54 protein-coding genes (2 of these 54 only partly in view) are annotated in these 56,947 nt (G+C 61.1%); 24 read left to right on the forward strand and 30 right to left on the reverse strand.

Annotated features, from left to right (window positions below; all coding sequences use genetic code 11):
* The 7 genes from benC to ASC85_RS18190 form a co-directional block, all read right to left on the reverse strand.
* Window positions 1-563, reverse strand: the 5' portion of a protein-coding gene (benC, locus tag ASC85_RS18160) for a benzoate 1,2-dioxygenase electron transfer component BenC (RefSeq protein WP_057450770.1). It extends 460 nt beyond the left edge of the window; 563 of the gene's 1,023 nt are visible here — the first part of the coding sequence; its start codon is at window positions 561-563; the stop codon falls past the left edge of the window.
* A gap of 10 nt (window positions 564-573) precedes the next feature.
* The gene (benB, locus tag ASC85_RS18165; RefSeq protein ID WP_057450771.1) at window positions 574-1,062 is read right to left on the reverse strand and encodes a benzoate 1,2-dioxygenase small subunit; all 489 of its coding nucleotides are present in this window, start codon (window positions 1,060-1,062) and stop codon (window positions 574-576) included.
* On the reverse strand, window positions 1,059-2,435 hold the full coding sequence (locus ASC85_RS18170; protein ID WP_057450772.1) for a Rieske 2Fe-2S domain-containing protein: 1,377 nt from the start codon (window positions 2,433-2,435) through the stop codon (window positions 1,059-1,061). Before ASC85_RS18170 ends, benB begins: the two co-directional genes overlap by 4 nt.
* 85 nt (window positions 2,436-2,520) lie before the next feature.
* Window positions 2,521-3,489, reverse strand: a complete 969-nt coding sequence (locus tag ASC85_RS18175; RefSeq protein WP_057450773.1) for an AraC family transcriptional regulator — start codon at window positions 3,487-3,489, stop codon at window positions 2,521-2,523.
* Between the two features lie 100 nt (window positions 3,490-3,589).
* A complete protein-coding gene (gene catA, locus ASC85_RS18180; protein WP_057450774.1) occupies window positions 3,590-4,495 on the reverse strand; it encodes a catechol 1,2-dioxygenase in 906 nt (301 codons plus the stop codon).
* A gap of 63 nt (window positions 4,496-4,558) precedes the next feature.
* Complete coding sequence (gene catC / locus ASC85_RS18185) at window positions 4,559-4,849, reverse strand: muconolactone Delta-isomerase (protein ID WP_014338349.1); 291 nt, start codon at window positions 4,847-4,849, stop codon at window positions 4,559-4,561.
* 29 nt (window positions 4,850-4,878) lie between these two features.
* On the reverse strand, window positions 4,879-6,000 hold the full coding sequence (locus ASC85_RS18190; RefSeq protein WP_057450775.1) for a muconate cycloisomerase family protein: 1,122 nt from the start codon (window positions 5,998-6,000) through the stop codon (window positions 4,879-4,881).
* A 102-nt stretch (window positions 6,001-6,102) separates the two neighbouring features.
* On the opposite strand from ASC85_RS18190, the gene ASC85_RS18195 reads away from it, so the two are divergent.
* Window positions 6,103-6,969, forward strand: coding sequence for a LysR family transcriptional regulator (locus ASC85_RS18195; RefSeq protein ID WP_057450776.1), 867 nt, complete (start codon window positions 6,103-6,105; stop codon window positions 6,967-6,969).
* 1 nt (window position 6,970) lies between these two features.
* On the opposite strand, the gene ASC85_RS18200 is transcribed toward ASC85_RS18195, so the two are convergent.
* Complete coding sequence (locus tag ASC85_RS18200) at window positions 6,971-7,852, reverse strand: LysR family transcriptional regulator (RefSeq protein ID WP_057450777.1); 882 nt, start codon at window positions 7,850-7,852, stop codon at window positions 6,971-6,973.
* Between the two features lie 152 nt (window positions 7,853-8,004).
* Between ASC85_RS18200 and ASC85_RS18205 the strand changes: the two genes are divergently transcribed.
* From ASC85_RS18205 to ASC85_RS18270, 14 genes are all read left to right on the forward strand, one after another.
* The gene (locus tag ASC85_RS18205) at window positions 8,005-9,213 is read left to right on the forward strand and encodes an MFS transporter (protein WP_057450778.1); all 1,209 of its coding nucleotides are present in this window, start codon (window positions 8,005-8,007) and stop codon (window positions 9,211-9,213) included.
* A gap of 136 nt (window positions 9,214-9,349) precedes the next feature.
* A complete protein-coding gene (locus ASC85_RS18210) occupies window positions 9,350-10,369 on the forward strand; it encodes a LacI family DNA-binding transcriptional regulator (protein WP_028236876.1) in 1,020 nt (339 codons plus the stop codon).
* On the forward strand, window positions 10,353-11,357 hold the full coding sequence (locus tag ASC85_RS18215) for an ABC transporter substrate-binding protein (protein ID WP_057450779.1): 1,005 nt from the start codon (window positions 10,353-10,355) through the stop codon (window positions 11,355-11,357). The genes ASC85_RS18210 and ASC85_RS18215 overlap by 17 nt, the downstream gene beginning before the upstream one ends.
* A gap of 15 nt (window positions 11,358-11,372) precedes the next feature.
* Entirely contained in the window at window positions 11,373-12,227 is an 855-nt protein-coding gene (locus ASC85_RS18220; protein WP_082534410.1) for an ABC transporter permease, read from the forward strand.
* The gene (locus ASC85_RS18225; protein WP_057450780.1) at window positions 12,224-13,018 is read left to right on the forward strand and encodes an ABC transporter permease; all 795 of its coding nucleotides are present in this window, start codon (window positions 12,224-12,226) and stop codon (window positions 13,016-13,018) included. The genes ASC85_RS18220 and ASC85_RS18225 overlap by 4 nt, the downstream gene beginning before the upstream one ends.
* A complete protein-coding gene (locus ASC85_RS18230; RefSeq protein WP_057450781.1) occupies window positions 13,015-14,046 on the forward strand; it encodes an ABC transporter ATP-binding protein in 1,032 nt (343 codons plus the stop codon). Before ASC85_RS18225 ends, ASC85_RS18230 begins: the two co-directional genes overlap by 4 nt.
* Before the next feature lie 25 nt (window positions 14,047-14,071).
* Window positions 14,072-14,902, forward strand: a complete 831-nt coding sequence (locus tag ASC85_RS18235; RefSeq protein WP_057450782.1) for a phosphodiesterase — start codon at window positions 14,072-14,074, stop codon at window positions 14,900-14,902.
* 178 nt (window positions 14,903-15,080) lie between these two features.
* Window positions 15,081-16,400 (forward strand): OprD family porin, encoded by a 1,320-nt coding sequence (locus ASC85_RS18240; RefSeq protein WP_057450783.1) that lies wholly within the window; start codon window positions 15,081-15,083, stop codon window positions 16,398-16,400.
* Window positions 16,401-16,625: 225 nt separating this feature from the next.
* The gene (locus tag ASC85_RS18245; RefSeq protein ID WP_003201837.1) at window positions 16,626-17,099 is read left to right on the forward strand and encodes a (2Fe-2S)-binding protein; all 474 of its coding nucleotides are present in this window, start codon (window positions 16,626-16,628) and stop codon (window positions 17,097-17,099) included.
* Window positions 17,100-17,111: 12 nt separating this feature from the next.
* The gene (locus tag ASC85_RS18250) at window positions 17,112-19,349 is read left to right on the forward strand and encodes a xanthine dehydrogenase family protein molybdopterin-binding subunit (protein ID WP_057450784.1); all 2,238 of its coding nucleotides are present in this window, start codon (window positions 17,112-17,114) and stop codon (window positions 19,347-19,349) included.
* A gap of 178 nt (window positions 19,350-19,527) precedes the next feature.
* The gene (locus tag ASC85_RS18255) at window positions 19,528-20,298 is read left to right on the forward strand and encodes a creatininase family protein (RefSeq protein WP_057450785.1); all 771 of its coding nucleotides are present in this window, start codon (window positions 19,528-19,530) and stop codon (window positions 20,296-20,298) included.
* A 120-nt stretch (window positions 20,299-20,418) separates the two neighbouring features.
* The gene (locus ASC85_RS18260; RefSeq protein ID WP_057450786.1) at window positions 20,419-20,817 is read left to right on the forward strand and encodes a sigma-70 family RNA polymerase sigma factor; all 399 of its coding nucleotides are present in this window, start codon (window positions 20,419-20,421) and stop codon (window positions 20,815-20,817) included.
* Window positions 20,818-20,857: 40 nt separating this feature from the next.
* Window positions 20,858-21,274: an organic hydroperoxide resistance protein gene (locus ASC85_RS18265; RefSeq protein WP_057450787.1), complete on the forward strand. Its 417-nt coding sequence runs from the start codon at window positions 20,858-20,860 to the stop codon at window positions 21,272-21,274.
* A gap of 127 nt (window positions 21,275-21,401) precedes the next feature.
* A complete protein-coding gene (locus ASC85_RS18270; RefSeq protein ID WP_057450788.1) occupies window positions 21,402-24,335 on the forward strand; it encodes an ATP-binding protein in 2,934 nt (977 codons plus the stop codon).
* 25 nt (window positions 24,336-24,360) lie between these two features.
* On the opposite strand, the gene ASC85_RS18275 is transcribed toward ASC85_RS18270, so the two are convergent.
* From ASC85_RS18275 to ASC85_RS18285, 3 genes are read right to left on the reverse strand one after another with little or no spacing between them, the layout of a single operon-like run.
* Entirely contained in the window at window positions 24,361-25,023 is a 663-nt protein-coding gene (locus ASC85_RS18275; RefSeq protein ID WP_057450789.1) for a response regulator transcription factor, read from the reverse strand.
* A gap of 29 nt (window positions 25,024-25,052) precedes the next feature.
* Window positions 25,053-25,424, reverse strand: a complete 372-nt coding sequence (locus ASC85_RS18280) for a response regulator (protein ID WP_057450790.1) — start codon at window positions 25,422-25,424, stop codon at window positions 25,053-25,055.
* On the reverse strand, window positions 25,424-28,246 hold the full coding sequence (locus tag ASC85_RS18285; protein WP_082534407.1) for a PAS domain-containing protein: 2,823 nt from the start codon (window positions 28,244-28,246) through the stop codon (window positions 25,424-25,426). The genes ASC85_RS18280 and ASC85_RS18285 overlap by 1 nt, the downstream gene beginning before the upstream one ends.
* A gap of 223 nt (window positions 28,247-28,469) precedes the next feature.
* On the opposite strand from ASC85_RS18285, the gene ASC85_RS18290 reads away from it, so the two are divergent.
* Both ASC85_RS18290 and ASC85_RS18295 read left to right on the forward strand, forming a co-directional pair.
* Window positions 28,470-28,895: an organic hydroperoxide resistance protein gene (locus ASC85_RS18290; protein ID WP_057450791.1), complete on the forward strand. Its 426-nt coding sequence runs from the start codon at window positions 28,470-28,472 to the stop codon at window positions 28,893-28,895.
* A gap of 69 nt (window positions 28,896-28,964) precedes the next feature.
* Entirely contained in the window at window positions 28,965-30,398 is a 1,434-nt protein-coding gene (locus ASC85_RS18295; RefSeq protein WP_057450792.1) for a catalase, read from the forward strand.
* 65 nt (window positions 30,399-30,463) lie between these two features.
* On the opposite strand, the gene ASC85_RS18300 is transcribed toward ASC85_RS18295, so the two are convergent.
* From ASC85_RS18300 to ASC85_RS18330, 7 genes are all read right to left on the reverse strand, one after another.
* Entirely contained in the window at window positions 30,464-31,210 is a 747-nt protein-coding gene (locus ASC85_RS18300; protein WP_201785302.1) for a 3-oxoacyl-ACP reductase family protein, read from the reverse strand.
* Between the two features lie 125 nt (window positions 31,211-31,335).
* Entirely contained in the window at window positions 31,336-32,112 is a 777-nt protein-coding gene (locus ASC85_RS18305) for an alpha/beta fold hydrolase (protein WP_003201829.1), read from the reverse strand.
* 23 nt (window positions 32,113-32,135) lie between these two features.
* Window positions 32,136-32,642, reverse strand: a complete 507-nt coding sequence (locus ASC85_RS18310) for a cytochrome P460 family protein (protein WP_057450794.1) — start codon at window positions 32,640-32,642, stop codon at window positions 32,136-32,138.
* Between the two features lie 20 nt (window positions 32,643-32,662).
* Complete coding sequence (locus ASC85_RS18315; protein ID WP_057450795.1) at window positions 32,663-33,736, reverse strand: alpha/beta fold hydrolase; 1,074 nt, start codon at window positions 33,734-33,736, stop codon at window positions 32,663-32,665.
* 60 nt (window positions 33,737-33,796) lie between these two features.
* Window positions 33,797-35,167: an epoxide hydrolase family protein gene (locus tag ASC85_RS18320; protein WP_057450796.1), complete on the reverse strand. Its 1,371-nt coding sequence runs from the start codon at window positions 35,165-35,167 to the stop codon at window positions 33,797-33,799.
* 225 nt (window positions 35,168-35,392) lie between these two features.
* Entirely contained in the window at window positions 35,393-35,650 is a 258-nt protein-coding gene (locus ASC85_RS18325) for a DUF2790 domain-containing protein (protein ID WP_057450797.1), read from the reverse strand.
* Between the two features lie 179 nt (window positions 35,651-35,829).
* The gene (locus ASC85_RS18330) at window positions 35,830-36,792 is read right to left on the reverse strand and encodes an AraC family transcriptional regulator ligand-binding domain-containing protein (protein ID WP_057450798.1); all 963 of its coding nucleotides are present in this window, start codon (window positions 36,790-36,792) and stop codon (window positions 35,830-35,832) included.
* 67 nt (window positions 36,793-36,859) lie between these two features.
* Here ASC85_RS18330 and ASC85_RS18335 point away from each other — a divergent pair, with 67 nt between their 5' ends.
* Both ASC85_RS18335 and ASC85_RS18340 read left to right on the forward strand, forming a co-directional pair.
* Complete coding sequence (locus ASC85_RS18335) at window positions 36,860-37,714, forward strand: sterol desaturase family protein (RefSeq protein ID WP_043042144.1); 855 nt, start codon at window positions 36,860-36,862, stop codon at window positions 37,712-37,714.
* The gene (locus ASC85_RS18340) at window positions 37,711-38,304 is read left to right on the forward strand and encodes an NADPH-dependent FMN reductase (protein WP_057450799.1); all 594 of its coding nucleotides are present in this window, start codon (window positions 37,711-37,713) and stop codon (window positions 38,302-38,304) included. The genes ASC85_RS18335 and ASC85_RS18340 overlap by 4 nt, the downstream gene beginning before the upstream one ends.
* Window positions 38,305-38,332: 28 nt before the next feature.
* Here ASC85_RS18340 and ASC85_RS18345 read toward each other — a convergent pair whose 3' ends face one another.
* Window positions 38,333-39,844 (reverse strand): methyl-accepting chemotaxis protein, encoded by a 1,512-nt coding sequence (locus tag ASC85_RS18345; RefSeq protein WP_057450800.1) that lies wholly within the window; start codon window positions 39,842-39,844, stop codon window positions 38,333-38,335.
* Between the two features lie 179 nt (window positions 39,845-40,023).
* On the opposite strand from ASC85_RS18345, the gene ASC85_RS18350 reads away from it, so the two are divergent.
* Window positions 40,024-41,172 (forward strand): MalY/PatB family protein, encoded by a 1,149-nt coding sequence (locus ASC85_RS18350; RefSeq protein WP_057450801.1) that lies wholly within the window; start codon window positions 40,024-40,026, stop codon window positions 41,170-41,172.
* A 209-nt stretch (window positions 41,173-41,381) separates the two neighbouring features.
* Here the strand turns inward: ASC85_RS18350 and ASC85_RS18355 are convergent, their stop codons facing one another.
* Window positions 41,382-41,786, reverse strand: coding sequence for a VOC family protein (locus tag ASC85_RS18355; protein WP_003201811.1), 405 nt, complete (start codon window positions 41,784-41,786; stop codon window positions 41,382-41,384).
* Window positions 41,787-41,973: 187 nt separating this feature from the next.
* Between ASC85_RS18355 and ASC85_RS18360 the strand changes: the two genes are divergently transcribed.
* Complete coding sequence (locus tag ASC85_RS18360) at window positions 41,974-42,831, forward strand: SDR family oxidoreductase (protein WP_057450802.1); 858 nt, start codon at window positions 41,974-41,976, stop codon at window positions 42,829-42,831.
* Between the two features lie 165 nt (window positions 42,832-42,996).
* Here the strand turns inward: ASC85_RS18360 and ASC85_RS18365 are convergent, their stop codons facing one another.
* The 3 genes from ASC85_RS18365 to ASC85_RS18375 are packed head-to-tail and all read right to left on the reverse strand — an operon-like array spanning window position 42,997 to window position 44,482.
* Entirely contained in the window at window positions 42,997-43,446 is a 450-nt protein-coding gene (locus ASC85_RS18365; RefSeq protein ID WP_057450803.1) for a DUF421 domain-containing protein, read from the reverse strand.
* Window positions 43,447-43,453: 7 nt separating this feature from the next.
* A complete protein-coding gene (locus tag ASC85_RS18370) occupies window positions 43,454-43,972 on the reverse strand; it encodes a hypothetical protein (RefSeq protein ID WP_057450804.1) in 519 nt (172 codons plus the stop codon).
* A 9-nt stretch (window positions 43,973-43,981) separates the two neighbouring features.
* Window positions 43,982-44,482: a CinA family protein gene (locus ASC85_RS18375; protein WP_057450854.1), complete on the reverse strand. Its 501-nt coding sequence runs from the start codon at window positions 44,480-44,482 to the stop codon at window positions 43,982-43,984.
* Between the two features lie 167 nt (window positions 44,483-44,649).
* Between ASC85_RS18375 and ASC85_RS18380 the strand changes: the two genes are divergently transcribed.
* The gene (locus ASC85_RS18380) at window positions 44,650-45,261 is read left to right on the forward strand and encodes a Yip1 family protein (RefSeq protein ID WP_057450805.1); all 612 of its coding nucleotides are present in this window, start codon (window positions 44,650-44,652) and stop codon (window positions 45,259-45,261) included.
* 204 nt (window positions 45,262-45,465) lie between these two features.
* Here the strand turns inward: ASC85_RS18380 and ligD are convergent, their stop codons facing one another.
* From ligD to ASC85_RS18400, 4 genes are read right to left on the reverse strand one after another with little or no spacing between them, the layout of a single operon-like run.
* Entirely contained in the window at window positions 45,466-48,081 is a 2,616-nt protein-coding gene (gene ligD, locus ASC85_RS18385; protein WP_057450806.1) for a DNA ligase D, read from the reverse strand.
* Window positions 48,078-49,241 carry a carboxylate-amine ligase gene (locus ASC85_RS18390; protein WP_057450807.1) on the reverse strand — a complete coding sequence of 388 codons (1,164 nt, stop codon included), beginning with the start codon at window positions 49,239-49,241 and terminating at the stop codon, window positions 48,078-48,080. The genes ligD and ASC85_RS18390 overlap by 4 nt, the downstream gene beginning before the upstream one ends.
* A complete protein-coding gene (locus tag ASC85_RS18395; RefSeq protein WP_057450808.1) occupies window positions 49,213-50,226 on the reverse strand; it encodes a methyltransferase in 1,014 nt (337 codons plus the stop codon). The genes ASC85_RS18390 and ASC85_RS18395 overlap by 29 nt, the downstream gene beginning before the upstream one ends.
* 10 nt (window positions 50,227-50,236) lie before the next feature.
* A complete protein-coding gene (locus ASC85_RS18400; protein WP_057450809.1) occupies window positions 50,237-51,622 on the reverse strand; it encodes an iron-containing redox enzyme family protein in 1,386 nt (461 codons plus the stop codon).
* A 403-nt stretch (window positions 51,623-52,025) separates the two neighbouring features.
* Between ASC85_RS18400 and ASC85_RS18405 the strand changes: the two genes are divergently transcribed.
* Window positions 52,026-53,363, forward strand: coding sequence for a cation:proton antiporter (locus ASC85_RS18405; RefSeq protein WP_057450810.1), 1,338 nt, complete (start codon window positions 52,026-52,028; stop codon window positions 53,361-53,363).
* Between the two features lie 12 nt (window positions 53,364-53,375).
* Here the strand turns inward: ASC85_RS18405 and ASC85_RS18410 are convergent, their stop codons facing one another.
* Complete coding sequence (locus tag ASC85_RS18410) at window positions 53,376-53,912, reverse strand: hypothetical protein (protein WP_003201795.1); 537 nt, start codon at window positions 53,910-53,912, stop codon at window positions 53,376-53,378.
* 153 nt (window positions 53,913-54,065) lie between these two features.
* On the opposite strand from ASC85_RS18410, the gene ASC85_RS18415 reads away from it, so the two are divergent.
* A complete protein-coding gene (locus ASC85_RS18415; RefSeq protein WP_003201793.1) occupies window positions 54,066-54,296 on the forward strand; it encodes a hypothetical protein in 231 nt (76 codons plus the stop codon).
* Window positions 54,297-54,487: 191 nt separating this feature from the next.
* Here the strand turns inward: ASC85_RS18415 and ASC85_RS18420 are convergent, their stop codons facing one another.
* Both ASC85_RS18420 and ASC85_RS18425 read right to left on the reverse strand, forming a co-directional pair.
* A complete protein-coding gene (locus ASC85_RS18420; protein ID WP_057450811.1) occupies window positions 54,488-56,416 on the reverse strand; it encodes a hybrid sensor histidine kinase/response regulator in 1,929 nt (642 codons plus the stop codon).
* Window positions 56,417-56,569: 153 nt separating this feature from the next.
* Window positions 56,570-56,947 carry the 3' portion of an ATP-dependent DNA helicase gene (locus ASC85_RS18425; protein ID WP_057450812.1) on the reverse strand. Its footprint extends 1,938 nt past the window's final position, so 378 of the gene's 2,316 nt are visible here — the last part of the coding sequence; its start codon lies off the right edge, out of view; the stop codon is at window positions 56,570-56,572.

Consider the following 56,947-nt stretch of genomic DNA (forward strand, 5'->3'; position numbering starts at 1 on the left):
GTCTCGGCTTGCCGGGCACGTTCCAGCCAACTGCTCATCAAGCCGCCGGGAACATGCTTTATCAAGAAACTGGCGTGCTTTTCGCCTGGCCGACTGCTGAAGGAATACGAACGGGTCTGACCACTGCCCGGAACCTCGATATTGACGTACTGACCGGGCAGGAAAATCGGCGCCTGGTCCAGTTCGAAGCTGATTTCCAACGCCGCATCGGCATGCCGAGTAATGCCGGTGACGCTGGCAGCGAACCGGGTGGTGCCGGTCTTGCAGGCGCTGGAAGGTACCGGCACGGCGATGACGCAATTGGATTGCGGCACCATCTGACAGGTCAGGACTTGCCGCTCCTGTGCTTCGTCCTCCGTCAGCGCATCGTCGATGTACTCGTCGCCCAAGTCATAGGCACCGGTTTCGCAGCGGCATTTGCAGGTGCCGCAAACACCGTCCGAGCAATCCATGGGCAGATTGATGCGTTGGCGAAAGGCGGCATCCAGCACCTTCTCACCCACTTTGCAGTCGATGAAACGGGTCACCCCGTCTTCAAAATTGAGGGCTATGGAATACGTCATGGCGCTGGCCTCAGATGTGATAGATGTCGATGACCTGATGGATGTAGTCGTTTTTCAGCACCACCTTCTTACGCGTGATCAGCGGCTGTTCAGCGCTGATGTCCAGGTGATAGAAAGACGTGCCGAAATACGTATCCGTGGTCTTGTAGCGATGGCTGAGGGTTTGCCAGTTGAAACGCAGCTCCACGTACCCGGCGTCTTCAGCCAGTACCTCGAGGTTGGTGATGAAATGCACGGTTCGCGGCTCCGGCGTGCTGGCACTGGAGCGTTCGGTCTTGATGCGGAAAACTCGGTCTTCCAGGCCGTCGCGGCTGGGGTAATACACCAGCGAAATCTCACTCTGCGGGTCCTGCGTCAGCGTGTCGTGGTCATCCCACGCCGGCATCCAGAACTCGACCTTGGGCGAGTAGCACTCCAGCCACTCGTCCCACTGGCGATCATCCAGCAGGCGTGCTTCGCGGTAGAGAAAAGCCAGCAGGCTGTCACGGGAAATGCTCACGAGCGCACCTCCTTGTCGGTGGCAATCAGGCTTTGTCGCTCCAACTCAATCGCTCGTTGCAGACTGGCGGCCCAGTGGGCGTGCTGACGGACGAACAACCCCTCGTCCTCGGTTTTCACCCCGCTGAGCTGCGGGTTCATGCCCATGGCGCGTGCATTTTCGTCAGCCCCCTCGACCCACTGCTTTGCGCCGCGGCTCAGGTCATTCCACAAGCTTGTCGCCCCCTGATAACCGGTCTGGCAGGCACGGAACTCTTCCAGGTCGTCGGGCGTACCCATGCCACTGACGTTGAAAAAGTCCTCGTACTGGCGAATGCGGGTCGTGCGCTCCCGGGCACTTTCACCCTTGGGCGCCATGCAATAGATCGTTACTTCGGTCTTGTCGACCGCGAGGGGCCGTACCACGCGGATCTGCGTGGAGAACTGGTCCATCAGGTAAACGTTGGGATACAGGCAGAGGTTGCGGGTCTGGTCGACGATGAAATCGGCACGCTCCTGGCCCAGGCGCTCGGCGAGGGCCTCACGGTGCGCATGCACCGGACGCACTTCGGGATTGAGCAGGCGGGTCCACAGCAGGATGTGCCCATGTTCGAAGGCATAGACACCGCCCAGGCTCTTCGACCAGCCGTTGGCATCCACGGTGCGGGTGCCTTCGGCCTCATAGTTGCGGCGGCCCATGGTTGCCGAGTAATTCCAGTGCACCGAGCTGACGTGATAGCCGTCGGCACCGTTCTCGATCTGCAGTTTCCAGTTACCGTCGTAGGTGTAGGACGAACTGCCGCGCAGCACTTCCAGCCCTTCAGGCGCCTGATCGACCATCTGGTCGATGATGACCCGGGTTTCGCCCAGGTAATCACTCAGTTCCGGGACGGCTTCGCTGAGGCTGCCAAACAGGAAGCCGCGATAGTTCTCGAAACGGCCCAGGCGCTTGAGGTCGTGGGAACCGTCGCAATCGAAACTGTCGGGATAGGCGCCGGTCTTGGCGTCTTTGACTTTGAGCAGCTTGCCGGCATTGCTGAAGGTCCAGCCGTGGAACGGGCACGTGAATGAGCCTTTGTTGCCCTGCTTGCGTCGGCACAGCATGGCGCCACGGTGAGCGCAGGCATTGACCAGGCCGTGCAGCGACCCTTGTTTGTCGCGAGTGATAACGACGGGCTGACGGCCAATGTAGGTGGTGAAGTAGTCGTTGATGTCCGGCACCTGGCTTTCATGCGCCAGGTAGACCCAACCACTTTCAAAAATATGCTTCATCTCCAGGGCGAACAGTTCGGCGTCGGTGAAGATGTCGCGGCGGCAGCGGAAGACCCCGGTAGCGGGATCTTCCTGAACGGATTCGCTGAGTTGACGGGCGAGTCTGTCGAGCGTGCTGATCATGGGGTAGGCCCTCGGTTGTTCTTGTATCAGGCCCCCTCACCCTACGTGTTCACTTGCGGCGTCAATATCCACGTACTGCAATTCGCTATCCGCGTGGCGCGGCCTGTTCACGCTGGCGCCGCCAAGTCTGCGAAGGCAGCTCGCCAAAGCGCTTGCGGTAGACCTCGGAGAAGCGACCCAGATGCAGAAAACCGTGATCCAGCGCGACTTCGGTAACGCTGCGCGCTGTCGCGGTTTGCAGTTCGGCATGCACCCGCTCCAGCTTGCGCTGGCGCATATAGTCCCGCGGTGAAACGCCGACCTTGCGCTCGAACAGCGTGTACAGCGAGCGCTCGCTAACCCGGGCGACCGCCATCAACTGTTCGACACTGATGTCTTCGGTCAGGTGCTCCTCGATGAACTGCCGCACGCGCTCGAAACCAGCTCCCTCCTCAGCCCGGGGGGCGACTCTCAAGACGTTGTTTGCCAGCAACACCAGCAACTTGTTAGCGACTATCCGCTCGTACAGGCACTGGACCTCACCTTGCGCCGCGTTCTCGGCCTCATGGCAGATCAACCCCAGCAGTTGCACAAAACCAGTCATCTCTTTGAGCTCGTGGCGCTCGGACACGAACCGGATCCCTTGCTGCGGAAGCGTCCAGTGCTGCTCCAGACAGGCGTTTTCCAACAGCCTGACGGGCATTTTGACGATGAATTTTTCGCAGTCGGCCGAATACGTCAGGTCGACCGGGTCATCCGGATTGATCAGCAGAATCTCGCCGGCCCGCAAAACCTGCTCTTTACCTCGGGCAGCGGATCGGCAATGCCCTTGAAGCAGGATTTGCAGGTGATAGATCGTCTCCAGCGCCGTCGAGGTGACCCGCACTGGCGCGCCATAACTGATACGACACAAGTCCAGGCTCGAGAACGTACGATGGCTGATGCTCGCCTGAGGGCGGCCTTTGGGCGGCAGGCGAATGCAGTGACTGCCCACGTGCTGGTTAACGTAATCCGACACGGCATAGGCATCTGCACGGTCGAAAATCTGGCTGCGCTCACTCAATAACACGGTCATGTTGGCGCCTCTTTTTGTTGTTTGCTCAAGACCAGGCGGAAGCCACAAAGCCCCCGTCAGCAATCGCTGCGGGGGCTTGGGTGTCAGGCGTAACGGTGAATCACACCTCCAGCGCTCGCACTCGCTCGGGACGGCTTTCGTCTTTGGGCGCGGCGGTTGGTTGAAGGACAAAATCGAACTCGATATCCGCCCGCTGGCCGTTGGCATCGTCGCTGAAGCGAATCTCGGCGATCAATTCGTCACGGGTTGCATAAGCAAAATCATCGTGCAGGTATCGGTCCCCTGCCAAGTTGATTTGCGTCGTCAGGTGACGATGTCCAGGCGCCGAAATGAAGAAATGAATGTGTGCAGGCCGCTGGCCATGACGCCCCAGCTGGTCAAGCAATTGCTGGGTCGGACCATCCGGCGGGCAGCCGTAGCCCGAGGGCACGATGCTCTGGAAACGAAAGCGTCCTTCGGCGTCCGTCAGGATCCGCCGACGCAAGTTGAATTCGGACTGCGAAGGGTCGAAATATGAGTAGGTACCGCCGGTATTCGCGTGCCAGACATCGACCACCGCGTTGACCAGGGGCTCGCCATCGGTGTCGCGTACCTGGCCGGTCATGAACAACACCGTGCCGGGGTCCTGGCCGTCATCGAGGCGGGCAAAGTGCTCCGACAGCGGCGCGCCGGCCACATACAGCGGGCCCTCGATGGTCCGTGGCGTGCCGCCGACCTGGCCGGCCTGTTCATCTTCGGCGTCCATCAGCATGTCCAGGTAATGTTCGAGCCCCAGCCCCGCGACGACCAAGCCAGCCTCCTGGCGGCGGCCCAAGTCGTTCAGGTAGTTGACAGCCTTCCAGAACTCTTCGGGGGTTACCTGAAGGTCCTCGATGAGCTTGATCGAGTCGTTCAAGACACGATGCACCACCTGCTTCATCCGCTGGCTTCCGGTGGGCTGGTCGAAACCGGATGCCTTCTCGAGGAATTGCTGCACTTCAGCGGTTTGGGAGATACGAACGGTCATGGCTTTTGCCCTCATCAGTATTATTTGTTCTTGTCGATGTCAGTGCTGCGAATCGGGTGGAACTCAGCGGTCGTCGGCATGGATCGAAGATGGATGTCGGCACATCGGTGTCACGTCGATCTCCATGTAGGGGTACAGCGGCAATTGCATCAAGGTGTCATGCAACGCCTGGTTATCCGGCACATCAAACACGCTGACGTTGGCGTAGAGCCCGGCCAGGCGCCACAGATGACGCCAGGTGCCTTCGTGTTGCAGGCGCTGCGCAAGTTCTTTCTCGTCGGCCTTGAGCTGAGCGGCTGTTTCAGCCGGCATATCGGCTGGGAGCCTGACGGTCATGCGTACGTGGAAAAGCATCTCGTGGGTATCCTCTTGGCTAAGGCAGGTCAGCGGCGCGCAAAACGCGCAAGCCGTTGTTCATCCAGCTCGATGCCCAAACCGGGCGTGCGCGGGATCATGAGCTGAAAGTCCCGATAGACAGGCGGTTCCACCAGGATATCTTCGGTCAACAGCAGCGGTCCGAACAGCTCGGTGTGCCATTCCAGCTTGTCCAGCGTGGCAAAGGCATGAGCGGCCGCCAGCGTGCCGACGCTGCCTTCGAGCATCGTACCGCCGTACAGGCCGATACCGGCGGCTTCGGCAATCGCAGCAGTACGCAACACCGCCCGGGGGCCGCCGGTCTTGGCGATTTTCAGGGCAAAAATCGAAGCGGCGCCCATCTGCGCAAGGGCAAAGCTGTCCTGGACCGACTCGATCGCCTCATCGGCCATCAGCGGGATCGGGCTGTGGGCACTGAGGCGGGCCATGCCCGGCCGGTCGTGTCGGGACAAGGGTTGTTCGATCAGCTCGACGCCAGCATCGGCCAACAGTCGACAGGCCCGTATGGCCAGCGCTTCGCTCCATGCCTGGTTGATGTCGACGCGCACGCTGGCGCGGTCACCCAGGGCACGCTTGATCGCCGCGACATGGGCGATGTCGCGCGCCGGCTCCGCGGCACCGATCTTCAGTTTGAAGTGCCGGTGGCGACGTACATCGAGCATGTGTTCGGCCTCTTCGATGTCTCGGCCGGTGTCGCCGCTGGCCAGCGTCCACGCCACTTCCACACCGTCGCGTACACGTCCGCCGAGCAATTCCGCCACCGGCAGCCCCAGGCGCTTGCCTTGGGCGTCGAGCAGCGCGGTTTCCACCGCTGAACGCGCGAACGTGTTGCCACGAATGCTCCGGTCGACCCGTTGCATGGCCGCGTTGAGATTGCTCGCGTCTTGCCCGATCAACAGCGGTGCGAACCATTTGTCGAGGTTCACCTTGATGCTTTCCGGGCTTTCCCCAGCGTACGCCAAGCCACCGATGGTCGTGGCCTCGCCGACGCCGATGATGCCGTCACTGGACTGGATCCGCAGAATGACCAGCGTCTGGCCGTGCATGGTATGCATGGCCAATTTGTGTGGCCTGATCGTGGGTAGGTCAACAATTTGGGTATCGAAGCGTTCGATGGTGACAGCAGTCATAATCTTTCCGTCGGCGTTGTGTTTGTTCTTGGGCAAAGATTGACGCTGAGCAAGCGCACCGTCCAATATTGAATAAGTCTCGCTTTATACCTTGGAGGTATCGTGGAGCTTCGTCATTTGCGTTACTTCCGGGTGCTGGCGCAAACCCTGAATTTCACTCGCGCCGCTGAGCAGTTGAACATTGCCCAGCCGCCGCTGAGTCGCCAGATCCAGCAACTGGAGGATGAACTGGGGGTGGCGCTGCTTGAACGTTCCAGGCCGCTGAGGTTGACCGAAGCGGGTCGGTTCTTTCATGAGCACTCCAGCCAACTGCTGGAACAGCTCGTGCGCATTGGCGACGACACGCGTCGCGTCGCTGCAGGTCAGAAACGCTGGCTGGGTATTGGCTTTGCCCCTTCCACGCTATACGGCGCCTTACCTGAGTTGATCCGTCAGTTGCGTAGCCTCGGCGATGTGGAATTGGGGCTCTCGGAACTCATCACCTTGCAGCAGCTCGAAGCGCTGAAAAGTGGCCGCATCGACGTTGGTTTTGGCCGGATGCTGTTCGATGATCCCACCATCACCCAGGAAATCCTGCGCCAGGACCCGTTGGTCGCAGCCCTGCCGGCAGGTCACCCGCTGCTGTCGGGACCGGCCACCCTGGAGCAACTGGCAGCAGAACCTTTTGTCCTCTACCCGGGCACCCCGCGCCCGAGCTATGCCGACCACGTCCTGGGCATCTTCGCCGCACAGGGCTTGCGGATCCGGGTGGTGCAAACGGTGAACGAGCTGCAGACCGCCATCGGCCTCGTTGCAGCAGGCATCGGTATCACCCTGGTACCCGCCTCGGTGCAAAGACTGCACCGCGATGACATTGGCTACACCCCGCTGCTGGACAGCAGCGCCACTTCACCCATCGTCGTGAGCTACCGCGCCGGGGACGTATCGCCAGTGTTGCAACAGTGCCTCGGGCTGCTCGCCAAGCGATGAGTCACTTGAACAATTCACTGCTCATGAAATCAATGAACACCCGCAGTTTCGGCGCCAGGTGCTTGCTTGAAGGCCAGAGCATGCGGAAGGTGCTCTGATGCCGATTGAAGTCGTCGAGGACGGTGACCAGTTCACCGCTGGCGATGGCATCGCGCACGGTGAAGTCCGGCACGCAGGCAATTCCCAATGCATCGCGCACGACGTACAGCAACGCCTCGGTGGTGTTGCAGACCAGGGTGGCCGGCAGGTTGAGATCGGGCTGCCCTTCCCCGTTTATCGGCCAGACCTGCATCCTGCCAGTACTGGGAAACTTGTATAGCAGGCAGGCATGGCGCAGCAGATCCGCCGGCACCTGCGGCGTGCCGTGTTCGGCGAGGTACCGGGGCGAACCGACCACGACGAGCTTGAACGCGCCCAACGGGCGGGACATCAGCCGGGAGTCGTTCGGTTCTCCGGTCCGAATGACGGCATCGAAACCTTCCTCGATGATGTCCACCAGCCTGTCGGAGAAATCCAGGTCCAGTTCGATACTGGGGTAGCGGCGCATGAAGGCCATCAGCGTCGGCATGACCAGGTCTGCAACCAGCGGCAAACTCACCCGCAGTTTGCCCCGCGGCGCTTTGCGGGTTTCCGACAATTCCAGTTCGGCCGCTTCGACTTCGCAGAGAATACGCCGGCAGCGCTCGAGGAAAAGCGTGCCTTCTGCCGTCAGCGTGATACTGCGCGTGCTGCGATGAAACAGCCGCACACCCAGCCGTTCCTCGAGCCGGGCGACGCTTTTGCCCACCGCCGAAGACGAAATGCCAAGCGCCCTGCCCGCCTCTGAAAAGCTGCGGGTTTCGGCCGCGCGAACAAAAAAATCAATCCCGCTCAGTGACTCCACGCCAGGCTCCTATTGCGGACATTTTTTCCGATGTGTTGCGCACTCTAGCATTCTTGTCTCGCCAAGAAGGGGCACTTACCGTAGTCGGCACGTATCAATCTGCGACTGACACCGCTATCCGGCGGGCCAGAAGCGTTTCAAGCAGGTGACACATGACGATTGCCAATACCCATATCGACGCCGATGCCGAGGTCGTTCAAGACGCTGCGCCGCTCCACATCGGCTCACTGTTTGCCCTCGCGCTGGCGGCGTTCGTGACCATTCTCACCGAAGCCTTGCCTGCCGGTCTTCTCTCACAGATCAGCGAAGGACTGGCGATTTCCGAAGCCCTCGCCGGCCAGTTGGTCACGGTCTACGCGATAGGTTCCTTGCTGGCGGCCATTCCCTTGACGGCCGCGACCCAAGGCATGCGGCGCCGGTCACTCTTGCTGTTGGCCATTGCCGGTTTTGCCGTTGCCAATACAGTCACGACGCTTTCCACCCATTATGGTTTGACGATCGTCGCGCGCTTGCTGGGTGGCGTATCGGCCGGGCTGCTCTGGGCCTTGTTGGCCGGTTATGCCGCCCGCATGGTGCCCGAGAGTCAGAAAGGTCGGGCGATTGCGATTGCCATGGTTGGCGCCCCCCTGGCGTTATCCCTGGGCGTACCGGCCGGCACCCTGCTCGGTAATTTGATCGGTTGGCGGATGAGCTTCGCCATCATGAGCGTGTTCGCCGTCGCCTTGATGGTCTGGGTACGACTCAAGGTGCCTGACTTCCCAGGGCAAGCCACCAATAAGCGCCTTGCCTTGGGCCAGGTTTTCACCCTGCCGGGCGTTCGCTCGGTGTTGTTCGTGGTGCTGGCTTTTGTCCTGGCGCACAACATTCTCTTTACCTATATCGCGCCGTTCCTGATGGCGGCCGGCCTGGGCGAGCGGACCGACCTGGTTCTGCTGGTCTTCGGGGTCGCATCGTTGCTGGGCATCTGGGTCGTCGGCGTGCTGATCGATCGCCATCTACGGGCATTGACCCTTGCCAGCACGGCGCTGTTCGCCATCTCGGCACTGACGCTAGGCGCCATGAGCGACAGCCCTGCCGCGATCTACATCGCGGTAGCGGCCTGGGGAATCGCCTTTGGAGGGGCCGGGACGTTGTTCCAGACGGCAATCGCCAAGACGGCCGCAGAGGCAGCGGATCTCGCCCAATCGATGTTGGTCACGGCCTGGAACGTCGCCATTGCCGGCGGCGGGATCGTGGGAGGCGTGCTGCTCGATCACCTGGGTGTCGTTGTGTTCGCGCCTGTGCTGGTCGCTCTCTTGCTGCTGACATTGGCGGTGGTGTGGTCCGCCAGGCAGTACGGGTTTACCGCGAGCATGCGCTGAGTATGCGTATGCACCCTGGATACCTTTCAACGATAGATATCTGCAACTGACATCAAATTGTCATCACTGCGTCGCCAAAACGCCATAAGCCCTGAGTACTGTCCTCGCCAATGAGATCGATCTCAAGCGAGTGACAATGACTGATTTGAAAGAAGTGGCACGTTTGGCTGGGGTTTCGCGGGCAACCGCGGCCCGCACCTTTGCCTCCCCTGAAGTGGTGCGTCCGGCGACCCGCGAGCAAGTCTTCGCCGCTGCGCGCCAACTGGGTTTTCGGCCCAATCGTCTGGGCCGCCAACTGCGCCTGCAGGTGACCAAGCTGATCGGCGTGGTGGTCCCCAACCTGCTCAATCCAGTGTTCGCCGAACAATTCCAGGCCATGGAGCGCGCTGCGCGCTTGCGCGGCTACAACCTGCTCCTGGCGACAACCGACTACAGCAGCGAGCGCGAAAGCGTGGTGGTCGAGGAGTTGTTGCGCCAGCGCGTCGATGGCCTGGTCCTCACGGTGACCGATGCCGAAAGCAACCGCGTGCTGCAAAGCCTGGACAACGAGGACACGCCTTTTGTGCTGGCCTATCACCAGCCGGGCAACCCGGACTACAGCGCCGTGTCGGTGGACAACCGCGCCGGCATGGCCCTCGCCACGCGTTATCTGCTCGAGGCCGGACATTGGCGCATCGGCATGGTGGCCGGCCCTGCCCTGCAATCGGACCGTGCTCGCCTGCGTTACGCCGGTTATTGCGACGCCATGCGTGAGGCCGGTCTCGACTGCCTGCCGGTGATTGAAATGCCGGCCCATACCCAAGCCGACTTCGCCGCCATCGAGCCACTGCTGCAAGGCCCGCAAGCCCTCAGTGCATTGGTTTGCTCCAACGATCTGTTGGCAATCAGCCTGATTGCACAACTGCGCCGCAACGGTTGGCACGTCCCCCAGCAGCTTTCGGTCATTGGCTTTGACGGCATCGCCCTCGGCACTCAGATGCACCCGACGCTGTGCAGCGTCGTCCAGCCTATTGAGGCCCTGGCTTGCACCGTGATCGACCAACTGCTGGCGCAAATCGGCGGCGCCGCACCGGTTTCCCATTGCCTGCCCTGCCATATCCGGCCGGGCGAAAGTACTCAACCCTACGAGGAGACGCTTGATGATCCGCTTCAGTAAAACCCTGGCGACGTTGCTGCTTTGCGGCGTTGCCAGCCTGGCCCGGGCTGCCGAAACGGCGATTTGCTACAACTGCCCACCGGAATGGGCCGACTGGGGCACGCAGCTCAAGGCCATTGCCGATACCACCGGCGTGCAGGTCCCGCTGGACAACAAGAACTCCGGGCAGGCCTTGGCACAACTGGTGGCCGAGCAGGCCGCGCCAGTGGCGGATGTGGTGTATTACGGCGTGACCTTCGGTTTGCAGGCGCAAAAAGCCGGGGTGGTCGGCACCTATAAACCCAAGGGCTGGGAGCAGATCCCGGCCGGTTTGAAGGACCCGCAAGGACACTGGTTTGCCATTCACTCCGGCACCCTGGGCATCATGGTTAACGTCGATGCGCTGGGCGGCCTGCCCGTGCCGCAAAGCTGGGGCGATCTGCTCAAGCCTGAGTACAAAGGCATGGTCGGCTACCTTGATCCGTCCAGTGCGTTCGTCGGTTACGTTTCTGCGGTAGCGATCAACCAGGCCATGGGCGGCAACCTCAACGACTTCACGCCAGCGATCGATTACTTCCAGAAACTGGCGAAAAACTCGCCCATCGTGCCCAAGCAGACCGCTTATGCGCGGGTGTTGTCCGGCGAGTTGCCGATCCTGGTCGATTACGATTTCAACGCCTACCGGGCGCGCTACAAGGACAAGGCCAACGTCGCTTTCGTGATTCCCAAGGAAGGCAGCATCAGCGTGCCTTACGTGATGAGCATCGTCGACAACGCGCCTCATCGGGCCAACGCCGAGAAGGTCCTGGATTTCGTCCTGTCCGAGCAAGGCCAGGCGCTCTGGGCCAAGGCCTACCTGCGGCCGGTGCGGACAATGAAGATGCCTGCCGACATCGCCGCGCAGTTCCTGCCGGACAGCGATTATGCCCGGGCCGGCGTGGTCAACTACGAGCAGATGGCGGCGGCGCAGGAAGCCTTTTCCGCGCGTTACCTGAAAGAGGTCAAGTAAGTGACCGCCTCGGCAATAAAAGCCCGGGGAGTCTCGTCGGGCCAGGCCACGGTGCCGCGTTTGCGGCTGACCGCGGCCTGGGCCCTGGCGCCTGCGGCAGCGGTGCTGTTCGCGTTCTGGCTGTTGCCGCTGGCGCACCTGATCGTGCTGGGCGGGCAACGTCGCGACGGCGGCGAAAGCGGTTATTGGCAGGTCCTGGGCAGTGCGCAATACCTGGGCAGTCTGGCACAGACTTGCCTGTTGGCTCTGGCGACGACCCTCGCGGCGCTGTTGGTGGGTGGCATCAGTGGGGTTTTCCTCAGTCGCCAGCGCTTCTTCGGGCGTTCGCTGTTGGTTGCCTTGTTGACCTTCCCGCTGGCATTCCCCGGTGTGGTCGTCGGTTTCCTGGTGATTCTGCTGGCTGGGCGCCAAGGCTTGTTCGCCAGTCTTGGCCTCGAGCTGGCGGGTGAGCGCTGGATCTTCGCCTACTCGCTGATGGGCCTTTGTATCGGTTACCTGTACTTCTCGATTCCGCGGGTGATCCTCACGGTGATGGCCGCTTGCGAAAGCCTGGATCGCAGCCTGGAAGAAGCCGCCCATTCATTGGGCGCCGGCCACTGGCGAGTGATCTGCGATGTCATCGTCCCTGGCCTGGCGCCGGCGCTGGTCTCGTGCGGAGCGATCTGCTTTGCCACCTCCATGGGCGCCTTCGGTACGGCCTTCACCTTGGGCACCCGCCTGAACGTGACCCCGGTGGCGATCTACAACGTGTTCACCAACTACGCCAATTTCGCCGTGGCCGCTGCACTGTCGGTGGTGCTGGGGGCGCTGACCTGGGCGGTGCTGCTATTGGCCAGGCGCCTGGCGAAAAATTCGAGGACAGTCTTGTGAGACGCTCAACGCTGTTTATCGGCCAGTTGCTGTTCACCCTGCTGGTCTGCGCGTTCATGTTGGTGCCGGTGCTGATGTCGCTGCTGGCCGGGCTGACACGCAATTATTTCCAGGGCGTGTCCAGCGGCCTGACGTTCGATTGGCTGGTGCAAGTCTGGCAGGCCTATTCGCCGACGGTCTGGCTCTCCCTGCAACTGGCCGTGGCCTGCGCACTGTGCGTCTGCGTGGTGGGTGTTCCGGCGGCTTATGCGCTGGTACGGATGAACAACCGCTTCAGCCGCGCGTTCGAGGAGTTGATGGTGTTACCGGTGGCGATGCCAGGCCTGGCCAGCGCCCTGGCGTTGCTGCTCACCTATGGGCAGTTCGGTGGGTTTCGCAGCAGTTGGCTGTTCATTCTCGTCGGCCATGTGCTGTTCACCCTGCCGTTCCTGGTGCGTCCGGTGATGGCGGTGATGCAACGCCAGCACTTGCCCATCCTGGAAGAAGCGGCGGCCAGCCTTGGCGCCGGGCCGCTGCGACGATTCTTCAGTGTGGTGGTGCCCAACTGCCGGGCTGGGATCCTCGCCGGGGTACTCATGGTTGTCACGCTGTCGCTGGGCGAGTTCAACCTGACCTGGATGCTCCACACGCCGATGACCAAGACGCTGCCGGTGGGCCTGGCGGACAGCTACGCCTCGGCCAGGCTGGAAGTCGCCAGCGCCTACACCCTCATATTCCTGCTGATGATCGTGCCGCTGCTGATTGCGTTGCAGGCCATCAGCGCGCGCCTTTCCCGTGGAGAAAAACGATGACCGGAACCACCATTCGCCTGGCGGGTTGCCGCAAGGCGTTCTCGGACGGCACCGTTGCCGTGCATGACCTGGACCTGACCATAGAGGCCGGCGAAACCCTGGCGATCCTCGGCCCGTCCGGTTGCGGTAAAACCACCACCCTGCGGCTGATCGCCGGGCTCGAACGCCCGGATGTGGGGCAGGTGTTTTTTGGCGACACCGACGTTACCCGCCTGCCCATCGAGCGGCGCGACGTGGGCATGGTGTTCCAGAACTATGCGTTGTTTCCCAACCTGGATGTGGCCGGCAACATCGTCTATGGCTTGAAGATTCGCGGCATGGCGCCTGCCGAACGGAACAAGCGCTGCTCCGAGCTGCTGGAATTGGTGGGCCTTCAGGATCATGGCAAGCGCAGCATCCACGAATTGTCCGGCGGCCAGCGCCAGCGGGTCGCCCTCGCCCGTGCCCTGGCGCCCAAGCCCCGGGTATTGCTGCTCGATGAACCCTTGGCGGCACTGGACGCGCAGTTGCGTGAGCGCCTGCGCAGCGAACTGGATCAGTTGCTACGCCATCTGGGTATTACCGCCGTGTTCGTTACCCACGACCAGGGCGAGGCCATGGCGCTGGGCGATCGGATCCTGGTCATGGAGCGCGGGCGCGTCGCGCAATTGGCCAGCCCACGGGAAATCTACCAGCAACCGGCCAACGCTTTCGTCGCCAGTTTTGTCGGCAACCTCAACGCTTTTCCAGTGCTCAAGCACACGCCCCTGGGCTTGAAAGTCCATGGCGGAGAGTTGCCATGGCTGGGTGCCGGGTTGCCCGCCACCGTCTATTGCCGTCCCGAGCATTTGCGGGTGATGGACAACGAGGGGCATCTGCGCGGGCGCCTGGTGGGCCAGTTTTTCCAGGGAGCCCAAAGCCGCCTGTTGGTGGACGTCGGCGCCGCCCAACCATTGCTGGTGGACAGCACCGACGGCGTCATACATACCCCCGGTGCCCTGGTTGCCTTGGCCGTCGAGCCGCAGGTGCTGTTCACCTTGTCATCGTGATATTCGTGTTTTCAGAGGGCATATTTTGAATCATCCGTTTCTCATTGCGCAGATCAGCGACCTGCATCTCAAGGCAGGGGAAAAACTGACCTATGGCGTCGTCGATACCCTCGCCGCGTTGCGTCGTGCCGTTGATCATTTGAATACCCGGGTGCCGCGTCCCGACATCGTGGTGATCAGTGGCGACCTGGTGGACTTCGGTCGCGCTGATGAATACGCCGTACTGCACCCCGAACTGGCGCGCCTGCACATGCCTTGCTACCTGGTGCCCGGTAACCATGACAACCGCGAACATTTGCGGGCGGCGTTTGCCGATCATGACTACTTGCCAAGCGTGGCTGGGGCTCCGTTGGATTGGGTGGTCGACGCGCATCCGCTGCGCCTGATCGGCCTGGACAGCACCATTCCCGGCGGCCATGGCGGCCGGTTGCTGGACAGCCAATTGAGCTGGCTCGATGAACAGTTGGCCGGTTGTCCCGACGTGCCAACGCTGCTGGTCCTGCACCATCCGCCGTTTATCAGCGGCATCGGCCACATGGACCGCGAACCGTTCATCAACGCCTCGGCGCTGGAGCAGGTCATCGCCCGTCATCCGCAGGTAGAGCGCCTGCTATGCGGGCATTTGCATCGGCCGATGCAGCAACGCTTTGGTGGCAGCCTGAGCTGCGTGTGTCCCGGCACCTCCCATCAAATTGTCCTGGATCTGCAGCCAACCGCTCCCGCGCATTTCAACCTGGAACCACCCGGCTACCTGCTGCACCACTGGCATGGACAGGGGTTGGTGACCCATAACGGCGTGTTTGGCGAGTATCCCGGGCCGTACCCCTTTTATGACGCTCATGGATTGATCGACTGATAACCCAGGGACTTTCACTGATGACACTCTTTGGAGATTTATCCCCGACCCCACTCTATGCATTGAAGATTTTCTAACGAGTCATTTAACGCATCGGCCAATCAGGTGATCGGCCGAGAGCTTACTGCTGCCTTTCCAACATGCCCGGAACAGTGATTCCGCGGTGGAGTCCGTCCTGATGAAAGCCCTATTTCAAGTACTGAGTGTTTTAACTGGCGGTGTGAGTCTGGTCCTGAGTCCATTGGCGTCGGCTGATTTTATCAGCGACAGCAAAGCCAACTTGAACTTGCGCAACTTCTACTTCAACAACGATAACCGTGATGGCGCCGCCGCACCTTCGAAGACAGAAGAATGGGGCCAGGCCTTCATGCTCAATTATCAATCCGGGTTTACCGACGGCACCGTAGGGTTTGGCCTGGACGCGATCGGGTTGCTGGGCCTGAAGCTCGACAGCGGCGCGGGTCGGCATGTTGGCGGCTCGATGTTCCCAAACGATGGTGACAAGGCGGCGGACCAATGGTCGCGTCTCGGTGCAACCGCGAAGATGCGTGTTTCCAAGACCGAACTGCGTTACGGCACTTTGCAGCCGAAGCTGCCGATCCTGGTTTCCAACGATGGCCGCCTGCTGCCGCAAACCTTCGAGGGTGGCCAAGTCACCAGCAATGAAATCGACAACCTGACCTTCACTGCCGGACAACTGGAACACGCCACCGGCCGTGCTTCGAGCGACAGCGCCGGCCTGGCCGTGGCGGGCGGTAGCCAGGAAAGCAACAAATTCACCTTTGCCGGTGGCGATTACAAACTGACCAAGGACCTGACTGCCCAGTATTACTACGCCAATCTGGAAGATTATTACCAGCAGCACTTCGCCGGTTTGCTGCATGTTTTACCACTGGGTGAATACGGTTCGTTGAAAACCGACCTGCGTTATTTCAAGACCACGTCCGATGGCAAGAACAGCAGCGCAGCCGGTCGCGCCAGTGGTTACAAACTCGGCGGCTATACCAAGGACGGCAGCGGTGAAATCGACAACGATACCTGGAGTGCGGCGTTCATTTACTCGTTGGGCGGCCATGCCATTACCGCCGGTTATCAAAGCGTGTCCGAAGACAGCAACTTTGCCCAACTCAACCAGGGCGGCCTGGTGGGTAAAGGCGAAGGTGGCGCGAGTCTCTATCTCTATACCGACCGCACCATCCAGACATTCATCCAGGCCGGTGAGCGCACGGCATTCGCCCAATATGCCTATGACTTCGCGGGGCTTGGCGTTCCGGGCTTGAAGGCGTCGGTGATGTACCTCAAGGGCGATAACATCCAGACCGCCAGCGGCCAGGACGCCAGCGAATGGGAGCGTGATATTTCCCTGGACTATGTGATCCAGAGCGGCGCATTGAAGAACGTCGGTTTCGGCTGGCGCAACGGCATGTCGCGAAGCGATATTGCTCGTGACCAGGATCAGAACCGGCTGATCGTGAGCTATAGCATTCCATTGCTGTAAGCGGTCAGTATTGTTCGGGGCCAGGGAGTGGAACTCACACGTGACGCTCTCCTGGCTTTGTTGTCTGTTGGGTGTTGTCTGATGGGATCTCACCTGTGCTGTGGCAACACTCAGCACCTATTCGATTCGCACGATCAGGCAATTATCCGCCCGGATCGTGCAATCGCCCCCCGGCATTGCTTTCTATAGTTGACCAGAGCCAAACCATCCGGAGCTGGTACCCCTATGAGCGCCCTCAACATCAATGGCCGTGAATACACGGTCGACGTAGACCCAAGCACCCCGATTCTTTGGACCTTGCGCGACACGCTGGGCATGACCGGCACCAAGTTCGGCTGCGGCGCGGCGTTGTGTGGCGCCTGCACCGTTCACCTGGATGGCCAGGCCATTCGTTCCTGCGTGACGCCCATTGCCGCCGCCGAAGGCAAGAAGATCACCACCATCGAAGCGGCAACCAACGGCAGCGACCCGGTCGGCAGCGCCGTGCACGAAGCGTGGGTCAAGCATGACGTGGCGCAATGTGGCTACTGCCAGAGCGGCCAGATCATGAGCGCGACCGCTTTCCTCAAGGCCCAGCCCAAGGGCAAGCAGCCCACCGCCGCCGAGATCGACTCGGCCATGGCCGGCAACATCTGCCGCTGTGGCACCTACGCCCGTATCCGCGCCGCGGTGGCTGATGCCGCCAAAGCCCTTGCCTGATCGGAGCAGACCATGTTGAACGAGATTTTCCCGAACGAGCAGCCTCGCGCCTTGCAGCACCTGCTTGAACGTGACGAGGCTGACGGCCCCGCTACGTTGCCGCGCCGCAGCTTTCTCAAGATTGTCGGCATCGGTGGTCTGGCGCTCGGCGCTTTTCCTCACCTGGCCCTGGCGCAGGAGGCCAATGGTGCTGCCGCGCCGCTCAAACCGACCCAGCAACCCGCGGCATTCGTGCAGATCGCGCCCAGCGGCGAAGTCACGGTGACCATCAACCGCCTGGAGTTCGGCCAGGGCGTGCAGACCGGCTTGCCGATGATTCTTGCCGAAGAGCTCGATGCCGACTGGAGCCTGGTACGCAGTCGCAACGGCAACAGTGACGCCGCCTACATGGACCCGGCCTTCGGCATCCACCTCACCGGCGGTTCCAACTCGATCAAGAACAGCTATACCCAGTACCGCGAACTCGGCGCCCGTGCCCGCGCCATGCTCCTGAGTGCCGCCGCCGCGCGCTGGAACGTGGACGTGGCGAGCCTGAGCACCCAGGCCGGCATGGTCCTCGGCCCGGCAGGCCGTAAAGCGAGCTATGGCGAGCTGGCCGAAGCCGCGATGGCGATGCCGGTGCCCGAGCAGATCACACTCAAGGATCCCAAGGATTTCCGCATCATCGGGCAGGCCACGACACGCATCGACGCCAAGGCCAAGAGCAGCGGCCAGCAGGATTTTGGCATCGACATGCATCTGCCGGGGCAGCTCACCGCTGTCGTCGCCCGACCTCCGGTGTTCGGCGCCAAAATCGCCTCCCTGGATGACAGCGCGGCACGTGCCACGAAAGGTGTAAAAGCCGTGTTGCGCATACCACTGGACGGCGGTGCCGAAGGTGTTGCGGTGGTCGCCGACAGTTACTGGCAGGCAAAGCTGGCACGCGATGCGCTGAAGGTGGAGTGGGATGCGAGCGCTGTAGAAAAAGTGGACAGTGAGAAACAATTGGCTCAATACCGGGAACTGGCCAAGCAGCCCGGCCCGCTGCACTTTGATGCAGACATGACGCCGCTTGCCAGCGCGCCGCATCAACTGGACGCCGAGTTCGTGTTCCCCTACCTCGCCCATGCCCCGATGGAACCGCTCAATTGCACCGTGCAGCTAGCCGGGGATAGCGCTCAACTGTGGGTCGGTACGCAGTTCCCCGGCGGTGATGGTGCCGCGGCCGCCAAGGTGTTGGGCCTCAAGCCAGAGCAGATCCAGGTGAACGTGCAGACTGCCGGCGGTGGTTTTGGCCGGCGCGGCGTGCCCACCAACGATTTCTCCGTGCTGGCTTGCGAGGTCGCCAAGGCCGCCCGCACTGCCGGGGTCAACGCCCCTATCCGCACCCTTTGGAGCCGGGAGGACGACATCAAGGGCGGTTACTATCGCCCCATGCATCTGCACCGTGCGCGCATCGGTTTTGACGACAGCGGCAAGGTGCTCGCCTGGGACCACGCCCTGGTGGGCCAATCGATCATCACCGGCACCGTGTTTGGCGGGCGGGTGAAAAACGGCATCGACCCGACCGCCACGGAAGGCCTGCGCAATCCGTATCCGCTGCCCATGCGGCTGACGGTTCATCACCCCAAACTCAATGTTCCCGTGCTGTGGTGGCGCAGCGTGGGCTCCACCCATACGGCGTTTGTGATGGAAACGCTGATCGACGAGATCGCCCGCACGACCAAGCAGGATCCAGTGGCCTACCGGATGAAGCTGTTTGGTGACCAGAGCCCGCGCCATCGCGAGGCGCTGCAATTGGCCGTGGACAAGAGCGAGTATGGCAAGCGCCAGTTACCGGCGGGCCATGCCTGGGGCGTGGCGGTTCACGAGTCGTTCAGCTCGGTGGTGGCCTACGTCGTCGAAGCCTCGGTGCAGGACGGTCGTCCGGTGCTGCACAACGTGACGGCCGGTGTGCACTGCAACCTGGCCGTCAACCCACGCAGTGTCGAGGCCCAGGTCCAAGGCGCGGCGCTGATGGGCTTGTCGATGTGCCTGCCAGGTGGCGCGATCACCCTGAAAGACGGCGTGGTGCAGCAGACCAACTTTGCCGACTTCAGCGTCCCGCGCATTACCGACATGCCGACGTTTGCCGTCCACATCGTGCCCAGCGCCGAACCTCCTACGGGGATGGGTGAACCCGGCCTGCCGGCACTGGCCCCGGCTTTTGCCAACGCGGTGGCGAGCCTGACGGGTAAACCGTTGCGTGAGTTGCCGTTCAAGTTGGCGTGACGGGACGCGAGCGTTGGCACGTTTGTGATACGTACGTGTAATGTTCTGCCTCGCCTGCGTCATGCTGTGATTGACATGGCTGGCCATGAGCGCGATCGCCCTCGTGGTTCGCCATCCGCATAGCGCAAACGACGCCCTAACCTGCTCCGAAAGGAGTTTGTAATAGCGAGGCTAAAAAATGCTTTTATACAAGTCGACCTGGCCTGAAATCGAGCAGTTCCTCAATCGCAGTCGCACCATTGTCATTCCCATCGGTTCGAACGAGCAGCATGGCCCCATCGGGCTGTTAGGTACCGACTGGATGTGCCCGGAGATCATCGCCAACGAAGCGCAAAAAGCTGCCGATATTCTGGTGGCGCCCACCTTCAACATCGGCATGGCCCAACATCACATTGGTTTTGCCGGGACCATCACGCTAAGGCCCTCGACCTTTATCGCAGCCATCGGCGACTGGGTGCGCTCGTTGGCCGCCCATGGCTTCGAGAAAATCTTCTTCCTCAATGGTCATGGCGGCAATATCGCCTCGATCGAGGCTGCGTTCTCGGAGTTGTATGCCGAGGCGAGTTTCGCACGACGCCCGGCGGGATTTGCCTTGAAGTTGTGCAACTGGTGGGACTTGGAAGGTGTCGGTGCGCTGGCAAACCGCCAGTTCCCGACAGGCCACGGCGTCCATGCCACACCGTCGGAGATCGCTGTGACCCAGTGGGCCTACCCAGACTCGATCAAAACGGCTGATTACACCCCCCAAATTGCCAACTCGGGCCCTATACGCGAGGCTCATGATTTCCGCCTGCGCTTTCCCGACGGGCGCATGGGGTCGGATCCCGCCCAGGCGACACCGGAAAAAGGCGCCGAATTAGTCATGCTGGCGGCCCAGAGCCTGGTGCGGGAGCTGGAGGCATTCACCCGGGAACCGACGCCCGCCAGCGCCTCAACTAACAAACGCTAACAGCGCATAACTGGTGCTAGACGGTTCAAGGCATCACTCTTGAGTCTCCCAACTGCACGCATGGCGCACCTGTAGGCATCGCCCATGAACAGTTGAACCTTGACTCCAGAGGGAACCGGCATGACCGAACGTTATGGCGATAGCTGCCTGTGCAGCGTTGACCGTCTTGGGAACGACGAACTGCGAGCGCTGATGATTGACCTGGTCAAATCTGGCAAAGGTGCATCGACGCAGCTTCTGGCAACGGTGAAACCGCTGCTGATGGCCTTTTATGAAGGCCAGGTTCAAGCTGGACGTGTCAGGCGGGAAGAAGTCGAAGGCTTGGCCCAACAAGCCTTCGCATCGCTCTATCAACGACGCGCCAGTTATGACCCGAACGTTCCGTTCCGGGCGTGGCTGATCGAAACCGCTCGGCGCACGCTGCTTCATTACTTGCGCAAACAGAAAGGCATTGGCGTCGCAGACACTGTGGCGGACACTTCTGCGCTTGATCGCCATGAAGCCTTGAACGCTATCTGAATCAGCGCCTTGGGCCGTTTTCATTTTTCGGGTAATGCGCATGATCAGCATCGAGAAAGTGCTCTATACCAGCCACACGCACACAACAGGAGGGCGTGAAGGCGTTGGACGCAGCCATGACGGCCGACTTGATCTCAAGCTCTCTGCCCCAGGTGCACCCGGGAACGGCACCAATCCTGAGCAGCTGTTTGCGGTTTGCTGGTCAGCCTGTTTCCTGGGTGCCCTGCGCCACGCCTGTAACGCTCGCAAAATCGGCTTTCCGGCGTCTGCAGCTGTCGATGCCCAAGTCGATTTGGTCCACGGCGAACAGGGCTTTTTCCTGCAGGCTCGGCTTGCGGTGTCATTGCCGGGTATCGAGATGGATGTTGCACAGCAGCTGATTGAGGCAGCCCACCAGAATTGCCCGTATTCAAAAGCCACGCGCAGGAATATCGACGTCAGTCTCAGCATCGCCTGACCCTCCTCTCTTTTCACCTCCCTCGCACGACCGGGCTCTGCACTTCCAAGTGGCGGAATGGGCGCACTTGCGCGTAGGATTCGTCCTACATCGCGGACACTTTCCTATCTTGTTGAGAGCAATCCTTGTGGCGATCGCCCCAGACGATTTGCACGAATCCTTGGACCTGCAATTCGCCTTTGGTCCCTTCTGCGTCACGCCGGGCAAGCGACTGCTGACGCAAAGCGGTTCTACCGTCGACATCGGCGGGCGCGCATTGGACTTGCTGATTGCATTGCTCGAGCGTCCCGGGCGGGTGATGTCCAAGCGAGAACTGATCAAGCTGGTCTGGCCCGATAGTGTGGTATCGGAAGGCAGCCTGCGTTTCCACATGACGGGGTTACGCCGGATCCTCGGTGACGGAGAAGCGGGGGCGCGCTATATCGCTACCCAGGTGGGCGTTGGCTACGCTTTTGTGGCTTCCCTGGAACGGCGGCAACCCAATCCATCCCTTGTGCCCCCTGCGCGCGCCACACAAACCGGGAACAAGCGTTTCACAAGCGCTGTCGGTACCTTGCCAGCACGTACCAGGCTGATCGGCCGGGACGACGATATACAGATGATCGTTGAGCGCCTGCAGGCTCCCGAGCTGTTCACCATCGTAGGTCCCGGTGGCGTCGGAAAGACCAGCCTGGCCGTCGAGGTGGGTCATCGGCTTGCCGCCGAGTGCAATGAGCGAGTGCGGTTTGTCGACCTGGCACAGGTAGAGGATGCCGCCCTCGTACCCTCCTCTCTCGCGGCCTCGCTGGGTATTGCTGTGCAGGCCGAAGACACGATTTTCGCACTGCTGGCCCATTTGCGGGACGCTCGGCTGGTGTTGATCATCGATAATTGCGAACACCTCATCGATGCTGTTTCGGCGATTGTCGAGCAGATAAGGGACGCAGCTCCCCAGGTGGGGCTACTGACGACCAGTCGCGAACCGCTGCGCAGCCTTGGCGAACAGGTGTACCGGCTCAACCCGCTGGATTTTCCGGCCGAGGTACACGCCCTGAATACCGATGAACTGCTGGCCTACCCGGCCGTTAAACTGTTTGTCGAGCGTGCATCGTCGGGGAATGCGTCGCTGCACCTGGACGCCAGCGATGCACAGATGATTGCCGATATCTGTCGTCGTCTCGAGGGCATGGCGCTGCCCATCGAGCTCGCGGCTGTACGCGTGGCCACGCACGGGGTGCATGCCACCCATGCCTTGCTGGGTGAACGGTTTTCTCTGGGCTGGTCCGGCAGGCGAACGGCGTTGCCACGCCACCAGACGCTCCGGGCCATGCTCGACTGGAGTTACGCACTGCTCGGCGAGCAAGAAAAATACGTGTTCGATTGCTTGGCGATCTTCGTCGGACCGTTTTCCTTGGAAGCCGCCTCACAGATCCTCGCCGATGGGCAAATCGACGTCGTCACGGCTGCCGCTACCTTGGACGACCTGGCCTCAAAGGGCTTGGTCAGCGTCGACCACAGCGATGCAATAGCCACTTACCGTCTGCTTGAAATGACCCGCGCCTATGCGCGTGAAAAGCTCGCCAACCGTTCGACCGTGGAAAACCATGGGTTGTCATTCAGGCATGCGGCCTATTTCATGGGGCTTCTCGGCCGCCTCGGCACCACGCCGGATGAAATCATGGAGGGCTCGGCGAGACTCGCCAATCAGTTGGGCAATATCAGAAACGCGCTCGAGTGGAGTTTCGGTCCTCAGGGGGATCCAGGATTGGCGCTACCCCTGGCCGCGGCTAGCGCACCGCTGTTCCTGCATTTTTCGCTGATGGCCGAGTGCCGAACCTGGTGCTCCCGCGCGACCGAATTGCTTGAACTGGGATATTTCGGCACCTCCACCGAAATGGAGCTGCAAGCAGCATTGGGGCTGGTGCTGATGTTCACCCTGGGTAACAGCGAAGCGGCACAAAAGGCCCTGCTCAGGGCGCTGCATATCGCGCAGGCGCTGGGTGACCACTGGTCTTGCCTGAGGCTGCTCGGTCGCCTGCAAATCTTTTCCGAACGAATCGGCGACTTCCCTTCATCATTGGCCTGGGCCGAACAGGCCGTCGAAGTGGGCAACCTCATCGGCAAACCCGAAGCCGTTGCGGTAGCCGCCTCGTTGGCGGGCATTTGCCATCACCTGCTGGGGAACCAGAAGCTGGCCCGCAAGGAACTCGAACGATCACTGCGCAACAGCCTGCCGTCCGAACGCAGCAACACCCTTCATTACGGATTTGACCACCGTAACCGCACCGGGCTGGCCTTGGCGCGCACGCTTTGGCTGTTGGGTTTTCCCGACCAGGCCAGGCGCTGGGCCGAACAGGTCGAAGCGGAAGCCGCGGCACTGGAGCACTCGGTGACCTATTGCATCGCGCTGGTGTGGACGCTTGGGATCTATATCTGGACCGGCGACCTGGAAAAGGCCAGCACGGGTCTTGAGACGTTCACTCACATTGCCGAGGCCAATGCACTGGCTCCCTATATCGCGGCGGCCATGGGCTTGCAAGGGGCCATCGCGATACGCGCCGGGCGTCCGGGCAATGCGGTTGCGTTGCTGGAGGAAAGCCTGGCGCGACTGCAAGGCATGCGCTACGAGTTGCTGACCACGGCCTTCGAGACGTCCTTGGCAGAAGGTCTGGTCCTGGACGGCCAACATGAAAAAGCACTGGCACAAGTCGAGACCACGATCAGACATTGCCGCCGTAGCGGCGATGCCTACGCCCTGCCCGAGCTGCTGCGGATCAAGGCTTCAATCCTCAAGACGCTGGCCCCTGACAATGTCGTCGAGACGCTGGGCACGCTCCAGGAGTCGATCACCCTGAGCCAGCAGCAAGGCGCCCGGTCATGGGAATTGAGGGCGTCGATGGACCTTGCCAGTGTGTGGTTGGAGCAGGGTCATGCGGCGCAGGCCAAGGCGCTTCTAAGTGATTGCCACGAGCGGATGAACGAAGGCCACGACACCTTGGACCTGCGTCAATTGCACAAGCTGTGGCAACGAACATTGGCCGAAACGGCCGGACTGGATCAGCCGGCACCGACGAAGAACTGAAAATCGCCGCCCATCCGTGACCGCCTCAGTTGGCTACGAGCATCAGTTGAGCCTCCATTTTCACCAGGTCGGCCAGAGAACGGGCTTTCATCTTGCGCATGACCTTGCCGCGATGGGCCTTGACCGTGATCTCGCTGATACCCAGGTCCGACGCGATCACCTTGTTCATGCGCCCAGCCACGACCATTGCCAGGACCTCTTGCTCACGGGGTGTCAATGTTGCATAGGCCTGACGGAGTTCACGCAGGTGGCTCTCCCGATCCAGGGCGGCACGGCTGCACTCCAGGGCGCCTGCGATGGCGCGCAGCAGCACTTCGTCGTCAAAGGGCTTGGTCAGGAACTCCACCGCCCCGGCTTTCATGGCGCGCACCGAACGAGGGACATCGCCGTAGCCGGTGATGAAAATAATGGGCATCAGGGGGCGGTCGTCGGCGATGGCGCTCTGCAAATCCAGGCCATTGAGGTCCGGCAGGTTAATGTCAAGCACCAGGCAACTGGGCACCGCGGGACGCGGCTGGGCCAGGAAAGCCTGAGCCGACTCAAATAGCTGCGGGTGCCACTGCGCATGGCCGATCAACAACTCCAGCGACTCCCGTACCGAAATATCATCGTCCACGACAAACACGATGGGTGCGCTGTTCGCCGCCGCGCTTGGGTGTACAGGGGCTAATTCACTGTTTGCGTTCAACAGGTCACCTCCTTGGATTGTATGGGTGATCAACCGACCGGCAGCGCGGCGCTGAGGGCCTTGAGCAGCGCCGCCTCGCTGAAGGGCTTCATCAGGCACTCCACCGCGCCAAGGCTCATGAGATGCGGGCGCAATGCCGCATCGCCGACGGCCGTAATGAAAATGATCGGGATGGGCAGGTGACGCAAGGCGAGTTCTTTTTGCAGGTCTGGCCCGGACATGCCCGGCATGGCGACATCCAGGATCAGGCAGCGAGTCTGGTTGACGTATCCGGACGCCAGGAACACCTGCGCCGATGAAAATGCCTGAACCGCGAAGCCGAACTCCTTGAGCAAGTCCGGCAAGGCTTCGCGCACGGACTCATCGTCATCAACTACCGATACGAGTAAAGGCGTGTCCATTAAAAACCCTCTCTGGCGTGATCGGCGGCCTCGACACTGTCCGGCTTGAGGACGCTCTCGAGGCGCATGTTCCGATCAAGCTCGCCCAGGTGTGGAATCGTAAAACGAAAAGTTGCGCCGGGCTCGGTATCGTTCACGCGGGCCCAAAGCCGACCATGATGCTTTTCAATGATCGAATGGCTGACCGACAGACCGATCCCCATACCCGAGCGCTTGGTCGTGTAGAACGCATTGAACAGCCGTTCTGCGTCCTGAAGCTCAAAGCCGCTGCCGTTGTCCTTGACCTCAAGATAAACCTGACGGCCTTGCACGCCAGTAGTGACCTGCAGGTGCCGCGGGCGATCGACAATGGTGCTCATCGCCTCCTTGGCATTCATGATCAGGTTGAGAATGACCTGTTGCAACTGTACGCGATCACCCTTGACCGGTGGCAGGCCATCGGCAAACTCCGGGAGCAAGACCACCCCACTTCGCTGCAGCTCACCCAGCAGCAGGGCGATCACCTCACGCGCCGCTTCGTTGATGTCCACGTCCTCCAGCGAGATGCTGTTTTTCGAGAACAAGCTGCGCAATCGATTGATCACATCGGCAGCTCGATTGCCATCGCGAATGGTGCGCCGCGCCGTTTCCAGGGCGCCGTCGACATTCGGTGGTTTCGCACCGAGCATGCGCAGGCAGGTGCTGGCGTTGGTGACAATACCCGCCAGCGGCTGATTGACCTCGTGGGCGATCGACGCGGTCAACGCGCCAAGGCTCGCCACCCTGGCCAGATGGGTCAGCTCCGAACGGACCTTACCAAGCGCCGCTTCGGAAAGGCGCCGCTGAGTGACGTCTTGCAACGCGGCGATGTATTCCAGCTCGCCTTCTTCATCCCTCATTGCGTGGGCAACCAGGTGCACATGCTTGGTCGTCCCATCCGGCAATAACAGGCGATGTTCATGTTCAAAATCCTGACCTTTTTGGCGCTGGCGCCTGATCATCTCCTTGTAGGTACTGACGTCGTCGGGATGGATGCGGGTGTAGATGAAGGCGAAGGTTGGCTTGACCCCCGGGTCCAGGTCCAGTATTCGATAGATTTCTTCGGACCAGGTGATTTCGTCCGAGCTGACCCGCCACGAAAACGTCCCCGTCGAGCTGAGCCGTTGGGCCCTGGCGAGAAACGCCTCGCTCTGGCGCAGCGCAGCTTCGCCCCGTGCCCGATCAATGGCGATACTCGCCATTTGAGTAAACTGGGCAATCAGGTTCTGCTGATCGTCCCCAAGCATTGTCGGTTTGCGGTACAGGATCGAAAGCACGCCGGTGACATTGCCGTTGATAGAGCTGATGGGGGTCGACCAGCTAGCTCGCAGGCCTTGGGCCACTGCGTTGGAACACCACGTTGGCCAGCGGGTTTCCCGCCCCAGGTCGCTGCAAATCACCTGTTCATTGTGGATCGCTACCCAGGCGTCGGGGCACAGGTCCTCATTCATCGGACTCCCATCGACACCCACCATCAGGCTCGCCGGCAGGTGCGGTGCGGCGCCCGGCAGCATTTGCGGCGGATGTTTCATGTCCAATTGCACCAGACTGCAGACTCCGCCATCGAAGCTTGCCTCAGCCAACTCGCACAATGCTTCGAGTATCAATTTCAGAGGTGCTCCGCCTGCGATCATGCCCAGCAGGCGTTTTTCTCCCGCCAGGAGCATTTCAGCGCGCTTGCGGTCCTCGATGTCGGTGTTCTCGCCATACCATCGCACGACCCGTCCCGCCCCGTCGCGCTCCGGTACCATCCGGATCAAAAACCAACGAAAGATGCCATCAAAACGCCGCAGCCTGGCCTCGAACTCACCCGGCTCGCCAGAGGCCAGTGTCTGCCAGTAAGCCTGCAGTGCATCGCCATCATCCGGGTGAATGGTTGGCATCCAGCCCGTCCCGCACGCCTGCTCCAGGGCAATACCGGTGTAGTCGCACCAACGCTGGTTGAGAAAACTGGCATTGCCATCGGGCGTAGCGCTCCAGACAAAACCGGGGACTGCATTGATGATGCTGCGCAACCGGCCTTCCGACGCGCTGATTTCAGCCAGCGCCTTGGCGATCAGGGCCTTGTCGCGCTTCTGCTCGTCGATGTCGAGCGTGATGATCCACCAGCGATTGATACGCCCGCTTTCATCGCGCATCGGCATGCCATTGGCGACAAACCAGTGATAGGCACCGTCCGCACGGCGGATGCGCAGCTCTTGGCGATAGGGTTCGCCAGTCGATATCGCCCGGGCCCAGCTATCGATGACCCCAGGGCGGTCGTCGATATGAATGATTTCACTCGTCGCCCATTCCTTGAGCGCTTCCAGGGTGGTGCCCATGTATTGGAGGTTATGGACATTGACGCATTCCAGTTCGCCGCTGGGTGTCATCAGGGACACCAGCGCCGGGACACTATCGATCAGCGCACGCAATTCAGAATCGACTTTGCCCGCTGGCCGGGCCACGACGCCAAAACCCTCTAAGTCGGTCCATAACCCACACCATTTGCGCGGTGCTTGGGCGGTGCTAGCCAGCGGATTCAGACGCAGGACGAACCGGCGATAGACACCGTCGGCGCGACGCAGGCGGGCCTCGATGTCCTGTGGCTCGCCACTGCTGAGGATGGCCTGCCAGCGCGCGAGCGCCTCGATTCGATCGTCGGGATGGACGGACAATTGCCAGCCCGCCCCCATCGCGTCTTCGCAACGGCGGCCGGTGTACGTGCACCAGTATTGGTTGACGTAGTCGACGCTGCCGTCGGCGAGAGCGGTCCAGGCCACACCCGGCAGCAGATCGATGACTTGCTCGAATTGGTTGTCCATGCCCGTCCTGTCCCACGGTCCCGTTCAATGAGGATGCCCCGACGCGGATAGCCCGCCTATCATACTTAGGTGTTGCCCGAAGCAATCAGTGTAGCGGCGCGTGTACGTAGCGATGGCCGCCTCAGCGTGTCATCCGGTTCGAACTGACACCTACGTACAATGGATCCTGCAGAGGGCTTTTTGATGAGATGAATTTTCCCAACTCTCATCAAGGAGCAATCCCATGCCCACGTCGACCTCTCCCCAGAACGTGCTCTATACCGCCAACGTCCACACCACGGGCGGACGGGACGGTCATTCTCGCAGCGACGACGGCCGTCTCGACATCCAACTTTCAAGCCCAGGCTCTTCAGGCGCTGGCACCAACCCGGAACAACTGTTCGCCGCAGGTTGGTCCGCTTGCTTTGAAGGTGCGATGCAGTTGGTCGCACGGCGCCAGAAAATCAAACTGCCGGACAACGTTACCGTCGATGCCCAAGTGGACTTGTGCCTGGCAGAGGGCAATTACTTCCTTCAGGCCCGCCTGAAGATCAGCGTCCCCGGCCTCGATCGCGCCTTGGTCCAGGCGCTGGTGGACGCAGCGCACCACACCTGCCCCTATTCAAAATTGTCGCGCAACAACATTCACGTCGAAATCACCTTGGCCTGAGTCCTCACGAACCCGCCTGGCCAGGGCGGCCTGCCATCGGCGCCGCCCGATAACCGTTTGGAGCAGACAATGAAAAAACTGACGACAGCTGCCGGCGCCCCGGTGGTCGATAACAACAATTCACAGACTGCAGGCCCGCGAGGGCCGGTGTTATTGCAGGACGTATGGTTGCTGGAAAAACTGGCGCATTTCGACCGTGAGGTCATTCCCGAACGACGCATGCACGCCAAGGGTTCGGGAGCATTCGGCACCTTCACCGTTACCCACGACATCACCCCTTATTGCAAGGCCAGCCTGTTTTCCACCATCGGCAAAAGCACGGACGTCTTCGTACGCTTTTCGACCGTGGCCGGCGAGCGTGGAGCCGCTGACGCCGAGCGCGACATTCGCGGGTTTGCCGTCAAGTTCTACACAGAACAAGGCAATTGGGACCTGGTCGGCAACAATACGCCGGTATTCTTTTTGCGTGACCCGCTGAAGTTTCCCGACCTCAATCACGCGGTCAAGCGCGACCCTCGCACCCATATGCGCAGCGCCAGGAACAACTGGGACTTCTGGACCCTGCTGCCGGAGGCACTGCACCAAGTCACGATTGTCATGAGTGACCGAGGCCTGCCGCAATCCTATCGGCACATGCACGGCTTCGGCAGTCATACCTTCAGCTTCATCAGCCCGGCGAATGAGCGCTACTGGGTCAAGTTCACCTGGAAGACCCAACAGGGCATCGCCAACCTCACCGATATGCAGGCAGCCACCCTGGTGGGCGATGACCGTGAAAGCGCCCAGCGGGATCTGTACGCCAGTATCGAGCAAGGACAATTTCCACAATGGAAGCTCTACGTCCAGGTCATGCCCGAAGCAGCGGCACAGACTTATCCGATCAATCCGTTCGACTTGACCAAGGTCTGGCCTCACAGCGATTACCCCTTGCTGGAAGTCGGCGTGCTGGAACTCAACCGCAACCCTGACAACTATTTCGCCGATGTGGAGCAAGCGGCATTCAATCCAGCCAACGTCGTGCCAGGCATCAGCTTCTCGCCTGACAAAATGCTGCAAGCACGCCTGTTCTCCTACGGTGATGCACAACGCTATCGAGTCGGCGTCAATCATCACCAGATACCGGTGAATGCCCCGCGATGCCCAGTCAACAGCTATCACCGCGATGGCGCCATGCGCACCAATGCCAACGCGGGGAGCACCATCGGCTATGAACCCAACAGCCATGGACAATGGGCAGAGCAGCCGGACTTTCGCGAGCCGCCACTGCCGTTGCAAGGCAGCGCCGGGCACTGGAACCATCGGGAAGACACCGACTACTTTTCCCAGCCCGGCGCCCTGTTCCGCTTGATGAGCCAGGCGCAGCAGCAAGCCCTGTTCGACAACACCGCACGATCCATCCAGGGGGCCTCGGCCGAGGCCAAGCAGCGCCATATCCGTCACTGCACCCAGGCCGATCCCGCGTATGGATCGGGCGTTGCCCTGGCGATTGAAAACCTGGGCTGACGCCAATACCAAACGCAGGAGCTCGCCACTCCTGCGTCATTGCAGACCAGTTGAAAGTCGATCCATCAGGCCAGGTAACCGCCATCGACCGTCAGGCTCGCACCGGTGACAAATGAAGCGTCATCGCTGGCCAGGTAGGCAGCCATGCCAGCGACTTCATCTGCCGTCCCCAAGCGCCCCAAGGGAACCAGACCCACCAGGTGTTCAAGGTAGGGCGCGTCGGCCGGGTTCATATCGGTCGCGGTCGGCCCCGGCTGAATATTGTTGACAGTGATGCCGCGCGGGGCAAAGTCCAGGGCCAGGCCGCGGACCATGCCGATGAGCGCGGACTTGCTCATGGAATAGGCGCTCGAGCCGGGAAAGCCGGTGCGCTCCCCCGCCACGCTGCCAACCGTAATGATCCGGTCTCCGCGGTTCATGACTTTGGAGCACGCCTTGGCTGCAATGTAGGCCGCCCGCACGTTGACCGTGTATATCTCATCAAAGGCCTCGACGCTGAAGTCGTCGACCGAGCCAAGCGCCAGGATTCCTGCATTGTTCACCAGAATATTCAACGCCCCAAAATGCGCCACCGTGGTCGTCACGGCGCGCTCGATGTCTTCGGCAATTCTACTGTCTGCCTTGATTGCCAATGCCCTGCCACCTTCGCCCTCGATGCTGGAGACAAGTGCCTCGGCGCTGGCCTTGGATGCCGAATAAGTGAAGGCAACCGCCGCGCCCTCCTTGGCCAGGCGACGGACCACTGCGGCGCCAATGCCGCGAGAGCCACCGGTGACCAGGGCGATCCTGGCGGTAAAACGTTGCGAGGTAATAATCATTTTTCCAACCCTTCAATTGATGATTCACGACCGACAGGAAAAATCGATCAAGACAGGCGCAGCGGCTTGCCTTGATCGATCCGCCGATCATTGGGTGTCTATGTCCACAGGCCAGGGCATCACTTCGCCGCGGCGGCTGTTTCAATCAGGCGAGCGACCGGCTCGGGGTTTGAAACCATCACCACATGGGACGCGCCCTTGACCACTTTCACCGCCTTGGCCTCGGCACGCTGGGCCATGAACGCCATGGCCTGCGGCGGGATGTTCTTGTCCTTGTCGCCATAGATGTACCAGGACGGAATGTGCTTCCAGGCGGGCGGCCCGGCCTGCTCGTTCAAAGCCGCTTCCGTGACCGGCCGTTGAGTCGCGGCCATCAGGGCCGCTTGTCCGGCGGGAACATCCGCGGCGAACTGGTCGTGGAACTTGGCTTGCTGGATGTACAAGTCCTTGCCGCCATCAGTCAGCGGGACAGGCGCGGCAAGGGTTGGGCCGAGGGTGCTGCCGGGGAATTTGCCGGCAAGTCCGGCGACGGTTTCCCCCGCCTCGGGGGCGAACGCGCTGACGTAGACCAGTGCCTTGACGTTGGCGTGGTCATTGGCCGCTTCGCTGATCACGTTGCCCCCGTAGGAATGACCGACCAGCACAACGGGAGACTTGATGCTGGTCAACAAGGCTGACACCGCCGCGCCATCGCTTTTCACGCTGCGCAGAGGGTTGGCCGCCGCCACCACTGTGTAGCCGTCTTTCTCGAGAATCCTGGCGACACCATTCCAGCTTGATGCATCGGCAAAGGCACCATGGACCAGGACCACGGTGGGTTTTTCAGTTTGTGCAAACGCGTTGGCGCCGATGAACAGACCAGCGCTGCACGCCAGTACGGCAATGACTTTTTTCATTGAAAACTCCTTGGATAACAGAATTAAGGGGCGAATCGGGTGAAGACGAAGTCGTGGTTCTGCACACGTGCCTGGTGACAGGCGAAGCAGGTCTGGTGTTGTGCTTCATCGGCGGGCTTGCCATTGATAAACCGGCCAAAACCCCAGCCACCGGTGGAGGCATACTTGTTGGCATCCTTGACCATGACCTGCACCGTGGTGGCCGCGCCGGGGATGGACGCGGGTTCGAATTCCGGCGACTGGACGTGTTTCCAGGCAAGTTTCACCAGCACCGTGCCGTCAGGGAACGGCAGCGTGGAGTTTTGATAAGCCTTGATGGCCCGATCATTACCCAGCACCGCTCTCAACTCGTTGAGGGGCTCGGCTTCCTGGGCCGGGGCGATCAACTGCCATTGCCGATAACCCTCGGGCAGCTTCACACCATAGATAGGCGAAGCATCACCACTGCCGGCGCCGCCCTGGGCGATACCGGCAGCGCCCAGCGCGATCCCTGCGGTAGCAGCGGCCATCGCCAGTCGCTTGATTTTCATCGCGGTTCTCCCTTCGCCAATCATTTCAAGTGATCAGCATCGATCACGGCCTGGGCGAAAGCCTGCGGCGCTTCTTGCGGCAAGTTGTGGCCGACACCGCCATCGATCAGGCGATGCTCGTATTGGCCAGTGAAACGCTTGGCATAGGCTTCGGCGGGCGGATGAGGAGCGCCATTGGCATCACCCTCCAGGGTGATGGTCGGCACGCTGATTGACGGGAACGTCGCCAGTTTCTTTTCCAGCGCGTCGTATTTGGCCTCGCCCTTGACCAGGCCCAGGCGCCAGCGATAGTTGAAGATTGAAACGGCGACATGATCGGGGTTCTGCAAAGCGGCGGCGCTTCGGTCATACGTCGCGTCATCGAAGTTCCACTTGGGTGACGCCAACTGCCAGATCAGCTTGGCGAAGTCGTGGGTGTTTTTCTCGTAGCCGAGGCGGCCACGCTCTGTCGCAAAGTAGAACTGATACCACCATTGCAGTTCGGCGGCCGGTGGCAGCGGTGTCTTGCCGGCCTCTTGGCTGCCGATCAGGTAGCCACTCACCGCCACCAGCGCCTTCACCCGCTCCGGCCAAAGGGCCGCGACAATGTCGGCGGTGCGTGCACCCCAGTCGTAACCGCCGAGCACGGCCTGCTTGATCTTCAGTGCGTCCATAAAATCAATCAGATCGCTTGCCAATGCAGAAGGCTGGCCGTTGCGCAGGGTCTTGGCCGACAGGAAACGTGTATCGCCATAACCGCGGGCGTACGGAATCAGCACGCGGTAGCCCTTCTCTGCCAGCGCTGGCGCCACATCTGCGTAGCTGTGAATGTCATAGGGCCAACCATGCAGCAGGATGACCACCGGCCCATCGGCGGGACCGACCTCGGCATAGGAAACGTCCAGCAGGCCGGCCTTGACGTGCTTCAACGGGCCGAACGAGGTGTGACTACCCGGTGTAATCGCGCCGATGGTGCTGGCAGGTACATCGGCGGCGTTTGCCTGCGACGAAGCGAAGCCCAAGGCGCCCAATTGCATCATCGCGAACACCAGGATGGCTGGGGTGAACAAACGAGTACGGCGCGGTGCGGATGAGTGGTTCAGAGTCGTGTCCATGTGAGTCTCCCTTACGAATGGCGGGTGAGCGGCTCCTGGTTCGGAGCCGCCAGGAAAGGTTTAATGAGCGGTCTGGGCGACGGTGTTTTTCGCGGCGCTGCGCAATGGACGGAATGCCTCGCGCAACTCTTCGCTGAACAATTGCGGCTGCTCCCAGGCAGCGAAATGGCCGCCCTTGCTGACTTCGTTGAAGTAGGACAGCGATGGATAGGCTCGCTGGGCCCAGGTTTTCGGGGCTTGGTAAATTTCGTGGGGGAACACGGTGATCGCCACCGGGACCTTGATGTCCATGGTTTTTTGCGCCACCGCACTGAAGTTATTGTTGTTGTTCTCCCAATAGAAACGGGAGGACGATGCGCCGGTGTCGGTCAGCCAATACAGGCTGATGTCGTCGAGCATTTCATCGCGGCTGAGCACACGCTCCGGCTTGCCGTCGCTGTCAGTCCAGGCGGCAAACTTTTCGTACATCCATGCCGCTGTACCCGAGGGCGAATCCGCCAGCAGGTAACCGATGGTCTGCGGCCGGGTCACCATCATCGCGCCGTAGGCTGCATTGCGGCCGAAGAAGGTGCTCAGCGAGTTGTAGGCAGTGCGTTCCGGACCGCTCAACCCGGCCGGTGCCGGTTCGCCGCTGTTGATCGGCTTCACCAGCTCCGGCGGCACGGTCGCCGGCATGTTCAAATGGATGCCCAGCAAACCGGGCGGCGCCAGGCGGCCCAGGGCGTCGGAGATGACCGACCCATGATCACCGCCCTGGGACACGTAATGGCTGTAGCCCAAGCGTTTCATCAACACGTCCCAGGCCTTGGCCACGCGGTCCGGGCCCCAGCCCAACTCGGTTGGCTTGCCGGAAAAGCCGTGGCCGGGAATCGAGGGGATCACGACGTCGAAAGCGTCCTCGGCGCGACCGCCGTAAGCGGTCGGATCGGTCAGCGGGCCGATGGTCTTGAGAAACTCGAACTGCGAACCCGGCCAGCCATGGGTAAGGATCAGCGGCATGGCGTTGGGATGACGCGAACGCACATGAATGAACTGGATGTCGACACCATCGATCGTGGTGATGAATTCTGGCAATGCATTGAGCCTGGCCTCGGCCTTGCGCCAGTCATAACCGTTGCCCCAATACTTCACCAAGTCCTGTGCCTGGGCCAGTTGCACGCCCTGGGAAACGTCATTGACGGTTTCCTTGTCTGGCCAACGGGCGTCGGCAATGCGCTTGCGCAGTTCGGCCAGCTTCGCGTCATCGACATGGATGCGGTATGGACGGATGGCTTCGGATTGAGACGATTGAACCGTGCCGGCTGGCGCGACGTCGACGGTGGCCGCCCAGGCCCCCGGGCTCGCAGCGAGCAGTGCGAGACTGAGCGCACTGCCCCTGGCGGTGTGAACCAGGCAACGGTGCCAGGCGCAAACGGATGAAATTGCAAGCATGATGACTCTCCTTGAGTGAGTGGCCCACGGGCCTGGCGATCGTTGTCGGAGCGGATCACTGCCCGCGGCTTACCTGGCCATGGGCAGTTGCATCTATCCGACTCACGCAGGCCTGATCAGAACACCGCGATACCCCAGGGACGATTGCACGAAGGTGTCGATCGATACCTAGGTATCAGGGGCGGGAGAATGCCGTGGGGCAGGCCCGCTTCCACGGTTCCGGGGTCAATTGTCCTGAGCGCAGTCCTGGGCGATAGCGCTGTAGTCCAGTGCCTGGATCTGGCCGGCCGAGTCCAGGTAGGTCATGCGTGTCTCCACGACCCCGCAGCCCGAGCCTTGCTTGACCGAAAGCACCTTGGCGACATCCAGGTGGTCGCCATACATGTAGGTGTGAGGCTTGATGCTGCCTTGGGCATTGGCCGCGACAGCGCCAAGGCTCAGTGCGGCAAACAGGGAAGCGATGCTGAGGTTTTTCCAGTTCATGACGTTATCTCCGACGTGGGGTGAGCCAGTGAGACGGCTTGGGCTGTCTCGGTGGGCTCATTTGACGTCGGCCAGGTATCGCGCATGTGTCAGCGACGGCCTTGAATGAAATCGTCCGTATCAACAATGGTCTTGGATACACAGAGATACATTCGTATCCGGAGGGCTCGCTGATTGCCTTACTTCACCGCACGCCATCTGCTTCGTGCATGCAGGTACGCGGTCGTATCGCTGTAACCCAGCTGAGCAGCGATCTGCGCCAGGGATTCGCCCTGCATTTCCAGGAGCAACTCCAGTTCAGCGCGAACCTGGTCGAGCAACTGCCTGAAGGTCGTGCCTTGTTCCTCAAGGCGCCTGCGCAAGGTTCTCGGCGTCTGGTGCAGTGCTTGCGCCAGATCGACCAGCGTTGGCGTTTCGCCTTTGGCCAGTGATCGCCGAACACCGTCGGCCAGCCTGGCCGACCAGCCGGAGAAACTGCGGTGCGCGGCAACCCGGCGGTCGAGTTCCTGGGTCAACAGCTCCAACATGCCGTGATGACGCGTCTGCATCGGCAGGCGTGCGTTTGGGGCATCGAAATAGAAACGGTTGTCCGGGCAGTCGAACTCGATACGGTCTCCAAACCATTGGCTGTACTGTTGGTAATACGAGGGCCGCGAATGGGCGAATCTGGCGAGAATCGGCTGTATGTCCTGTCCCGTTCCTCGCCGTAACTGCGTAACGGCCATCACACCGTAGTGCTCGACGACGTACCGCGCCAAATCCCCCGGTGCATCGACACTCAACTCGACGCCCAGGCCGTTTTCGTCATTGAGCAGGCGCACCGTGTCCGTGTCCGAGCCGAGCGCGGCGTAGCGTGCCCAAAGCTGCATGGCCGACAAGACGTCAGGGCTGTACAGGCAAAGATAAGCCAGGACGTGCCAGTCCTGAGGCGTAAATTGCGCAAACAGTTTCAAGCCGATCGCCGGATCGACGCGCGCCGCTTCGCGCCAGAGCTGATCCAGCTCGATCAGGTTGTAGTCTTTTTGCCTCCCGCCAGCGTGACTGTCCAGGAAACGCTCCAGCACCTGGCCCAATTTGCCCCGGTGAAAGCGTTGGGGTGAACGATTGACCGCTTCTCGCTCGATTCTGTCCGTTTCGCGCATTGGGAGGGCTGACTCGCTGGCTTCTAATGAAATGGCATTGCCCGCTGGGGCCTTAATCGAGAGTGCCATGAATACAACAATGCTCGCCAATAATCCTTCTGCAGTCGTGGCCGGGATATTCCTCGCCTTCATTTTGCTGGAACTTGCTTGCTCGGCCTTGCGCCAGTCATCGGGCGGCAGGCGTGATGTACTGATTGAAGTCATCGGCTCCGGGATCCTGGTTGCAATCACCTTCCCCGCCGTCATGTGGCTGAGCGGCAAGTTGCTCAGCCTGGTTGCCCCGCAGATGAAAGACGCGCTGGTGGCGATCCCCTGGGCCGCCGGGTTCGTGTTGTTCCTGTTGCTGGACGACATGACTCAATACTGGTGGCATCGCCTGACACACCGGGTTCCCGCCCTCTATGCGTTGCATCGCGCCCATCATTCCGCGCCCTACATGAGTGTCCGGATCGTTTACCGCAACAACAGTTTTTATTACCTGCTCATGCCCGGGATCTGGCTGTCCGGCATGCTGATCTACCTGGGCCTCGCGCCGGTCTACTACGTTTACCTGATCATCAAGATGACTGTTATTTTCGCGGCGCACAGCAGCGTTGCATGGGATGACAAGCTTTATGGGGTTCGTGGTTTGCGGCCTGTGGTCTGGCTTCTGGAGCGGATAATATCCACCCCGTCCACCCACTCTGCCCACCATGGCTTGACGGCCGAGGACGGTGTCACCCATTACAAAGGCAACTTCGGCAACCTGTTGTTTCTATGGGATGTGCTGTTCGGGACGGCAAAGATCACGCGCCGACGCCCGCCAGCCTATGGAATCGAGCATTTGTCACCGATCAGTTGGCAAGAGGAATTGTTCTGGCCTGTCGTGCGCTCACGCCGTACCGCGCCCAAGGCCAGCGCACAACCGGAGGTGACGCAATGAGCCGCCACATCGTTGTGCTGTCGGGTTCCAACCGCGGGGACAGTCAGTCGCTGAAAGTGGCGCGCTATTTGCGCCAGCGACTGACGGATCTCAACCTGTGCGACGCCAGCGACTTGATTGACCTGGCCGCCTGCCGCCTGCCGCTTTGGCCGGAAAAAGACCGCGATGAGGTGTGGCGTGCCCACCAATCGATCCTTGCCAAAGCGACAGCACTGATCGTGATCAGCCCGGAGTGGAATGGCATGGCCTGCCCCGCGCTGAAGAACTTCTTCCTCTATGCGGGAATCAATGAGCTCGGGCACAAACCCGCGCTGTTGGTGGGCGTCTCGGCTGGACTTGGCGGCGCCTATCCCATCGCCGAGCTGCGTGCGTCGAGCTACAAGAATTGCCGGATCATGTATTTGCCGGAACAGCTGATCATTCGGCAGGTGGAGTCGATGCTCAACGGCCAGGAACCGCCCCACGAAGACGACAATCGCATTCGGGGGCGTGCTGATTGGGCGTTGCGCATGCTCTGCCAGTATGAAGTTGCGTTTCGCGAGATACGGCTGGCCCTCGAACATCCTCCGGCGTTTGCTACCGGTATGTAGGGGCGGTCGTCACTGCGGATCCTGCCGCTCAGACCGTCCCGGCTTTGCCATGAAAGGCTTGCCCCAACACCGCCAACCGCTCTGCCAACGGTGGCAGGCACTGGCTGCTGCGAGTCAGGATGCCAATGTTGTCGGCATTGCGCTCAGCCACGGCCTGGACAGTTTGCAAACGCTCATTGATGCCCATTGATGCCTTGGATTGTTCCTGGGTAGTAGTGGAGATCAGGTCGTTGAAGTGGTTGATCACCGCGATGTCTTCCACCACGGCGTGGAGCAGTTGAGAGGCGAGTTGGCTGGCGGTTACGCAGCGTTCCACCCCGTCGCGGCTGTCCTGCATGGCGACGGCGGCCTGGCGGCTGCCTTGCTGTAGCTTGGCGATGATCTGCTGGATTTCCGTGGTGGACGTCGAGGTCTTTTGGGACAGGGTCCGGACTTCGTCGGCCACCACCGCGAAACCACGACCCTGCTCGCCGGCCCGAGCGGCTTCGATGGCGGCGTTGAGGGCCAGCAGGTTGGTCTGCTCGGCAATGCCGTTGATCACATCCAGCACCTGGCCGATCTGCTGCGCCTGTTCGGCCAGAACTTGCACGGTTTCGTTGGTCAGATTGATGCGCCCGGCCAGTTCGACGATCTCTTCTCGAGTCTGGTCAACCGTGCTGCGCCCGCGGTTGACCTGCTCGTTGGCCTGGCCGGCGCGCTGCAAGGTCTGGTCGACATGGCCGGCAATGTTCTCCATGGCCTGGACCATATGGCTGATCGCGCCGCTCATCTGTGCCACTTCGTCGAGTTGGTGGCGGGCGCCGGTTTCCAGGGTCTGGCCGACTTGGGACAGGTCCTGGCCCAGGTCCGAGAGGTTTCGGGTGTCGCGCACCACGCCGTCCACCAGTTGGGTGACCTGCTGGAGGAAATGATCGAAACGCTCGCTTGACGAGACCTTGACGCCCTCGCTGTGCTGCCTGCCAGCGTCGTTGCTCAATTGCGCGGCCGCCACCAGAACCTTATCGAGCACATCCTGGTTCTCCGTGGCGTCGGCCAGGCTCTGGTTCGCCAGGTAAATGAGGATCACACTTTCCACTACCACGTAGAACGCGTGGAGAAAGACCATCGACCAGCCACCGTGGGTATCCATCACGAACACCGGATAACCCTGGTGTTGAAGCCAGTGAAAACCGAGGTGATGAACCGCAATGGTGGCGGCGGCCACGACAATCGGCAGCCAGTCACGGTAGAACGTCAACACGGCCAGCAGCACGAAGATCCCGAAGTGGAATTCGATCACACCCCGGGTCTGGTTGATGTGCAATGCCGCCATGACCATCAACGCCACCGCGATTATGCAACGCATGGCCCGAGTGCCCGCCAAGGCGCGATAAAGCCCGGTGCTCGCCACGCAGGTTGTCGCCCCGACCAGCAGCGCCTGGGTAAACGTCGAGTGCAGGAATGCCAGGCTCAGGGAATACAACAACGTGAGCCAAAGCAGCCCCAACATGATGCGATCGGCTTTACGGTGGTGATCGTTAAAGCGCACGGGCGATGTCATGGGGTCGTCCTTTTCAGAGACTTGGAGGGTCCGTTACCAATGCCGTTCACGTCTTGGCGGCGTTTCGACAGTGAACTGTAACTGATTATCATCAGTTGGTGGCACTACGCCACCAAGCTTTTCTCACTGGCCTTTGCTTTATGATGTTCGCCATCTCATGACTGACTGATGGAACCCCCATGACTTTCGATTTCGACACGGTAGTGGAGCGCCACGGCACCGGCAGTACCAAATGGAGCCGCTACCCGGCCGATGTGTTGCCGATGTGGGTCGCTGATATGGACTTCCCCGCCCCGTCCGTGATCATCGACGCGCTGCACAAGCGCCTGGAACATCCGATGCTGGGCTACAGCGTGGCCCAGGACGATCTGCGTGCCGCCATCGTGGCCGACCTGTGGAGCAAGTACGCCTGGCGCGTCGAGCCCCAGCAGATTGTGTTCCTGCCGGGTGTCGAACCGGGTTTCAACATGGCGCTGCATGCCTTGGTAGAACCCCAGCAGAATGTCGTGGTGCAGGTGCCCAACTACCCGCCGCTGCGCAACGCCCCGGGTCACTGGCAGTTGAACAAAGTGGAATTGCCATTCAACCCGGTCAACGGTGAATTCCACACGCCATTGGCGGCATTGCGCGACGCATTGCAGGGCGGTGGCGCGCTGTTGCTGAGCAATCCTCACAACCCGTTGGGCAAGGTGTTTGACCGCCAGGAACTCAAGGCCGTGGCAGACATTTGCCTGGAGCAGGACGCCTGGATCATCTCCGATGAAATCCATGCCGAACTGTGCTTCGACGGCCGCGTGCACATTCCGACCGCGTCCCTCAGCCCGGAAATTGCCGAGCGCACCATCACCCTGATGTCCGCCAGCAAGGCCTTCAATATCGCCGGGTTGAAAACCTCGTTCGCCATTATCCAGAACGCCAAGCTGCGCGAACGGGTCAACAGCGCCCGGGCCGGTATGGTCGACAGCGTCAATGCCCTGGGCCTTGAAGCGACCCGCGCGGCCTATAGCGAAGCCGGCCCGTGGCTAGAGGCCTTGAAGGTGTATCTGCAAGCCAACCGCGATTACCTGGTCGAAGCGGTGAACTCTCGCCTGCCGGGCATCACCATGACCGTGCCCCAAGGCACTTACCTGGCCTGGCTGGATTGCTCCGGGTTGGGGCTGGATGACCCGCAGGGCTTCTTCCTGAAAGAAGCCAAGGTGGGGCTGAGTGCCGGCCTGGATTTTGGTGACGATGCCGGTCAGTTCGTGCGCTTGAATTTTGGCTGCCCGCGGGCGCTGCTGGAGGAAGGGATTGCGCGGATGGAGCGTAGCCTGAAGGCCAGGGGCTGATCCATCGCTGTTCCCTCGGCGCCTGTAGGAGCTGGCGAAGCCTGCGATCTTTTGATCTTGATCTTTCGCTCTCGATTCAATGGGCAGTTGAAAGATCGCAGCCTCGTTGCACTCGACAGCTCCTACACAGCTCCTACACAGCTCTTACAGAATCGAGCGGGAGCAAGCTCCCTCGCCACACAAGCTCCTGGCCATGATGGATCTGTGCTTTATTCATGCATATCCGGCGCATGGACAAAGCACAGCTTGTTCCCTTCCGGATCGCGGCAATAGGCCCCGAAATAACCTTCGCAATACTGCGGCCTCGGGCCGGGTGGGCCTTCGTCGGAGCCGCCCATGGCAATCGCCTGCTCCCAGGCAGCACGCACGGTTTGCGGGGAGTCAGCGGCGAAGCTCACTTGCATGCCATTGCCCCAGGTGGCGGGCAGGCCGTTGAAAGGCAACTGGACGAATACCTGCGGCCAATGCTTGCCGGGCCGCTGCCAACCCTCCCCCGGCGGGCCCGAATCGTGTTCGCCCTCGATACGTTCCAGCCCCAGGCAGCCGAGGACGGCATCATAGAAAGCGACCATTTTCGGCAGGTCGCGCGCACCGATCTGTATGTGGCTGAACATGGTCCTGCTCCTTATCGAAACCCGTACGTTCATTGAAGAACACAGCGTCATCCAACGCTCGTCGCAGCGCTCTATTCACCGACGAAACGCCTGGCATCACGCTCATCGACTGGCAATAAAATCCGACCGAACTCTGCCCGAAACCCCACAGTCAACCCTCCATCGCAACCAAGCATGGAGAACGACAATGGTCGAATACCCTTTCCCACCTTTCCCGAAACAAAGCCAGCCGGTGCCCGGCAGCCAACGGAAAATGGACCCCTACCCGGACTGCGGCGAACAGAGCTACACCGGTTCTGGACGATTGGCGAACAAAATCGCCCTGATCACCGGCGCCGACAGCGGCATCGGTCGCGCCGTCGCCATTGCCTTTGCCCGTGAAGGCGCGGACGTAGCGATTGCCTACCTGGACGAGCATGAAGACGCCAAGGAAACCGCGCGCTGGGTCGAGCAGGCCGGACGGCAATGCCTGTTGCTGCCCGGTGACCTGGCGAACAAAGACCGGTGCTACAAAATCGTCGATGAAACCGTCGCCCGCTTCGGGCATATCGACGTCCTGGTCAACAATGCCGCGTTCCAGATGACCCATGAAAGTCTTGAAGAAATATCCGACGAAGAATGGGTGCGTACGTTCGATATCAACATCACGGCGATGTTCAGGATCTGCCAGGCCGCCGTGCCGCACATGAAGCCGGGTGGCTCGATCATCAACACCAGTTCGGTCAACTCCGACATGCCCAAGCCGACGCTGCTGGCGTATGCCACCACCAAGGGCGCCATCGCCAACTTCACCGGCGGCCTGGCGCAAATGCTCGGCCCCAAGGGCATCCGTGTGAACAGCGTGGCACCAGGACCGATCTGGACGCCGCTGATCGTGGCGACCATGCCCGAGGAAGAGGTACAGAATTTCGGCTCCCAGACCCCGCTCGGCCGCCCCGGCCAACCGGTGGAAGTGGCGCCGATCTATGTGCTGCTGGCCTCGGACGAAGCCAGCTACATCTCCGGGGAGCGCTATGGGATTACCGGGGGTAAGCCGATACTTTGAGCCAGGCGCAACATTTTTTCGATCGTTCCCACGTTCCTGCGTGGGAATGCCGCCAGGGACGCTCCGCGTTCCGTTTCTGAAGTGTGACGCAGAGCGTCACGGGATGCATTCCCACGCGGAGCGGGGGAACGATCAGCACAATCGGTGTTGGAACGACGACGGTACTCAGGACTGCTCCTTGGCAATCACCGAAATCTTCCCGTTGCGCTCGATGATCGCGAACTTGATCTGCTCCAGGGTCTCGATACCCTGGCTCGAGCGTGCCGCCTCCATGATGTCTGCTTCTACCAACCGGGCATGGCGCATCCGGCCCTGGAGGATTCGTCCGTCCTCGACGATGACGGTCGGGCCACCATCGATCAGTTGTGACACCCATTGGGAACGTTGCTTGAGCAGCGACAATCCCACATCGATGGCGATCAGCGTCACGATCACCGTCAGCGCGTTGGTGAGCGAAAAGTCATCCCCCAGCAACGCCTGCTGCGTCGCCTCGCCGATGATCATCAACAACACGAAGTCGAAGGTGGTGAGTTCCGCCAGCGACCGACGTCCGGCGATCTTGAACAACACCAGCAATGCCAGGTAAATCGCAGTTGCCCGCAGCACCGAATCCATAGGTCACCTAAGGAAAAATGAACTGATTGAAACTGAGCGTGGCACCGCCGGAGGTGGCGATACGGCTGTGATAAGTGCCGAGCCCTTCGCCGAGCAATGACAGATGCAGGCTGGCCTGCCCCCGTTCATCGGCCTGGACCCGGAGTGTCATACCCTGCCCCGCGCCCGCCGAGTGTATTGGCGCCGGTTGCAACGCTTGCACCTCGAAACCTTCCAGCCAGTCGCCGCCCAACTCGACTTCCAGCACCGCGTTGGGTTGACCCTTGAGACGAATGACCATGGCGTTGGTGGAGCCGTTGCGATGGAAGGCCTCGTATTCGACGCCGAGGCTACCGTCGCGACTTTGCAGCTCCCGGCTGCTCAATGGCCCACGGGAAAACAGCCCCAGCAAGGTCAGGATCACCAGCAGCACCAACACGTACCAACCCACTCGCTCGAAGCGCCAGACCTTGTGCTGGAAGGCCATGTCTTCGCGCACCGGGAACTGGCGGCTGCGGTGGTCGTCCTGCTCGTATCGATCGGTCATGATCTATCCCTATCGACGCTCACCGGCCACGGCACGTTGGTGAAAGGCCGGCAATTGCTGCAACGCGTACTGCGCTGCCCACAATTGCACCTGGCCGCGACTGCCAAAGAACCGTTCGCAGCGGCTGAACAGCGCTCGCTGGCCGTTCAGATCGAACGCCCAGGCAAAACACACGGTGCCGGCGGGTATACCGTCCTTGTCATCTGGTCCGAGCAGTCCGGTGGTCGCCACTGCGACATTGGCATTGGCGTCGCGCAAGGCGCCAAGGGCCATCTCCTCGGCCACTTCACGACTGGTCAGATTGAAGGTGTCGATGGTGCGTGGACTGACACCCAGCAAGCGCTGCTTGGCTTCAGGGGAATACACCACATAGCCGCTTTCGATCAGTGAACCACTGCCCGGCACCTCGGCGAGCAACGTGACGATCTGCCCGGCGGTACAGGACTCGGCGGTGGTCAGGCGCAGGTCATGCTCACGTAGATAATCAACCAGGATTTGGGCTGCAGTCATGGCAAAGGGTCCTTCAGGGATGCTGATGGGTTGACTCTTGCCGATGTAATTCATTCCCTTTATCGCCTCGTCGTCCTGCGCCAGCAAATAAATGAAACCACGGTCTTTTGCTGTACCCCAAACCTATAAGGGCCTCATGCAGAGGCCATCCCGATCAGGAGGTCGTCATGTCTGCACCTTTCGTCAAACTGTTCACGCACCCTGATTTCGCCTGGACAGACATTCGCGAGCAGGAACAGGCTCATCCGCGCCATTACCTGGCTCATTTGCTGTTGCTGGCCCTGATTCCCGCGGTGTGCCTGTTCATCGGCACCACCTGGATCGGTTGGAGCCTGGCCGAAAACGAAACGGTACGGCTCAGCCGCGCCAGCGCGTTTCAGTTGTGCGTGCTGCTGTACCTGACCAGCGTGGTCGGCGTTGCGCTGATGGGACTGTTCATTCGCTGGATGTCCCGCTCCTTCGACGTCCGTCCGACGGTCAACCAATGCATCGGCTTCGCCGCCTACACCGCGACGCCGTACTTCCTGGCCGGGATTTTCGGGCTCTACCCGAATCGCTGGCTGGCGGTGGCCGTCTTGTTGCTGGCCTCGGCCTACTCGACATTCCTGCTATTCGTCGGATTGCCCAAGTTCATGAGCCTCAGGAAAGAAAAGGGCCTGCTCTACTCGGCGAGTGTCTGGGGCGTCGGCTTGCTGGTCCTGGTGACAATCCTGGTGGAAATGATCCTGCTGTGGTTCAACTACCTGCAGCCGGAATATCTGCGACTGCCGGTGGGCTGAAGGTGATACTGCAGCCGCCAATGACGGCGGCGTTGCAGTGCCCATCGCGAGCAAGCTCGCTCCCACAGGAAAAACGCGGTCTCCACCAAGAACCAGGTCGGCTGTCAGGCCGCCTCGCGGTGGACGTTGATCTCGGCACCCCGTTAAGCGGAACCATAAGTAGCCGTTACCGCAGCAATGGATCCACACCCCCTGTAAAACACACTACTTATCCGTCTCCCTCATACCAATACGCCTACGCATCTCAGCCGTAATACTCTGCCGAGTTCGCTTAATCCCAGCCCAAGGCTCATGCCCAACTTCCGCCAGACGCTCATGAACGTTATGTACATTCCACAAATTCGCCCCCTTGAGCTCGGCCACCTCCTCACGAAAAACAGGCACCGAAACCGGCAACCCTTCCCGGGTCCGAGCGGCGTAGGCACAGATGGTGGTAGCACCCAAACCATTGCGCAGGTAATCGATGAAAATCCGCCCTACCCGATTCTTCGGCCCGGACACCGCCGAAAAACGGTCCGGCAGCAGCTTGGCCATGTGACTGACAATCGCATGGCTGAACCCCTTGACCTCGTCCCAACCCAGCTTGCGCGTCAGCGGCACCACCACATGGATGCCCTTGCCACCGCTGGTCTTGAGAAACGCCTTGAGCCCCAGCTCATCGAGCACCGATAACGTGAGCTGCGTCGCCTCGACCATGCTTTTCCAGGGCAACGCCGGGTCCGGGTCAAGGTCGAGGACGAAACGGTCAGGCTTGTCCAGATCGACCGAGGTGGCATTCCAGGTGTGCAGCTCCACCGTGCTCATCTGCACCGCGCCGATCAGCGCCTCAGCGTTATTGATGATCATCACCGGCTGCCCGGTCAGCTCCTTGTCCAGACTGGTGATACCGGGAATCGCCAGGCGCTCGGCGTTCTTCTGGAAGAACAGTTCCCCGGCGATGCCATCCGGCGCCCTGACCAAGGCCACCGGGCGATCCGCCAGTTCCGGCAGGATGAATTCGGCAACGCTGGCGTAGTACTCGGCCAGTTGCAGCTTGGTGGTGCCGCTGCTGGCATCAATGACCCGCTCCGGATGGGTGATGCGGACCTTGCCGTCCAAAGCCGGTGCCTTGGCCTTGCTCTTGGTTTTGGCTGGTGTCGTGCCAGGTTCATCCTTGGCTTTGGTTTTTTTTGTCGCAGCGGTTTTTTTCATGGGCTTGGCCAGCTCCTGGGTAATCTCCTTGGCCGGCTTGTCATTGCGCAAGCCATGGAAGACCGCATGGCGCACGGAGCCGTCCTTAGTCATTTCGGCAAAGGCCACTTCGGCCAACAGCGTCGGCTCGAGCCAGTGCACGCCCTTGGCTTCGTAACCGCTGGGCGGATTGACCACGGCGGCCTTTTTGGTTTTCAGGGGCAGCAGTTGCTGGTAGATGCTTTTAAGGGTGGTTTCGTTGAACCCGGTGCCGACCTTGCCAGCATAGCGTAACTGGCCGCTGTCAGCGTCATGCAGCCCCAGCAGCAAGGCACCGAAGGCGCTGCGAGCGCCCTTGGGATCGCTGAAGCCCACCACCACGAACTCCTGGCGATTCTTGCACTTGAGCTTGATCCAGTCGTTGCTACGCCTGGACACATAAGCACTGCCGATGCGCTTGCCGATCAACCCTTCCATCTGCATCTGGCAGGCGCTGTTGAGCAGCGCTTCGGGAGTTTCCTCAAAGGCATCGGAAAACCGCAGCAAGGGGCTTTCGTTGGGCTCCAGCACCGCGGCCAGTGCGGCCCGGCGCTCTTGCACCGGCACTTTGCGCAAATCCATGCCGTTGAGGTACGGCATGTCGAACAGGTAATAGGCGATCTTGCCGCTGCTGCCGGCCTCGAAGGCATTCTGCAAGGCCTGGAAGTCCGGCACACCCTGGTCGTTGGCAACCACCATCTCGCCGTCGAGCCAGGCCGACTCCAGGCCCAGCGCGGCCAAGGCTTCGGCCTGTCTTGGCAATTTGTGGGTCCAATCATGGCCGTTGCGGGTCAGCAGCCTTACGTCGGCGTTTTCGATGCGCGCCATGACCCGGTAACCGTCGAACTTGATTTCATAGAGCCACTCGCCGTCGGGCGCGCTTTCCACCAGCGTTGCCAGTTCCGGCTTGAGGGTTTCCGGCAACGGTCCGGCGACCGCGCCGCTGAGGGTGGTTTTCGCGGCGCGTCTTGGCGATTTCGCCTGCGCGGCCTTTTCCGGTTGTTTCACCGCTTTGGCTGCAGCAGCCTTGCCGCGGCGCTTGGGCACGAGGCTGCGATCGCTGAGCACGCTGTTCGGTTCGGCCTGGACCACGTCGTATTCACTCTCGGGACGGGCGGCCTGGTCCTGATGCTTGATCAGGAACCACTGCTCCTGCTTGCCGGGCATGTGGGTGCGCACCAGGTTCCACAGGCCGCTGAGCTTTTCGCCTTGCAGCTCGAACTTGAGCCGGCCTTTTTCATAGGCCTCATGGGGATCATCCTGGGGAATCCAGACGCCCCGGTCCCAGACGATAACGTCACCGGCGCCGTAATGACCCTCGGGGATGTTGCCTTCGAACGTGGCGTAATCCAGTGGATGGTCTTCGACATGCACCGCCAGGCGCTTGGCTTTCGGATCCAGGGAGGGACCTTTGGGCACCGCCCAGCTCTTGAGCGCACCGTCCAGCTCCAGCCGAAAGTCGTAATGCAGCCGCGAGGCGTCGTGTTTTTGAATACAGAACTGCAAGGCATGGGCAGTCTTCGCCGATTTGCGCGAGCGCTTCGCCGCCGGCTCCGGGGTGGCGGCGAAGTCACGCATGCGGTTGTAGTCATCCAGGGTCTTGCGGCTCATGGCCCACCTGCCACCTGTTGCAACGCCAGATCGGCGACCGGCAGCCCGGCGGTTTCCGCGAGCAATTGATCGACCACGCGGCTCAAGGCCTGTTCGACGGAATCGCCCAGCAGCAGCCCCTGTTCGAAGAGGACGATTTGCCGGTCGGCGCTGGTGCCTTCCTGCACCATGCGGCGCACTTGCTTGAACACGTCCTGGACACCCAGCTCTGCTGCGGTCTCACCGAAGGTTTGTTCGGCCAGGGTCAGCCATTCACCGATCAGCATCGGCTGTTCCTGCCCCTCGACGATAAACTCTGCGAGAATCCCGTGCCGCTTGGCCCGCCAGCGATTCTCCTTGAGGACCCACTGGGACATCTGGCTGTAGTGGGCACCAGGCCGGCGCTGCGCCACGGCATGGGCCACCATCAGGCGAAACAGCGAGACCAGACAGAGAACGTCGTCGACCCGAGGACAGGCATCACAAATGCGCAGTTCCAGCGTGGGGTAACGTGAGGAAGGCCGTATCACCCACCAGCAATCGCTGGGTTGGCGAATGGACCCGGTACGCATGAGCATGTCGACGTAGCTGGCGAACGCCGACTCGTCTTCGAAAAACTCCGGCACGCCCATGCGTGGCCATTCATCGCAGGCCACTTGTCGATAGCTGCTGAAGCCACTGTAGCCGCCGTTCCAGAACGGCGATGAAGCGCTCAGGGCCAAGAACATCGGCAACCAGGGCAGGATCTCATTCATGACCCGCACCCGATCCTGGGTGGCCGGAACTTCCACATGGACATGCAGGCCCGACAGCACGCTGCGCCGCGCCACCCGCTGGTAATCATCGAACAATTGCTGGAAATGCAGCTCGTCGGTCGGCTGTAGCACTTGGGTCGTCATCGGGTGTGAACCGGCGCTGAGCAGGCCCAGGCCATACGGTGCCAACCGCTGGTTCAAGCCCGTACGCACCTGGCTCAGGTAGTCGGCGGCCTCGGGCAGGCTGCGAAAGATGGGCGATGCCATCTCGACTTGGCACAGGAACATTTCATGGGCGAAATGCTTGCCCAGCTCGGCCTGGCACGCGGCGACAGCCTCCGCGGGTGGCTCGCCTGGCATGTGACGGGTTTGCAGATCGGTGATGAAATACTCCTCTTCAATGCCGAATTTCATGCGCCTGTTCATCGATAATCCCTCCGATAACCCCGCCAATACCTGCGCCAATGCGGGTTACAACCAACGCCACCACGGCGATCCTTTCCACGTCCTGATAACCCGGCGTCAGCAATTCCTCACCAAACACGTCCGGGTCCAATTCCTTGTAGGTCCAGCCGAAATCCGCCGAGTCACGCCACTGGCCCAGCGCTTCCAGGAACGGGGCGCGCCCATCCACCATCGCCACGCCGGTGTAGAGCACCAGCGAGCCGCCCGGTGTGAGCCGGGGCAAGGCCTGTTCGACGATGCGCAACGACAACCCGGCGCCCAGTGCACCGCCGCCATGGCGATAGGCGCGTTCGGATGGATCGGCCATGTACGGCGGGTTGGCGACGATCAGGTCGAAGTTGCCTGGCACGTCCTGCAGCACGTCGCTACGAGCGACCTCGACATTGCCCACCTCGGCCAGCGCGGCGTTCACAGCACTCAGGCGCAAGGCTTGCGGGTTGATGTCCACCGCCAGCACTTGCGCTTCACGCCGGGCGCGGGCAATCACGATCGCACCGACGCCAGCACCACAACCAATGTCCACGGCGCGATGCACCGCCGTGAAGTTCTGTTGCAGATGAGTATGGATCAGTTGGGCAAAGCGGTAGCTGTCAGGGCCGAAAAACACCGCATCGGTCGCCTGGGTGGGGAACTGCGAATGAGCGAACAGCAAGCCATCCAGGCTCGACCAGCGTACGCGGCTACGCAACAGGCCGTCGTGTGCTTCCAGCACCTGGGCGTCTTGCAGTTGCCGCTGTTCGTCGGTGCTGATCAGCCCCGGGGCAAACGGCCGTGACCAGCCGAACACGTCCCGCAAGGTCTTGGCGCGTTCATTGCCGGGCCGTTGGTTGACCCGCTCGTGGGTCAACGGCGTCGGGGTAATGAAGCGGTAGCCGTCGGCTTGCAGGCGTCGGCCCAGTTGCAGCAGCGCAAGGTCCGTCTCGGACAGGCGTTCTTCCTCATTCATGCAGGGCTCCCTAGCGAAGTGCGGATTTGAGTTCGATGAAACGGCGAGTCGCCAACAGCCCCGCCGGATGGCTATGACGCCGGGCACAGAGCCAGGGCATCAGGACCTGCATCTGCTCGTTGGGCGCCCGGCCCTGCAGTGCCTGTTGCAAGCTTTGTACATCGGGATCATCCATCGGCGTCGTTGGCTCGCAAGCCGCAACCGGACCGCGCCGGGCGCCGGACCTTGTGCCCTCGTCCAGCCAGTCACCGGCTATCCAATCGTGCAGCAGCTGTTTTTCGTAGGGGCTGAAGACCCCGAACATGGCTGCGCCAGCCCCGTTGATCAGCGTCCAGAAGCGGCTGTTTTGCGGGTCTTCATGGCGTTTGATCCAGCCTTTGTTCTGCATTGCCGCCAAGAACCCTTCCAACTGGCCTGGGGCCGAAAGCCACTGGTTGACGGTCTTGCCTTCGAACTTGCAGTAATCGGAATGCATGTGCTGGCCGAACGGGCGTTTGCGTTCAAGCATGTCCAGCACTTCGCGATCCAGGTCGAACGAGCCGATGATGTCCCGGCTGCCCTGCCCCAGGTCGTTGAGGCGATAGCCCAACGTGACCCGGTGCCAGAAGGCTTCACGATCGGCTTCCATCGGCATCAGTTGCAGCAGCGCTTGCACGGCCTTATGGGCGTGGCCGGTGCTGGCGTTGTCGATGGTGACATGAAGGGTGAAATAGTACGGATCAATGTCCAGTTCGCTCAGCTCATAGGCGCTGATCAACAGATGCAAGGGCAATTGCTCATAGCCCAGGTTGTAGCCGATGACCTCTGGCAGGTATTCGTCGCCGGCGTAACCCAAGGCCAGTTGCACAGCGCCTTGCAGATAAAGGTCGTCGTCGATGTCCGGGGCATCCGACAGGTCGTGTTCGGCAAGCAACTTGCGATAGAGCACCACATGGTTCTGCGCGGGATGACCGTCCCCCAGTTCTTCCAGGTAGGTGCACAGCAGCCCTTCGAAACGGTGGTCGTGCCAGTGCTTGACCACGCCATACAGCCAGGCACCGTCCACCCGTTTGGTCGGTGCCACCGCCTGCAGGAAGTACAGGGCGTGGGCCTTGCCGCTGAAGAACTCGCGCGCGCCGCCATTTTTGCGCCGCTCCAGGTAGTCAGCGTATTGCCGGGCCACGCCGACGCTGTGCCGCTCGACCCAGGCCTGCAGCGCCATGGGGTCATCGGGCATCTCCTGGGGGAGCGCCGCAGCCTTTGCGATACATTCCTGGAGGAACGCTTGGGCGACGGCTTGCTTGTCGGCGTCGTCGGGGCCCTGGAACAGTCGTTCATAGTATTGGCGCACGTGCCCGTCAGGCGTAACGGGGTGCACGGTAGCCGGCCGGGATTGAAGGGGTGTCAGCGCAGTCATAAGGGCCTCTTGGGTTCTCGGCGGACGCTGAATCAACACGTCTCTTCTGTTGCAGAGCACCGACAACGGCGAAAAATTCCGTTGGGTTGAAAGGCAGGCGGATAAACGGGGGCGTCCGTTCACGAGGGGAACCCTCGTTTCGCTCCAGCCCTCGAATGAGGACAAGTGCGCCAATACCAGCAAGTGAACACCCTTGTGGCGAGGAGATTTATCTGTGGGAGCAAGGCTTGCCCGCGATAAAAACAACGCGGTCTCTCTGGAACCGAGGCGCCTGCATCGCGAGCAAGCTTTGCTCCCACAGCGGGGCGGTGCGACGTTTCGCTAAATCCCCTCGCCACAGAATTGTGCTTGGCGGTCGTACAGGGTGTTGCGACTGACCCCCTTTGCTATCCAAGGAGCAACGATGACTTTCACAGTATGGGTAGCGGTGCTCGGTGCGGTGTTGCTGACCCTGGCCCTGACCTCCTCCTATCTGCGCTGGATGCCGGTCACCACCTCGGCGATGTGCCTGGTGCTGGGCGTCGCCATCGGGCCGATGGGATTGGACGTGCTGAAGCTGGACATCAGCGACTCGTCGGTCTGGATGGAGCACCTCACGGAGGTCGCGGTGGTGTTTTCGTTGTTCGTCAGCGGCCTCAAGTTGCGTCTGCCCCTCAACAACCGTGCCTGGCGCGTGGCCTTTGGGCTGGCCGGGCCGGTGATGATCCTGTGCATCGCCGGCCTGTGCCTGGCATTGCATTATCTGTTCGGGCTGAGTTGGGGCGTGTCGATGCTGATCGGCGCGATGTTGGCACCTACCGATCCGGTGCTGGCGGCGCTGGTGCAGGTCAACGACGCGCGGGATGACGACCGGGTGCGTTTCGGCCTGTCGGGCGAAGCGGGACTGAACGACGGGACGGCGTTTCCCTTCGTGATCCTCGGCCTGTTGATGCTGCGCGAAGACGGCAGCGGTTTTCTCGGTGAATGGCTGCTGAGTGACGTCCTCTGGGCGGTGCCCGCGGGTTTGCTGGTCGGCTATTGGATGGGACGCGGGATTGGCAAGCTGACCTTGTCGATGCGCATCAAGAATGCCGACAGCACGCTGTCGCCCAATGACTACCTGGCCCTGGCGCTGATTGCCCTGGCTTACGTCGTGGCCGAATGGATCCAGGGCTACGGCTTTCTCTCAGTGTTCGCCGCCGGCCTGGGGCTGCGTCAGGCCGAGGTCAAGTCCACCGATGAAGCGGCGCCGCCGGCAGAGCATCTGGTGCAACCGGTGGTGGGCCACGAAACCGTCGATCCCCAGCAGGCTGTCCTGGGCGATACCGAGTCGCTGGACGATGGTCAATTGGCTGCCGGGGTCATGATGAGCGACATGCTCGCATTCGGCAGCCTGGTGGAGCGATCGATGGAGGTATTCCTGGTTACCCTGCTCGGCATCGTGCTGGCCAACCATTGGGACTGGCGGGCCTTGGCGATCGGTGCCCTGCTGTTTGCCGTCATCCGCCCGTTGAGTGTGCTGGCGTTACCCTGGGGGCGATTGCTCGACGGACCGCAACGGCTGCTGATTGGCTGGTTTGGCATCCGCGGGATCGGTAGTCTGTTTTATCTGTTTTTCGCCTTGAACCATGACCTGCAGCCGGAGGTGGCGCAACTGTGCATCAACCTCACCCTGTCGGTGGTGGCGTTGAGCATTCTGGTCCATGGTGTCACGACCCAACCGACCCTGGCGTGGTATGAACGCCACAAGCATTCGGGCTGAGGCAAGTGTGTCTCAACCGCCAGGATCGCCCATCTGGATATAGACCGAATACACCCCCAACAACACCCAGAAGGTGGCGAAGATCCATGGTGTACGCACCGAGAACAGCAGCGACTTGCGGTAGCCTTTGTGCGTCGACTCCCGCTCGCTGAACAGCGGTGACTCGTCGTAGGCCAGGCCCATCAAGGGTTCGGCGCGTAATAACTCGCTCTGTTTGAAATGCCAGTGATCGATGATTTCGTAGGCCGCCTTGATGCCCGGCCAGGCATTGAGCGAGCTCAAGAAGCCCAGCAAGGCCAGAAATGGCGGCACGATCAGCGTGAACAACTTGCCCCACTCCGGGTTCAGGTTGGCCATGCACGAAGCAAAGGCGATCACCAGGAAGGATTGGGCGGCGAGGTAAGCATCGGTTCGGTTGGCCAGGATGCTGGTTTCGTACTGGATTTCCCGGCGATAGAAATCCAGTCGTTCCTTGGGCGAGCCGAACAGTTTGGCGTTGTGTTCCGTCAGTTCTTCTTCCGGGGTGGGCCCGGTGAGTATTCTGGGCATTGCGCAGGCTGAGCCTCAGTGATGATTCGGACTCATTAGAAGAACCCGGCACACGGCAAGTTCAAGCCAATGGACCGCAGGTGCATCCAATGTCCAAGGAAACGCTTCCCAACCGCCAGGGTCTCTAGTTCGTAAGGGCAAGAGGACGCTTGTGTGGATTATCTTGGATGGGTGCAATGGCCAGCGATGCTCGTCACGGTGCTGGCCGCCTGGTTGATCGGCTCACGCCAACCGCGACGCCGGGTGGCGGGATTCAGTTGTTTTATTGCCAGCAATATTCTGTGGGTGATCTGGGGGCTTCATACCCACGCGTATGCATTGATCGTGTTGCAGTTTTGCCTGTGTGCGATGAATTTGCGTGGGTTCAAGAAGAACACTGAATAAGCGACTGCTCTTGTACTGTAGGAGCTGCAGAAGGCTGCGATTTTTTGATCTTTTGATCTTTTGATCTTTCGCTTGAGGCTCAAGTGTCTGGGGAAAGATCGCAGCCTCGTTGCACTCGACAGCTCCTACACAGCTCCTACACAGCTTCTACGCAGCGCCCTCGCCACAGGAGGCGGATGTTGCGCTGCTGACTACTTCATTGTCTGCCCAATGATCTGCACCAGGTCAATCTGCTTGAACGGCTTGATCAACCGAGGCAATTGCGTGGCGAAACCTTCCAGGCGTTCGGCATAACCGGTGGCCAGGATGATGGGCAGGGTCGGTTGGCGGTCGCGCAACAGTTTCGCCAGCTGCGCACCGTCCATCTGCGGCATGGCCATGTCGGTGATCACCAGGTCGATGTCCGGGTTGCGCTCATGCAACTCCAGCGCCTGGGCGCCCGAGGCTGCGCAAAGGACCCGGTGCCCGAGGTCTTCGATCAACAGGCGCGTGCTGGTCAGCACCAGGCTGTCATCATCGACCACCAGCACTTTCAACTCGTCGACCGGCTGTGTTGCTTCCTGGATCGACGCTTTGCCCGGTGCCGGGTTGTTCGCCACCGGTAGCCACAACTGCGCGGTGGTACCGACACCTTTCTGGCTGCTGAGCGTCAGGCGTCCCCCCAACTGCTCCGCCAGGCCATGCACCATGGACAACCCCAGGCCAGTGCCCTTGCCGACACCCTTGGTGGTGAAGAACGGGTCCACGGCCGAGGCCAGCGTGGCTTCATCCATGCCCTCGCCTTCATCGGTAATCGCCAGGCAAATGTAGCGCCCGGGGGCCATCGGCTTGTCCGGGGTCGCATCACACCCTTGCCGCTCATCGGCGGTAATCATGAGTTGGCCGCCATGGGGCATGGCGTCCCGGGCGTTGGTCGCCAGGTTGAGAATCGCCAGTTCCAGTTGGTTGACATCGGCCAACACCGGCGACAGTGCCTCGGCGAAACGGGTCTGGACGTGTATCGACGGGCCCAGGGAGCTTTGCAGCAGGCCACTGATACCCTGCACCAGGGTCGACAGCTCGACCGATTCGTAGGTCAGTTTTTGCCGGCGGGCAAACGCCAGCATGCGTTGGGTCAGCGAAACCCCGCGCAGCGCGCCCTGGGTCGCGTTGTCCAGCAATTGAGTAAGTTTCGGCTCGTTGGGCATGCGCTTGCGCACGATCTCCAGGTTGCCAAGGATGACCGTCAACAGGTTGTTGAAATCATGGGCGATGCCGCCGGTAAGCTGGCCGATGGCTTGCAGTTTCTGGGATTGGAACAGCGCCTCGCGGGCCTGTTCGAGGGCCTGCTGGGCCTGGGTGACATCGGTAATGTCGCGGGTGATCTTGGCAAAGCCCAACAGCATGCCGGTGTCGCTGCGGATCGCATCGATCACCACGTGAGCCATGAAGCGCGTGCCGTCCTTGCGCATGCGCCAGCCCTTTTTCTCGAAACGCCCTTCGCTGGCGGCGATGCTCAACGCGCGCTGCGGTTCGCCGGTATCGCGATCTTCGGGGGTGTAGAACATCGAGAAATGCTGGCCGATGGCTTCGGCCGGTAGATAACCCTTGATCCGCTGCGCCCCCAGGTTCCAGTTGGTGACCTGGCCTTGCGGGTCGAGCATGTAGATGGCGTAATCGGTGACGCTTTGCACCAGCAGGCGGAACTGCTGCTCGCTCTGCTTGAGGGTTTCCTCGGCCATCTTGCGATCGGTCAGGTCGCGGGTGATCTTGGCGAAACCAAGCAAGGTACCGCTCTGGCTGTCGATGATCGGATCGATCACCACATGGGACCAGAACAGCGTGCCGTCCTTGCGTACCCGCCAGCCCTCGCCTTCAAAGCGCCCCTCATGCAGGGCCGTGTCCAGCGCCCGTTGCGGCAGGCCGGCGGCGCGATCCTGATCGGTGTAGAAACGGGAGAAATGCTGGCCCAGGATCTCGGATTCCTCGTAGCCCTTGAAACGCCTGGCGCCGGAATTCCAGCTGGTGATGATGCCCGATGGGTCGGTCATGTAGATGGCGTAGTCAACCACAGCGTCGATGAGCAGGCGAAAGCGCTGTTCCTCGTTCATGAGTGGGGTCTTGGGGGCGTTCTCAAGCATCTGGCCGGGGCATCCGTGTGGACTTTTGCGGAGTATGGAACAAGTCTGGCGCCAGGAAAAATTATTGAGCGCTGGCAAGGTGTCAGCCGATGTTTTAAGAAGCGGAACGCGGAGCGTCCCTGGCGACATTCCCACGCAGGAGCGTGGGAATGATCAACCAAACCCAGCCCTGATGGATTCCCCAGTGGCGGGGTGTGTTTCCTGAGTGACAGACCACCAACGCGGCAATAAGTGCTGCACCCTGGCCTCGCCAAACCGGTCATCGATCAGCACCACCACCCCGCGATCCTGCTGGGTGCGGATGACGCGGCCGGCGGCCTGCACGACTTTTTGCAGGCCGGGATACAGGTACGTGTAGTCGTAGCCATCGCCGAAGATCGCGGCCATGCGTTGTTTTATCTGCTCATTGACCGGGTTGAACTGCGCCAGCCCCAAGGTGGCGATGAACGCGCCGATCAGGCGTGAACCCGGTAAATCGATGCCCTCGCCGAACGCACCGCCCAGCACCGCAAAGCCAATGCCTTGGCTGTG

It is taken from the genome of Pseudomonas sp. Root401 (genome assembly GCF_001425105.1).
Taxonomy (GTDB): Bacteria; Pseudomonadota; Gammaproteobacteria; order Pseudomonadales; family Pseudomonadaceae; genus Aquipseudomonas; species Aquipseudomonas brassicacearum.

Excerpts from the sequence above, each read along its gene's own strand:
- ASC85_RS18170 (WP_057450772.1), bottom strand. The coding sequence starts at position 2,435 with ATGATCAGCACGCTCGACAGACTCGCCCGTCAACTCAGCGAATCCGTT.
- ASC85_RS18175 (WP_057450773.1), bottom strand. The coding sequence starts at position 3,489 with ATGACCGTGTTATTGAGTGAGCGCAGCCAGATTTTCGACCGTGCAGAT.
- catA (WP_057450774.1), bottom strand. The coding sequence starts at position 4,495 with ATGACCGTTCGTATCTCCCAAACCGCTGAAGTGCAGCAATTCCTCGAG.
- catC (WP_014338349.1), bottom strand. The coding sequence starts at position 4,849 with ATGCTTTTCCACGTACGCATGACCGTCAGGCTCCCAGCCGATATGCCG.
- ASC85_RS18190 (WP_057450775.1), bottom strand. The coding sequence starts at position 6,000 with ATGACTGCTGTCACCATCGAACGCTTCGATACCCAAATTGTTGACCTA.
- ASC85_RS18205 (WP_057450778.1), top strand. The coding sequence starts at position 8,005 with ATGACGATTGCCAATACCCATATCGACGCCGATGCCGAGGTCGTTCAA.
- ASC85_RS18210 (WP_028236876.1), top strand. The coding sequence starts at position 9,350 with ATGACTGATTTGAAAGAAGTGGCACGTTTGGCTGGGGTTTCGCGGGCA.
- ASC85_RS18215 (WP_057450779.1), top strand. The coding sequence starts at position 10,353 with ATGATCCGCTTCAGTAAAACCCTGGCGACGTTGCTGCTTTGCGGCGTT.
- ASC85_RS18230 (WP_057450781.1), top strand. The coding sequence starts at position 13,015 with ATGACCGGAACCACCATTCGCCTGGCGGGTTGCCGCAAGGCGTTCTCG.
- ASC85_RS18240 (WP_057450783.1), top strand. The coding sequence starts at position 15,081 with ATGAAAGCCCTATTTCAAGTACTGAGTGTTTTAACTGGCGGTGTGAGT.
- ASC85_RS18245 (WP_003201837.1), top strand. The coding sequence starts at position 16,626 with ATGAGCGCCCTCAACATCAATGGCCGTGAATACACGGTCGACGTAGAC.
- ASC85_RS18250 (WP_057450784.1), top strand. The coding sequence starts at position 17,112 with ATGTTGAACGAGATTTTCCCGAACGAGCAGCCTCGCGCCTTGCAGCAC.
- ASC85_RS18255 (WP_057450785.1), top strand. The coding sequence starts at position 19,528 with ATGCTTTTATACAAGTCGACCTGGCCTGAAATCGAGCAGTTCCTCAAT.
- ASC85_RS18260 (WP_057450786.1), top strand. The coding sequence starts at position 20,419 with ATGACCGAACGTTATGGCGATAGCTGCCTGTGCAGCGTTGACCGTCTT.
- ASC85_RS18265 (WP_057450787.1), top strand. The coding sequence starts at position 20,858 with ATGATCAGCATCGAGAAAGTGCTCTATACCAGCCACACGCACACAACA.
- ASC85_RS18280 (WP_057450790.1), bottom strand. The coding sequence starts at position 25,424 with ATGGACACGCCTTTACTCGTATCGGTAGTTGATGACGATGAGTCCGTG.
- ASC85_RS18285 (WP_082534407.1), bottom strand. The coding sequence starts at position 28,246 with ATGGACAACCAATTCGAGCAAGTCATCGATCTGCTGCCGGGTGTGGCC.
- ASC85_RS18290 (WP_057450791.1), top strand. The coding sequence starts at position 28,470 with ATGCCCACGTCGACCTCTCCCCAGAACGTGCTCTATACCGCCAACGTC.
- ASC85_RS18295 (WP_057450792.1), top strand. The coding sequence starts at position 28,965 with ATGAAAAAACTGACGACAGCTGCCGGCGCCCCGGTGGTCGATAACAAC.
- ASC85_RS18305 (WP_003201829.1), bottom strand. The coding sequence starts at position 32,112 with ATGAAAAAAGTCATTGCCGTACTGGCGTGCAGCGCTGGTCTGTTCATC.
- ASC85_RS18310 (WP_057450794.1), bottom strand. The coding sequence starts at position 32,642 with ATGAAAATCAAGCGACTGGCGATGGCCGCTGCTACCGCAGGGATCGCG.
- ASC85_RS18315 (WP_057450795.1), bottom strand. The coding sequence starts at position 33,736 with ATGGACACGACTCTGAACCACTCATCCGCACCGCGCCGTACTCGTTTG.
- ASC85_RS18320 (WP_057450796.1), bottom strand. The coding sequence starts at position 35,167 with ATGCTTGCAATTTCATCCGTTTGCGCCTGGCACCGTTGCCTGGTTCAC.
- ASC85_RS18325 (WP_057450797.1), bottom strand. The coding sequence starts at position 35,650 with ATGAACTGGAAAAACCTCAGCATCGCTTCCCTGTTTGCCGCACTGAGC.
- ASC85_RS18330 (WP_057450798.1), bottom strand. The coding sequence starts at position 36,792 with ATGCGCGAAACGGACAGAATCGAGCGAGAAGCGGTCAATCGTTCACCC.
- ASC85_RS18335 (WP_043042144.1), top strand. The coding sequence starts at position 36,860 with ATGAATACAACAATGCTCGCCAATAATCCTTCTGCAGTCGTGGCCGGG.
- ASC85_RS18340 (WP_057450799.1), top strand. The coding sequence starts at position 37,711 with ATGAGCCGCCACATCGTTGTGCTGTCGGGTTCCAACCGCGGGGACAGT.
- ASC85_RS18345 (WP_057450800.1), bottom strand. The coding sequence starts at position 39,844 with ATGACATCGCCCGTGCGCTTTAACGATCACCACCGTAAAGCCGATCGC.
- ASC85_RS18350 (WP_057450801.1), top strand. The coding sequence starts at position 40,024 with ATGACTTTCGATTTCGACACGGTAGTGGAGCGCCACGGCACCGGCAGT.
- ASC85_RS18355 (WP_003201811.1), bottom strand. The coding sequence starts at position 41,786 with ATGTTCAGCCACATACAGATCGGTGCGCGCGACCTGCCGAAAATGGTC.
- ASC85_RS18360 (WP_057450802.1), top strand. The coding sequence starts at position 41,974 with ATGGTCGAATACCCTTTCCCACCTTTCCCGAAACAAAGCCAGCCGGTG.
- ASC85_RS18365 (WP_057450803.1), bottom strand. The coding sequence starts at position 43,446 with ATGGATTCGGTGCTGCGGGCAACTGCGATTTACCTGGCATTGCTGGTG.
- ASC85_RS18370 (WP_057450804.1), bottom strand. The coding sequence starts at position 43,972 with ATGACCGATCGATACGAGCAGGACGACCACCGCAGCCGCCAGTTCCCG.
- ASC85_RS18375 (WP_057450854.1), bottom strand. The coding sequence starts at position 44,482 with ATGACTGCAGCCCAAATCCTGGTTGATTATCTACGTGAGCATGACCTG.
- ASC85_RS18380 (WP_057450805.1), top strand. The coding sequence starts at position 44,650 with ATGTCTGCACCTTTCGTCAAACTGTTCACGCACCCTGATTTCGCCTGG.
- ligD (WP_057450806.1), bottom strand. The coding sequence starts at position 48,081 with ATGAGCCGCAAGACCCTGGATGACTACAACCGCATGCGTGACTTCGCC.
- ASC85_RS18390 (WP_057450807.1), bottom strand. The coding sequence starts at position 49,241 with ATGAACAGGCGCATGAAATTCGGCATTGAAGAGGAGTATTTCATCACC.
- ASC85_RS18395 (WP_057450808.1), bottom strand. The coding sequence starts at position 50,226 with ATGAATGAGGAAGAACGCCTGTCCGAGACGGACCTTGCGCTGCTGCAA.
- ASC85_RS18400 (WP_057450809.1), bottom strand. The coding sequence starts at position 51,622 with ATGACTGCGCTGACACCCCTTCAATCCCGGCCGGCTACCGTGCACCCC.
- ASC85_RS18405 (WP_057450810.1), top strand. The coding sequence starts at position 52,026 with ATGACTTTCACAGTATGGGTAGCGGTGCTCGGTGCGGTGTTGCTGACC.
- ASC85_RS18410 (WP_003201795.1), bottom strand. The coding sequence starts at position 53,912 with ATGCCCAGAATACTCACCGGGCCCACCCCGGAAGAAGAACTGACGGAA.
- ASC85_RS18420 (WP_057450811.1), bottom strand. The coding sequence starts at position 56,416 with ATGCTTGAGAACGCCCCCAAGACCCCACTCATGAACGAGGAACAGCGC.